The organism is Enterococcus sp. 5B3_DIV0040, from assembly GCF_002140755.1.
In the GTDB taxonomy this organism is placed as follows: Bacteria; Bacillota; Bacilli; order Lactobacillales; family Enterococcaceae; genus Enterococcus_D; species Enterococcus_D casseliflavus.
The window spans coordinates 800,647-858,317 of sequence record NZ_NGLC01000002.1; the positions used below are offsets into that span (position 1 = coordinate 800,647).

A 57,671-nucleotide genomic window follows, 5' to 3' on the forward strand; every position below is an offset into this window, starting at 1 on the left:
TTTGTCATCAAACCTAGCGGTGTTGACTATGAAACCATGCAAGCCAGTGATATGGTGGTTTGTGATTTTGAGGGCAACGTAGTGGAAGGAGCAAAAAATCCTTCCTCCGACACGCCGACGCATGCCGTTTTATACAAAGCATTTCCAGAAATTGGTGGAATCGTCCATACCCATTCTACTTGGGCGACGAGCTGGGCTCAGGCAGGACTCGATTTGCCAGCGATGGGCACAACCCATGCCGATACGTTTTATGGAGCAGTCCCCTGTGCGCGCTTTTTGACGCAAGCCGAGATCGATGAAGGCTATGAAGCACAAACAGGACAGGTGATCGTCGAAACCTTTAAGGAACGCGGCATCACGCCAGAAGAAATTCCTGGTGTCTTGCTTCACGGTCATGGACCGTTTACCTGGGGCAAAACGGCGGATGCGGCGGTGATGAACGCAGTGGTCTTAGAAGAAGTTGCTAAGATGAATTTTATCACGCGCCAGCTGAACAGTTACGCACCCGAATTGCCGCAGCGGGTCTTAGACAAGCATTATTTACGCAAACATGGAGAAAATGCCTATTACGGGCAAAAATAACGAAAAAGGAGCAAGTAGAATGTTAGAAATCGGGAAAAAAGAATTTTGGTTCGTCGTAGGATCACAGCACTTATACGGAGAAGAAGCATTACAAGAAGTACGGGACCATGCAGAAGAAATGGTCAAAAGCTTAAATGACAGCTCAAAGCTGCCTTATCCAGTCGTTTTACAAGAGCTCGCTGTTACTGCCGATACGATTACGAAAATCATGAAAGAAGTCAACTATCGGGATGAAGTCGCTGGGGTGATCACCTGGATGCATACCTTCTCACCAGCAAAAATGTGGATTCGCGGCACGAAATTATTACAAAAACCATTGCTGCACCTTGCCACTCAATACAATGAACAAATTCCATGGGAAACCATCGATATGGACTTCATGAACTTGAACCAAGCGGCTCATGGTGACCGAGAATATGGATTTATCAATGCCCGTTTGAAAAAGCAAAACAAAATCGTTGTCGGCTATTGGAAAAATGAAGCCATCCAAAAAGAAATCGCTGCTTGGATGGACGTGGCAGTCGGCTACAATGAAAGCTTCCAAATCAAAGTCGCTCGTTTTGGCGACAACATGCGTAACGTTGGGGTGACCGAAGGCGATAAAGTCGAAGCACAGATCCAATTTGGCTGGACCGTTGATTATTTTGGGATCGGCGATTTGGTTCAAGTCGTCGATGCGGTGACTGACGAAGAAGTCGATGCACTCTTTAAAGAATACAGCCAGCTGTATGATTTCGATTATGGCGATTACGACAAAGAAGAATGGGCACGTCATGTCAAAGCCCAAGCCAAACAAGAAATCGGTCTGCGCCGCTTCCTTGAAGCAGGCGGCTATACGGCATTTACCACGAACTTTGAAGACCTATATGGTATGCAGCAGTTGCCTGGTTTAGCTGTACAACGTTTGATGGCAGAAGGCTATGGATTTGCTGGTGAAGGGGACTGGAAAACCGCCGCTATTGACCGCTTGATGAAAATCATGGCCCACAATAAAGCGACTGGCTTTATGGAAGACTATACCTATGAGCTGACACCAGGAAAAGAAGCCATCTTGCAATCCCACATGATGGAAGTCGATCCAGTATTAGCAGCCAACAAACCAAAAATCGTGGTTTCGCCATTGTCGATGGGGGATCGTGAAGACCCAGCCCGACTCGTCTTTGACGGCCAAGGCGGCGAAGGTGTCGTGGTTTCGATGGCAGACTTTGGCACCCACTACAAATTATTGATCAATGAAGTCGATGCCTTTGAGCCAACTGAAGAAGCACCAAAACTACCGGTTGCACGAGTAATGTGGACACCAAAACCAAACTTCCACGATGGGGTCAAACAGTGGATCGAAACAGGCGGTGGCCATCACACCGTTGTCTCACTTGTCCTAAATTCTGATCAGATCGAAACATGGGCGAAGCTTGTGGGATTAGAATACGTAACGATCAAATAAATACCCAATCACAAAAGAAACCGTTGGCGATGGTCGGCGGTTTCTTTGCGTTTTTCTTAAGCTTTCTTGCCTTCTAGCTGCAAAGTGCGGATAAGCAGACCCCTGAAAGCACCAGCAATCAGCAAAATTGACTTTTAAATATAGGGGGCATAGACTTTTATGTAAGAGTGGAACAATGGACTAAAAGGAGGAGCACAATGAAGACAACCTACGATACACCAGAGTATTACCAGAAAATGAACGCTTGGTGGCGAGCAGCCAACTACCTTTCCGTTGGTCAGATTTATTTGAAAGATAATCCCTTATTGCGCCGCCCCATCGAAGAAAAAGATTTGAAAGTGAATCCGATTGGTCACTGGGGAACGATCGCAGGGCAAAATTTTATTTACACCCATCTCAATCGCGTCATCAATAAGTACGACTTAAACATGTTTTATATCGAAGGACCAGGCCATGGCGGACAAGTCATGGTTGCGAATGCTTATTTAGACGGCAGCTACAGCGAGATCTATCCAAAAGCCACCCAAGACGAAGCAGGGATGAAACATCTATTCAAAACCTTCTCTTTCCCAGGTGGGATCGCTTCTCATGCAGCACCTGAAACGCCAGGTTCGATCCATGAAGGCGGCGAGCTAGGCTATTCCATCGCCCACGCTACTGGAGCTATTTTAGACAATCCCGATGTCATTGCAGCAGTAGTGGTCGGTGATGGCGAAGCCGAAACTGGACCATTAGCGGGCAGCTGGTTTTCAAATACCTTTATCAATCCAGTCAATGATGGCGCAATTTTGCCTATCTTGCATTTAAATGGCGCCAAAATTGCCAATCCAACGATCTTGGCTCGTAAAAGTGACCAAGATCTCACGAAATATTTTGAAGGCATGGGTTGGACCCCTTATTTCGTAGAAGGGGACGATCCAGAAGCCGTTCATCCGCAATTGGCACAGAAAATGGATCAAGCCATCGAACAGATCCACGCGATCCAAGCAGAAGCCCGCAAAGGTTCTGCGGAAGAAGCCGCTATGCCTCATTGGCCTGTTTTGATCGTTCGCACACCGAAAGGGTGGACTGGACCGAAAGTCTGGGATGGCGAGCCGATTGAAGGGGGCTTCCGTGCTCACCAAGTGCCGATCCCTGTCAATGCGAAACATATGGAACACGTGGATGCTTTGACGGATTGGCTGCAGTCATATCGTCCAGAAGAGCTTTTTGACGAAAACGGCCGCATCAAAGCTGAGATTCAAGAATTGGCACCAAAAGGAGAGCAGCGGATGGCGGTCAACCCAATCACCAATGGGGGGATCGATCCGCAACCGCTACGCTTGCCAGATTGGCAAGCACATGCCATTGCGATTGAGACACCAGGGGAAACGACTGCCCAAGACATGATGGTCTTTGGGAAATTTGCCCGTGACATCATCAAAGAAAATCCCGACAACTTCCGCATCTTTGGCCCAGATGAAGCCAAATCCAATCGTTTGAACCATGTGTTTGAAGTCACGGACCGCCAATGGTTGGAGCCAAAACATCCTGATTATGATGAATGGCTGTCTTCAGTGGGCCGTGTGATTGATTCACAATTATCAGAACATCAAGCAGAAGGCTTCTTGGAAGGCTATGTGCTGACGGGTCGTCATGGCTTCTTTGCCAGCTACGAGTCATTCTTAAGAGTCGTTGATTCTATGATCACGCAACACTTCAAATGGTTACGAAAAGCCCATGATCTTGACTGGCGCAACCCGTACCCCTCATTGAATTTGATTGCTTCATCAACGGTCTTCCAACAAGACCATAATGGGTACACCCACCAAGATCCAGGGATCATGACCCATATTGCAGAGAAAAAAGCCGACTTTGTGCGGGTCTACTTGCCAGCCGACGCCAATAGCTTGATGGCTGTCATGGCAGAAACACTCGCTTCTGAAGAAAAGATCAATCTAGTGGTCTCTTCAAAACACCCACGTCCGCAGTTTTATTCGGCGGATGAAGCGAAAGTGCTTGTCAAAGATGGCTTGAAAGTCATCGACTGGGCATCGACAGATGAAGGACAAGAACCCGATATTGTGATCGCAGCTGCTGGGACGGAACCGAATTTGGAAGCTTTAGCCGCTGTTTCCTTGCTGATTGAAGCCTTCCCAGAGTTGAAAGTCCGCTTCATCAATGTGGTCGATCTATTGAAATTGCGTCGTCCAGAAGTCGATCCTCGTGGGTTAAGCGATGAAGCATTCGAAGCCTACTTTACGAAAGACAAACCGATCGTGTTTGCTTTCCACGGGTATGAAGGACTGATTCGCGATATCTTCTTTGGCCGTCGCAACCAACAGCTTCATATTCATGGGTACCGAGAAAATGGCGACATCACGACACCGTTTGATATGCGGATCCTTTCTGAATTGGATCGCTTCCACTTAGCCAAAGACGCCGCCGAATGGGTCTATGGAGAAAAAGCAGCGGACTTTGCCAAAAAAATGGCAAACACCGTTGCGTATCACCATGACTTTATTCGAGCAAACGGCTATGATATCGCTGAAGTCGAAGAGTGGGAATGGAAACCATTGCGTTGATTTATTCTCCACAACGCCAACGTAAGACAGGTTAAGAACAAAAAAAGCACAAAAGAAACAAAACGATCCGCAACAGGGTCGGGACACCTTACTAAGGAAGCCCGACCGACTGTCTGCGGATCGTTTTTTTAAAAGACGTCGAAACCGTAATTTTTGATATGCTGTTTCAACAAGGCGAGATAGTCCAAAGCCATCTCACTCAGTTCCATTTTCTTGTGTTTTAGGTAACCTAGTGTCATCGCATCATCGACTTCCAAAGGGATCGCAACGATTTTTTCATCATTCAGCTCACTGCTGATGATCCCAGAGCTGATGGTATAGCCGTTGAGACCCACCATCAAATTGAAGATCGTGGCACGATCGCTGATGCGGATGTGTTTTTTGCGCTGTAAAGTGCTTAAGATCTCTTCAGAAAAGTAGAAGGAATTGGTTTCCCCTTGTTCGTACGACAAATAGGTATATGGTTCCAAATCAGCTAATGTGATGCTTTTTTTCTGAGTCAGGGGATTTTCTCGGCCGATGAAGACGTGGGGTTTGGCTTCAAATAAAGGAATGAATTGCAGGTCTTTTTCGTGGATCAAACGGGTCAAGACCGTTGTGTTGAAATCATTCAGATAAATGACCCCTAATTCGCTCTTAAACGTCTGGATATCATCCAGTACATTTTGTGTCTGGGTCTCCCGCAAGGTGAATTGAAATTCATCTTCCCCTAACTGTTTGACCAGCTCCACGAAGGCGTGGACGACGAAGGCATAGTGTTGTGCGGAAACACTGAAAACATGCTTGCGATGGCTGTCTTTGCGAAAGCGTTCGTCCAAGAGATTGACTTGGTCTAAAACATTTCGAGCATAGTTGAGAAAGGAACGGCCATCATCGGTCAAGGTCACCCCTAATTTACTGCGGTAAAACAGCTGCAGATCATACTCTTTTTCCAACTCTTTCATGGCTTGAGAGAGGGAGGGCTGACTGATGAAAAGCTGTTTGGCGGCTTCATTGAAAGAGCCAGTTTCTACGATTTTTTCCAAATATTCAAGCTGCTGGATACGCATGGGATACAACCTCCTTTTTATGTTATAGGTATTGCCTATGGAATATATAAGTTTATAAGTATTATCTATAGTATAAGATGTTTGCTAGAATAAATCTAACAATTTTGAAAACTTTGTATAGGAGGAATGGATATGGCAACAGACAAATTTCAGCTTGTGGGGTCATTGTTACGACCACAAGATTTATTGGACTACAAAAATCAAATCGAGCATCGGGAGGACATCCGCTACCCGTTTTATGATGCGTTTCCTGGCTACCAAGAAACGGAAGCAAAAGCGATCGCTGACATCATTGCAGCGCAAAAAGAACACGGCATCACAGTCATCACAGACGGCGAACACGGCCGCTCAATGTGGCACCTGGATTTTCTCTGGGGATTAAAAGGCGTTGAGCGCTATATCTCCGATCATGGGTATGCCTTTGAAGATTTGGACGGTGGACATTTTGAGACACGTAAAGACATCGGCATCCGAATCACAGAACCATTATCTGGCAAAAACCATCATTACTTGACGTTGTTTAAAGAAACCAAACGCCAAGCTGGCGACCTGCCAGTCAAAATCACCGTCTGGGGGGCTGCCCACGCCTTTACCGAGCTGACTGTCTTTAACGACCTCGTTGGTGAAGGTCAGGTGTATCCAACGAAAGAAGCCTTGCGGGAAGGGCTGCTTAACGCCTACAAGGAATTCTTGCAGGAATACCGAGAAGCAGGTGGTGAAATCGTTCAGTTCGATGATTGTTTATGGGAATTATTTGCCGAAGACAATGACAAGAGCTTCTTCACCCAAGGCAATGACGGCTTAGAAGCGTTAGCCGATGAATTCGTGGCGATCAACAACGAAGTCGCTGACTACGCCCACGAATTAGGATTAAAAGTCTGGACCCACAATTGTCGCGGCAATTACCAAAGCCGCGCGGCAGCCAGCGGTACCTACAAAGCGATCGCCGAAAAATTCTTGCGTGATCAGCATTATGACCGCTTTTTCCTAGAGTGGGACGATGACCGTGCTGGTGATATCTCGGCTTTAGAAGCGCTGAAAGATCGTCCAGAAGTGGAAGTTGTCTTAGGCTTATTATCCAGCAAAACCGCCACATTAGACGATGAAGAGCGAGTGATCGCTTTATTAGACAAAGCCAGCCAAATCATTCCTAAGGAGCGGCTTTATCTTTCTCATCAATGCGGCTTTGCCTCTTGTGACTGCGGCAATGAGCTTTCGACTGAACAGCAATGGGCAAAAATCAAGCAAGGACAAGCCTTAGCTGAAGCGTACTTCGGTTAAGCAGCTGCGTCTTCTTTTCCCTGAATCTTCCCCTCGAAACCGGTGCATGCGACAAAGTTTCGAAAATTTCAGAAAAAATGTTTGACATTTTCTTTAAGAGCGAGTAAAGTAAGACACAACTTAATGAAACAGACATCGAAAAGAAGAGTAGCAAGGCTTGCTGTTTGAAGAGAGTCTCTGGTTGGTGCAAAGAGATAACGCATGGTTGTGAAACACATCTTGGAGTCGTTTTTCCGAAAGAAAAGTAGGAGAGACCGGGTTTGCCCGTTACAGCAGCAGTCATTGATTGATGACTTTCTGAGTTCAGTTGCTGTGAAGCACTGATAAACAAAGGTGGAACCGCGTTGATAACGTCCTTTAGCTGTAATGGCTAGGGGACGTTTTTTTCTCTTTTTTTGCATCTCACCGAAAACCGAAAGTGGAAGGATCACAAGGACTGCACGAGGCCTTTTCCTGTGAAGGAAAGGCAAATTGAGGTGGAACCACGTATCAAGCGTCCTCTGGCAAATGCCAGTGTGCGCTTTTTTTGTTTTTCTTTTTTAGAAAAATGAAACTTGCCAGTTGCCCCTCACCAGCCAACGCCCAGCGTCACATAAGCGTCGGAGCCAACCGTCGCGAAGCTGTATCGCTGCTAATCGAAATTGAAACCTATCAAGGAGGAAGTCACCATGTTTGAGTATTTAGTCAATGTTATGCCCCAACTGATTTCAGGAACTGGAATCACCGTTAAATTGTTCGCACTGACCTTAATCGGGTCCATTCCCTTAGGCATCTTGTTGGCCTTTGTTTTAGCCAGTCGCCTGCGTATTTTGAAATTGATCGTGCAAGTCTACGTATGGTTGATGCGAGGAACGCCTTTATTGCTACAGCTGATCTTCGTATTCTACGGTCTGCCGATCTTAGGGATCGTCTTTGACCGCTTTGAAGCAGCCATGATCGCCTTTATTATCAATTACGCTGCTTATTTTGCCGAGATTTTCCGTGGAGGGATCCAATCGATTCCAGCAGGACAATACGAAGCCGCGAAAGTCTTGCGTTTGTCCCCGATCCAAACGATCCAAAAAATCATCATCCCACAAGTCGTCAAGATCACCCTGCCATCTGTCGGCAATGAAGTCATCAATCTTGTCAAAGACACATCCCTCGTCTACATCTTAGGATTGTCAGACGTGATGCGAATCGGAAAAATCGCCATGGAGCGAGACAGTACCTTGCTTCCGTTAGTTGGGGTCGGCTTGATCTACTTGGTGATGACAGGCGTCTTTACGTTATTGTTAAAACAAATCGAGACCAAACTGGACTATTACCGTTAGGAGGAACCACGTATGTTAGAACTAAAACAAGTATCAAAATCATTTGGCGCCAAAAAAGTCATCGATCAGCTAGACTTGACGATCGAAGACGGCAGTATCTTAGCGGTGGTCGGTCCTTCCGGTGGTGGGAAAACCACCTTGCTTCGGACACTGGCTGGGTTAGAAACGATCGATTCTGGAAGCTTTTTACTGGATGGCAAAGCCTTTGATCCCACCGACACAAAAGAACAAGAACAAGTCGTCGGTGTCGTCTTCCAAGACTTCCAATTGTTTCCCCACTTGTCGGTTTTTGAAAACATCACTTTGGCACCAAAAATGGTGCTAAAACAAGACAAAGCCGCGTATACAGCAAAAGCCGAACAGTTGGCAGAAAAACTAGGGTTAAGTGACCTATTAGCCCAATACCCCTTCCAATTGTCTGGGGGGCAGCGGCAACGGGTGGCTATCGCACGAGCGATGGCGATGAATCCCAAAGTGTTGGCCTATGACGAGCCTACCAGCGCCTTAGATCCAGGCTTGAGACAGCAAGTCGAACAGCTGATCTTGGATCTGAAAAAAGAAGGAGTGACCCAGATCGTGGTGACCCATGATTTGGTTTTTGCCGAAAATATCGGCGATCAATTATTAAAAGTAGCAGGAGAATAAGGGGGAGAACAAAATGAAAAAATTACTATTAACGGGAATCGCAGCAGCAAGTGTATTTTTATTAGGGGCGTGTGGCAGCAGCAATGACACCACAACCAGTGCCGCTGACAAAGAAGAAGTGATCGTCGGCCTAGACGATACCTTCGTACCGATGGGCTTTAAAGACGACCAAGGCAACATCGTTGGGTTTGATGTGGATTTAGCCACAGCGATTTTGGATCTAACAGGAACCAAAGTCAAATTTCAACCAATCGATTGGTCCATGAAAGAAACCGAATTAAGCAATGGGACCATCGATATGATCTGGAACGGGTATACCAAAACCGCAGCTCGTGAAGAAAAAGTATTGTTTACAGATACTTATATGGAAAACAAACAAGTCTTGGTCACAGCAAAAGCAAGCGGCATTACTAGCTTTGATGATATGGAGGGCAAAGTCTTAGGTGCCCAAGAAGGTTCTTCTGGTTATGAGACCTTCAACAACCAACCGAAAGTTCTGAAGGATCTCGTAGACGGCAATGACGCAACCTTGTATGCCAGCTTTAATGAAGCCTTTATCGATCTAGAAAACGGTCGGATCGACGGTCTTTTGATCGACCGCGTCTACGCAGAATATTATTTGACTCAAACAGGCAAAACCGATGACTTCAACGAAATCGAAAGCCCCTTTGAAGCAGAAGATTTTGCTGTAGGTGTGCGTAAAGACGATCAAGCCATGGCAGATAAAATCAATGATGGCTTGAAAGAATTGCAAGACAATGGCACCTTTGCTGAAATCTCTGAGAAGTGGTTTGGCGAAGACGTCACACCAAACTAAAACAAGTCAACAAGATACACTGGCTGCTTAGCAGCTGGTGTTTTTTTCATCATTTAAGAAATTTTCGCTTAAATTCCAACAGCTAACCAAAATTTCTCACAGGAAAACTTTTGTTCGCCTTCTTTTTTCGTTATAATAGGGAAAGATGAAAAGAGGGATAGAAATGGCGCAAAAAAAACGCGCAAAGAAACGCAAAACAAAAAAACAACAAAAACAGCAAGAGAAATTAATGCTGGTCGGCGTCGGCCTGCTCTTTGTCTTGTTTTCGATATTTGGCTTTTTCCATTTAGGTTTTTTAGGAACCTTGATTGCCAACGGGTTTCGGATCGTTGGCGGAAACACGTACCAATTTTTGAGTGTTGCCCTAGCCGCTTATGGTGTCTGGTTAGCGATCAAAACGACCGATGCTCGCTTTAAGAGTATTCGGCGAGTGATCGGCTGTGTATTGGTGTATTTTGGTTTACTGATCATCCTCCATGCGCAAATCTTTAGTAATGTGGTGGGAGAACAAGCCAATATCTTTCAAACGACGTGGATGACGCTGTTAGGCGATATCCGGCGCAGCCAAGTGACCCAAAATGTCGGGGGCGGAATGATTGGCGCCATGCTTTATGGGGCGACCTATTTTCTTGTTTCCCAGATCGGCAGCTACATCATCGCTGTTTTACTCATGCTGATCGGGGCGTTCTTGTTCAGCCAAATGAGCAGCCACGAGTTAGTGGAGCACCTGCAAGTAGCTGGTGACAAGCTGCAGCGGTTGTTAGAAGGCTCTCCAGAAAAGCAAGCCGAACGAGAAGCCCGCAAAGCGGAACGAGCAGCAGAGAAACAAGCGGCGAAAGAAGCCAAAAAAGAAGCCGAACGAGCAGCAGTCATGGCGGAGATCAAAGAAAAGAATCAAGTGCGACCAATGACAGAAGACGAAAAATCAGCAAAAGAACAGCAGATGCAAGCGCCAGATGATTTTGAACCAGAGCAGTTGAGCTTTGTACCCATCGACCACTTCCAGGAATTGCCGCAAGCGGCGGGACCAGAAGCCGCTCAAGCACCACATCCAGCAGGAAACAAACCAGGACCAAGCAAAAAGGTCAATGAAGACGGGGAGATCCTTGATGATGATGGTGAAGTATTGGAATTTGAGATTTCGGAAGAAGCTGAAAATCGTGATTATGAATTGCCTTCAGCGCAATTACTCGATTCGATCCCTTCAACGGATCAAAGCAGCGAGTACAAAAAGATCGAACAAAATATCGGTGTCTTAGAAACTACCTTCCAAAGCTTCGGTGTTGACGCAAAAGTCGTCAAAGCCAGCTTAGGACCAGCAGTAACCAAATTCGAAGTTCAACCAGCAGTAGGGGTCAAAGTCAGCAAAATCGTCGGGTTGACCGACGATATCGCCTTGGCTTTAGCTGCCAAAGATGTGCGGATGGAAGCGCCGATCCCAGGGAAATCATTGATTGGGATCGAAGTTCCAAACAGTGCAGTCAGCATGGTTTCATTCCGAGAAGTGATCGAAGCCCAACCGGATCATCCAGATAAACTATTAGAAGTACCTTTAGGACGCGATATTTCTGGCCGTGTCCAAACGGCAGACTTAACGAAAATGCCCCATCTCTTGATTGCCGGATCGACCGGGAGCGGGAAGTCCGTAGCCATCAACGGCATCATCACCAGTATTTTGATGCGGGCAAAACCCCATGAAGTCAAACTGATGATGATCGACCCGAAAATGGTTGAATTAAATGTTTATAATGGGATTCCCCATCTCTTGACACCTGTCGTGACAAATCCCCGCAAAGCGGCGCAAGCGTTGCAAAAAGTGGTCAAGGAAATGGAAGAGCGCTACGAAAAATTTGCGGCAACTGGGGTCCGAAACATTACTGGCTACAACGATTTAGTGATCAATAAGAATTTAGAAGACGGCGAAAATCGTCCGATCTTGCCATTCATTGTAGTGATCGTCGATGAGTTAGCCGACTTGATGATGGTTGCCAGCAACGAAGTCGAAGATGCCATCATTCGTTTGGCGCAAATGGCACGGGCAGCAGGTATCCATATGATACTAGCAACGCAACGACCAAGTGTGGATGTCATTACAGGGATCATCAAAGCCAATGTTCCATCACGGATGGCCTTTGCGGTTTCCAGCGGTGTCGATTCGCGGACCATCATTGATGGGAACGGAGCCGAAAAACTGCTGGGACGCGGCGACATGCTGTATCTGCCGATGGGTGAGAACAAACCGATTCGGGTCCAAGGGGCCTTTATCTCCGACCAAGAAGTCGAACGAGTGGTTGAATTCGTGACCGATCAGCAAGAAGCCAATTATGAAGAAAAAATGATGGTCACTGAGGAAGAAACGAGTACCGGCAGCAGCGGACAACCGCAAGATGAGCTATTCGAAGATGCCAAAGCCCTTGTGGTGGAAATGCAGACCGCCAGCGTTTCTCTCTTGCAGCGACGTTTTCGCATCGGCTATAACCGAGCGGCTCGGTTAGTGGATGAATTAGAAGATCAAGGTGTCGTTGGCCCTTCTGAAGGCAGCAAGCCGCGGAAAGTCTTGATCGAGCCGCAACCAGAAGACATTCCTACCTTTGATGAATAAGGAGAAAAAGACCAATCCAATGAGAGAAAGGCGAGATAGCAATGAAACGCAAACACATTCTTTACCGTGATGTTGCCGATAAGCTCAAAGAAGACATCATGTCGGGTCGCTACCCGATTGGTTCATTTTTACCGACGGAAACAGAATTGGAAGCCACCTTCAATGTCAGCAAGATCACTGTCCGCAAAGCCATCGAATTGTTAGCGGCAGATGAGTATGTGGAAAAACGCAGCGGACGTGGGACGACGGTTTTAAGCAATCGCCCTTATAACAAGCTGTCAAAAGGCACGACGTTTAGCCAATTGCTTGAAAAGACTGGCAAGGAATACACGAAGAAAAACCTCAGCTATGAATTAGTCGAACTTGCGCCTGAGCACCCCGCGTATTCTTTGATGGGCAAAGAAGTCATGCGTTTACGTCGCATGTATTATTTTGACCACCAACCCTTTATTTACTATGAGTACCATTTGCCAAAGCAGCTAAAGGGTACCTCCATCGAGGTCTTTGAAGAAAAATCATTGTATCGCCTATTGGATGAACATCGAATGATCATCGATCGCTTTCAAGATGCGTTCGTGGCAACGACCTTGACCGAAGAGCAACAGAAGTTTATGATCACGCCAGAGGTCGCTGCCTTGAAACGAACCCGTTATTCGTATGATCTACAAGGAGAAGTGGTAGAATATACAGAAGGGATCTATAACACCGCCTTGCATCCGTATATGATCGAGTTTGAAGCCTAGTCATTGATTAGGCTTTTTTAGCAAAAAGTGGTACCAAAATCAGAAGTGGAGCGTGAAAACTATGAGAAAAATCGCCTTTTTAGGAGCCGGTAACATGGCAAAAGCCATCATCAACGGCTTGATTGCAGCAAACCTGTATGAACCAGCAGAGATCTTGGTTTATAACCATCGCTACGAGCCGACTTTGGCACAATTAGAAAAAGAAACCGGGATCACTGGGACAACTAAGCTAGCAGATGTCACCGAAAAAGCGGAGATCCTCGTCTTAGCAGTTAAACCTTTTGTCTTTCCCCGCTTGCTTGCTGATTTAAAAGACGGCTTGACCAAGGAGCATTTGCTAGTATCCATTGCCGCGGGTGTGACAATCGCGCAAATGGAAGAAATCATTGGTGCGCACAAAATCGTGCGGGTCATGCCAAATACCCCCGCACTTGTTGGCGAAAGCATGTCTTCTATCAGTCCCAACGGTCAAGTGACGGAAGCCGAAGCCAACGAAGTCAAACAGCTTTTTGAAAGCCTAGGCAAAGCCGAGCAAGTACCAGAAAGCATGATCGATGCAGTCATTGGTGTCAGCGGTTCTTCACCAGCCTACACGTATTTGTTCATTGAAGCTTTGGCAGATGGAGCAGTGGCAGAAGGAATGCCGCGGCCGATGGCGTATGAATTTGCTGCTCAAGCGGTATTAGGCGCAGCGAAGATGGTACTAGAGACGAAGGAACACCCAGGCGTCTTAAAGGATCGTGTCAGCTCGCCAGGGGGCACAACGATCCAAGCAGTTAAAACCTTAGAAGAAAATGGCTTTCGTGCGGCTGTCATCAAAGCAGTGCAAGCAGCTGCTGACAAAAGTCGGAAGATGTCTTGATCCCCAGTGAGTGAGGAAAAAATCTTAGCAAAACGAAGGAGCGTTTATGAAAGAACTTTTGATTTTTGATTTTGATGGATTGTTAGTCGATACTGAAAGAGTCTATTTTGATGGGTGGTTGGCGCTATTTAAAAAGTATGAGCTTCCGATTACAGCCGCTGATATTTTTGGTTGGCGTGGTCAAAGCTGGCAACAGACTGCCACTAAATTAGCCGACCTCGTAGGCGGTCAGCAGCGGGTGCAGGAATTACGAGCAGAACGGGAAGTCTATATTGCCCAGCAAATAACTGATGGCACCTTCAAAACTAAACCCTATGCGAAAGAAACCATCGCCTTGGCTCGTGAGAAAGGCTTCCAAACGGCACTAGCCACCTCGACGATGAAAAAAAGAGCCTCTGAATTGTTGGCGCATTTCGATTTGTTGCAGGCCTTTGACTATCAGACCTTTGGCGATGACGTTTCCGCCCATAAACCTGATCCAGCACCTTACTTGCTGACTTTAGAAAAAGCGCAAGTCGCAGCGGAAAAAGCTTTAGTCATGGAAGATTCTCTTGTGGGAGCAACAGCCGCGACACGTGCGGGCATCGATGTCGTGCTGATTCCCGATCAAAGCTTTGATCAAGTCTATTCCCCAGAGGAAAAAGCAGATCTTCAATTATATGGCGAAGCTACCTCATTGAAGTATGTGTATGAGTTATTGGCAAAGGATCAACTGAAATAATACCTAAAAAAGCTTCCTTTTTCATTGCAGAAAAAGGAAGCTTTTTTTGTATAGGAAAGGCCTGTAAAAAAACAGAACAAAGGATATGAGTGGTGTGTTTTTCGCCATCATGGTAAAGTTAAAGAAAGTTTAACAATAAGCGAAAAAAAACAAAAAGTAAAGGGGTTTCATTTTGACAAAAACGTCCATTTGTCAAAAGGACTTTTCTTGGTCGATCCTAGCCGTTGGCGGCAGGGGAAAAACATGGTAAATTATCCTTCGACGAAGAACTAGTGGGGGAAGAAAAAAATGAATAAACTAAAGAATGTTTTCTATTTATATAAACTGGACTGGAAACGAATTTTCAGCAATCCAATCTCTGCATTTTTGATCATTGCCTTAATGATTTTACCCTCGCTTTATGCGTGGTTCAATATCAAAGCCCTCTGGGACCCATACGGCAACACCAGTGAATTGCCGATCGCCGTTTACAGTGCGGATAAAGGGGCAGAATTTCAAGACAAGCACATCGATATCGGTGATGAAGTCATCGACACCCTCCATAAAAACAAGCAGTTGGGCTGGCGCTTCTTGGATTCAAAAGAGGACTTAGTAGAAGGGGTCAAGTCAGGAAAATATTACGCGGGTATTTACCTACCAGCGGATTTTTCAGATGATCTGATCAGCTTTACCAGTGGAAAAATCGAAAAACCGACCATCGAGTATTATAGCAACCAAAAAATCAATGCCATCGCACCAAAAATCACCGATAAAGGAGCCAGCAGCCTTCAAGAAGAGATCTCACAAAACTTTATTGAAACCGCCAGCTCCACGTTGATAAAAGTCTTCAATGAAATCGGCTATGACATTGATTCCAACTTAGTCAGCATCAACAAAGTCAAATCGATGATCTTAGACACCGATGACAATTTGGCTACGATCGATGGCTATACGAAAGAGATCGTCACCTTGCACGATAAGTTTCCAGAAATCAAAGAAAAGATCGCAAAAGCCGAAGAATTCACCGATTATATCCCACAAGTGGATGCCATGGGGGAAAAACTGATTGGCTTAAACGATAAGCTGCCTGCATTGAAGAAAGAAGCCAGCATCATTTTGACCTTGCAAGAAAAGATCCCAGAGATCCAAAATGCCGGCAAACAATTGAAGATGATCGACGATGATTTCGATGACATTGCCAGCACCATGACGGACGGCATCGACACCGCCAAGCAAGGACTGCAAGTCATTGAACAAGTGCAAGCCGCTTTACCACAGATCGAACAACTAGGCGACCAAGCCGCCAGCTTCGCCACCGCGACCAAAGATGGGGCGCAACAATTGCAAGATGCCCTGCCAAGTATTTCTAGCAGTGTGAAGGTGACGATTGAGTCTATTCGTCAAGTGGCAACAACCACAGCAAAGTGGTCGCAAGCACTGAATGATTCAATCGATCAAGATCAGTTGGACCAAGATCGAGAATCAATTTTACAAACGATTGATGGGTTGCAGCAAAGTATTCAGCAACAACAAAGTATGCTAGATGCCTTAATTGCATTTTTAGGAAATATTGAAGGCTCAGCTGAAAATGCCCAAATTCAAGGCGTAATCGGTCAGTTAACTGACATAAAAGGGCACTTGACGAATGTATCTGGATTGTTAACTAAGGTTAGAAGCGCTGTGCAAAGCGGTGATGTTAAGGCAGCTAAGCAATATCTTAGTGAAGTCACCGCAGCTGCTCAAAATGTTGCTGATCTTCTGGATCCTAAGAGTTTTAATGTTGATGCCATTACTAAAACCATCAACGACATCCTAACCAAACTAATCGAAACCATCACCACCGCCGAAGATGTCTTGAAAAAAGCCCAAGAGATCGATTTTGACTCGTTGCTGTCTTCCACCAAATCAGTGGTCAGCAATGCCGTGACGATTTTGGAAAAATATCAAAAAGAATTGCCTGTCATCAAGCAAGAATTGCACGATGCCAATACGATGCTGAATGGTCACATGGATGAAATCGTCAATGCCATCAACAAAGGAGCCGACCTATACAACAACGAATTGCCAGTTGTCGAAGAAAAATTAGGGTTGGCCGTAAACTTCTTGCAAAACGACTGGCCAACCATCAAATCAGAAATCAGCTCTACGATGGCAATGGTGGATGAAAAACTGCCAGAAGTTGAAAAAGCCTTGGATGCGGCCGTTGATTTGATCAATAACGATTGGCCAAGTATCAAAGCAGGCATCCACAAAGCCGCTGATGCGATCCGAGCAGGCGAAAATGAAGTCGATCTCGGGGAAGTCATCAAATTATTGAAACTTGATGCCACCGATGAAGCCGACTTCTTCAAACAACCAGTGGAATTAAAAAGCAATGAAATCTATCCAATCGCCAACAATGGTTCAGCTAGCACACCGTTTTATACCGCATTGTGTTTGTGGGTAGGGGCATTATTGTTGTCAAGTGTCGCTACAACGGAGTATCATTTAGAGAAGAAAGACAAAAAACGCTTTACCCAACGTGAAACCTTTGTGGCACGAATGCTGACGTTCTTGACGATGGCAGTCGCCCAAAGTTTGATCGTGACCCTAGGAAATATGTTTTTATTAGGCGTTGATGTCCACAATCCAGTGTACAGTGTCTTCTTCGCATTACTCGTCGGACTCGCCTTTATGATGATCGTTTACGTACTGGCAGGACTGTTCGGCAACCTCGGGAAAGGGATCGCCATCATCATTTTGGTTCTCTCCATCTCAGGTGGGGGAGGAAACTACCCGATCCAAGTTTCTGGGAAGTTCTTCCAATTCATTAATCCGCTGCTGCCATTTACCCATGCAGTCAATCTGTTAAGAGAATCAGCTGGCGGGATCTATTGGCCAAATGCCGTACCACAATTGGTTATTTTAACGATTTTGTTCCTGGTCTTTGGGATCGTCGGTACCTACGCGTATCCTTATCTAGTCAACTCTACGAAGAAATTAAGCGACATTTCAAAAGAAAGTCATTTCTTCCACTAACATCGAAAAGCAGAAAGAGCATTTGTTCTTTCTGCTTTTGTGCCATCACGTGAAATTTCTAATAATCAAAAGAGGGAAAAAGGGTCGTTTTTTCATCTGATTTTCATTGACTTTTCGCGGTTACAAGAGTAGCATACAGTCTTGATAATTCAATATTTGTGTGGATATCGTTACAAGTTTAACGAAGGATTTTTTCATGAAAAGGAGTGTAGAAAAAGTGGAGTATTTGAAACGTTTGTTGGTCGGACGTCCATTGAAATCCGCAGAGAATGATGAACAAAAACTGAGCCGGACGGCGGCCCTTGCGTTGCTATCTTCTGATGCTTTGTCTTCGATTGCTTATGGGACAGAGCAGATCGTTGTCGTATTAGTGGCACTTTCCGCTGCTGCTATCTGGTATTCATTACCGATCGCTGCTTTTGTTATTATTCTTTTGATTTCATTGACCTTGTCTTACCGTCAGATCATTCATGCATACCCTCACGGTGGTGGGGCGTATGTAGTAAGTAGTGAAAATTTAGGGAAAAATGCGGGCCTGATTGCCGGCGGCTCACTGTTGATCGATTATATGCTGACAGTAGCAGTATCCGTCTCAGCAGGGGCAGAAGCCATCACTTCTGCTGTGCCAGCGTTGTTCGGCCATCAAGTGGCGATTTCTGTCGTGATCGTGCTCTTGATCATGATGATGAATCTGCGAGGGCTGCGAGAATCAGCTAGCTTCTTAATGATTCCTGTCTACACCTTTATCGCAGTGATCACAGTCTTGATCGTGGTCGGCTTGTACAACATCGTAACTGGTGCGCAACCGTTGAATGCAACCGCACTGCCAGGAGCTGTCGTACCTGGGGTATCCGTAGCCTTGATCTTACGGGCTTTCTCATCAGGTTCCTCTTCTTTGACGGGGGTCGAAGCGATCAGTAACGCGGTGCCATTTTTCAAAAAACCACGGGCGAAAAATGCAGCTGCGACCTTGACGATCATGGCTGCGATCTTAGGGTTCTTCTTCGTCGGTATCACTTTTATCAACTATTGGTACGGTATCGTACCAGAAGCAGAAGTGACCGTCCTATCTCAAATCGGCTCTGCTGTTTTTGGTCATGGGTTTATGTACTACGTTTTGCAATTTGCCACAGCGCTGATTTTAGCAGTTGCCGCAAATACAGGATTTTCCGCCTTCCCCGTGTTGGCGTATAACTTAGCCAAAGACAAATATATGCCACACATGTATCAAGACCGTGGGGATCGTCTCGGCTACTCAAACGGGATCATCACCTTAGCTGCTGGTTCCATCGTCCTATTGTTTATCTTCCAAGGATCGACCGAGCGTTTGATTCCGTTGTATTCCATCGGGGTATTCATTCCTTTTGCACTATCCCAAAGCGGAATGGTCGTCAAATGGAAAAAAGAAGGCAAAGGCTGGTTCTTTAAATCGATCGCCAACATCATTGGGGCTTTGATTTCTTTTGCGATCATTGCCATCTTGTTCGTGTATCGCTTAGGCGATATTTGGCCATTCTTCATTATCATGCCGATCCTCTTGTATATCTTTTACAAGATCCATGATCATTATAAAAAAGTCGCAGAACAGCTGCGATTGGAAAAACAAGAAGCACTGCATGTTTATGAAGGAAATACCGTGATCGTTCTCGTCGGAAATGTTACCCGAGTAAATATCGGCGCATTGAACTATGCCCAATCGATTGGTGATTATGTCGTGGCGATGCACGTCTCGTTGGATGAAGATGTGAAGAAAGAAAAAGAGATCGAACAAGAATTTAAGCAAAAATTCCCAGACGTGCGTTTCTCCGTCGTTCATTCTTCGTATCGTTCGATTGAAAATCCCATCTTGCGTTATGTGGATCTAGTCAGCCGCAATGCAGCCAAACACAATTACACAACGACCGTCATCATTCCACAGTTTGTCCCAAGACGTCGCTGGCAAAATATTTTGCACAACCAAACAAGCCTGCGCTTGCGTTTCAGACTCTCTTGGCGTGAGAACATCATTGTAAGTACGTACAGTTACCATTTGAAGAAATAACAAAAACGCTAGTTTAGCGACCTGATTCCCAAAAGAAATGTTTGGGGCAGCCGCTAAGACTAGCGTTTTTTTTTTAGCTATAAAACATTTTCAGTTTGATATCCTGATCGTAATTCCCAAACCCCTTGCCAAAGAGGGTACAACCGCCGACATGCTCGGCATCTTCTTTGACTTCCACTTTTAAGTGCCACGTATCTTCGTAGGCAGGTATATCCTTGATCGTAATGTCGGAAAGAGGAACACCTTCCATGTAGGTTCCGTGATCCATGATGCGGATCGTCTTCAATAACCCGTACTGATTGAGATTGTCTGGATACCAATCCGGTGTATACTTGCCGCGAATATCTGCAAAATCCCCTGGGCTAGTCCATGTACCAAGCTCCACACCATTTAAGCTGAAGGTGATGTCTGACGGCCAGTTGTTATTGGAAAAAGGAAATTCAGACGAAACTTCCATTGAAATCTCCATCATTTCAAGTTTTTCTTCTCTTGCTAAGAAGTTTGGCGATTGGTATTCAACAAATCCTTTCGTAAACCACAAGATGCGGGCATCCATTCGTCGGGGATCCATGAAAAACTTCGGTTCATCCACCATTCCCACAAAATCAGCTGAAGTAGCAAGCCCGCACGTTGGTTCTACCGAATAATTTGTATAATGACCGATCGGTATCGCCGTTTCTTTCGTATCAAAGGCATTAAAGATTTTCTCAGGAAAGTTGATATCGATATGATCCACTCTCAAACTGGAAATCTTTTTTTGTCCCACACGCTCTGTTTTGATGATTTTGGCTTCTTCTAATTTTTTGATGTGCATCGTAATGATAGCGCTGCTTAAGCCCAACTCCTGTGCCAACTCTTTGACATTCATCTTGTTTTTAGCCAGCAATTGAATGATTTTGATTCGCACGTTACTGGCAAGTGCCTCATAGACAGGCAATGCTTCTTGATTGATTTCTAATTGCATCGTGTCACCTCCGCTTAAACTGTTTGATTTACTTGAATGTTAACATATTTGCTAATTTGTGTAAATAGCGTTGTTTATTTCGCTAGTTATTAATATATTTATTAATTAATATAGATATTATCCTAAATAAATTAATCAAAATATTGTTGACAGCGATTACAAATCAAGTTATGATTTATTTGTAAATTGAAAGTGTTTGCAAACGCTAGAAATGAATAATGCAATTATAAATGCTGGGATAGCAAATAAGAGAAGGAGGATAGGCGTGTTCGGCTTCAAAGACCAAAATTCAATTTCTATGAAAGAGGGAAAAACATGAAGAAGAAACTTATTATTATTGGTGCTTTAGTTGCAGTCGTTGCAGTTGCCCTTATTGGTTTTAATCGTTATCAGGCAGCGGAAAAAGAAAAATACACGATTAATTTTTGGTCACCCCTTACTGGTGATGATGGCGCTTATATGGATCAGATCGTAAATGAATTCAATGAACAATCAGGTTCCGATTATACAATCAATCATGTGATCACGTCTGATATGTACACTAAATTAAGTACGGTTGTAAGTTCTAAAAGTGGGATTCCAGATTTGACTTTGATGCATTCTTATAAAGTAGAGGAATTTGTCAATTCCGATATTATTGATCCGGTTGATCGTCTGGTTTCTTATCAACCTGAGTTAGAAGAAAGCAATTATTTAGATACGGCGTGGAATGCAGGGAAAATCGGCGATACTCAATATACGATCCCATTAGATATCCATGCCAGTGCCATGTATTACAATCAAGATCTTTTAGAAAAATACAATGTCACTTCTTGGTTAGACGATAACATCGTGACGTTTGATGAAATGATGTCATTAGCAGGGCAGATGGAAGAAGGCGATTATGTCGTAAATAATGCGTTACTTTCTTGGGTTATCTTAGCGCAAATCCGTAACTTAGGCGGCGCGATTTCAGACGATGCTGGGAACCCGACGGTGAATACGCCAGAAATGAAAGAAGCGTTAGAAAGAATTAAAGCGTTAACAGATGCAGGCCTGATGACACCTTATGGAGAAGATGGGTATTTGATGTTCCAAGGCGGAAACGTACTCTTATCAACAGATGGTACTTGGACTTCTACCGCTCATGATGCGGTTGAGGGCTTGAATTGGGGTGTAACAAATATTTATTCGACTTCAGATGACATCGCAACCAACCGAGCAGCTTCTCATATGTTTGGCATGTTGAAGAGTGAAAGCAGAACAGAAGAAAAAGAAGAAGTAATCGCACAATTTTTAGAATTTGTTCGTACAAACTCGATCGAATGGGCAAAAGCCGGTCAAATCGTTGCAAGTAAAGATATTTTAGAAAGTGATGATTACCAACAATACCCACAATCATTCTTTACTTCTACACCAGAGGAAGAAGAAACACTTTACATCTTTGACTACGTTTATTTCTCTTATGTCTTAGAAGCATTAGATGTTTATAGTACAGATATCGCTTACGGTGAATTAGATATGGATGAAGGATTAGAAACGATGCAACAATATGTCGAAGATAAGATTGCAGAAGTAGCTAGATAAGTGAAGGGGGGATAATTCTATCCCCTTTTCCAATTTTTAGAAGGGAATGAAAGGAATGAAAAAAAAGAGCATTAACTGGGCATCGATCGCATTCATTGGACCACACATGGTACTCTTTATTATTTTTGTATGTATTCCAACGATCTATGGTATTTATGCTTCATTTACGCAATGGAATTTGATCTCTGATCCAGTCTGGGTCGGTTTTAACAACTATAAAACATTATTGTTTGATAGTTCCTCGACGTTCTATACCCAATTTTGGAATGGTTTGAAAAATACCTTTATTTTCGTTTTGATCATGGTGCCGTTACAAATCATCATTCCACTGATGATTGCAGCTGCATTGCAACATAAAAAAGTGAAGCTGAAAGGACTTTTTCAAGCAATTCTATATATTCCAGGTCTTATCTCTGTTTCAGCAGGTTCTTTGATTTGGTCATTGATTTTCCACTCTCGATTAGGTGCCGTCAATAATATTTTTGGGTTCGATTTCTCTTGGGCTTCGCGACAACCCTATGCTTGGATCTTAATTTTTGTTGTCAGCATTTGGGGAGCAATCGGTGGTAACATGATCATTTATCGCTCAGCTTTAGCGGGTGTCAATGAAGACCTTTATGAAGCGGCAGAGATCGACGGAGCGGGAGCATTCCAAAAATTCTTGAATGTGACCTTGCCATCTATTCGCTTTCCACTGTTATATACGATCGTGATGACAACTGCTGGAGCATTTAATGTCTTTGCACAGCCTTTGATGATGACAGGTGGAGGTCCAAACCAAAGCACGACTGTATTGATGATGTATATCCGCTCACTGGCTTTTAGTCAAGGAGAATCAATTGCAGGAATGGCTTCGGCAATGGCAGTCATCTTAGGATTGATCATTATGTGTGTGTCCGTATTTCAATATTTTCTTTTAGATAGAAGCAATACTTAAGGGGGCAAAAAAATGAATACACAAAAGAAACATATACCTAGTATGGTCATCGCATATTTGTTTCTGATCGTTTTATGTATCATCTGGGTTATTCCATTGATTTTTAGCTTCGCCACTTCTTTTCGTTCTCAAACCGAAATCGTCTCCACTGGGTTTCGTTTATTACCCGTAAACTGGATATTAGATAACTATGTAGCGATTTTGACTAATACGTCTACTGCACCAATTATGCAGTGGTTATGGAATTCAATGTTTATCGCAGTCACGCACACTGTTTTAGTTGTGATCGTTGTTTCAGTGACCGCTTATGGCTATGGCAGAATGCGGTTTAAATACCGTGATCGTATCTTTTATCTTTTGATGGGGATCTCGATGTTTCCCGGTGTAGTGAATTTGATTCCGTCTTACAAAATCATTGAAACCTTCGGCTGGGTCAACTCTTCTCTTGCCATGATCATTCCAGGCTTAGCAGGGATGGGAAATATCTTTCTTGTGCGACAGTTTATGAAAGGTATCCCGCTTGAATTTGACGAGTCAGCACGAATGGATGGTGCAGATGAATTTACAATTTTTGCAGAGATCATCGTTCCTTTGATCAAACCTGTGTTGATCGTTGCAGGCCTCTTTTCTTTCACAGGTTCATGGAATGATTTCTTATGGCCAGTGATCGTGTATACGGATGTTAGTAAAATGCCGATCACAGCCGGTTTGCTATTACTACAAGACATTTATGGCAACTACCGAATGATTGGTCAATTGATGGGCTCGGCATTGATTGCGATCATTCCCACCGTCATGCTGTTTCTATTTGCTCAAAAATACTTCATTGAATCTATGAACTTAAATGCAGGAATAAAAGGATAGTGAAGATCATGAATCGAAAATTGGAAAGAAATTTACTACGTGCCAGTGCGGTCTGGGATGTCTGTATTGGTCTTGTAACGATGTTTGGGTATTATCCTTGGTTTGAAGAACAAGGGATCGCAGCATTTCAAAATCAAAATCAGTATGAATACTTGCAGTCAAGTCTGGTAGGAATGATATCGAAGGTAGTTATGATCGTTGCGTTAGCGACGATTTTGATGGGCGTTATCAGTTGGATCAACGCGAAGAATATGCGAGACAAACAAATAAACAAAGGAACGATACGTTGGATGATCGCCTGTGTCATCATCCATTTGATCATCTATGATGTGATCGGTGTCGTCCTCTATTTACTAGCTACGACGATGTATATGTCTAAAAACAAAGCAATAAAAATACTAAAAACGGAAAATGGAATTATTTAAGAAGGTGTAGAATTTATGGCAGAAAATTATTTGGAACCGATTGTATTAGAACGTGCAGACCCATGGATATACAAGCATACCGATGGATATTATTACTTCACTGGATCAAAACCAGGGTATCAGGAAATCGAATTAAGGCGTGCGAAAACCTTGAAAGGACTGGCTGACGGTGAAGTAAAAGTCATCTGGACGGCTCATGCCGAAGGCCCCATGAGTGAACTGATTTGGGCACCAGAGATTCATTTTATTCAAGGGAAATGGTACATCTATTTTGCTGCTGCAGATCATGGAGAAGTCAGAAATGATCAGCATCATCATCGGATGTTTGCGATCGAAAATGCGAATGAAGATCCCTTTGCAGGCGAGTGGGTAGAAAAAGGACAGATCAAGACGCAATTTGAGAGTTTCAGTTTAGATGCTACGGTATTCGAACACAGGAACCGATTGTATTATGTCTGGGCACAAGCAGATCCAAACATTCCAGGCAATTCCAATCTTTATTTATCAGAGATGGAAAATCCTTGGACATTGAAAGGAAAGCAGATTCTGCTGAGCATTCCTTATTATGAATGGGAAAAAATTGGCTTCAAAGTGAACGAGGCACCAGCTGCTTTGATTAGAAATGGAAAAGTGATCATTACTTATTCAGCCAGTGCGACGGATGAAAACTACGCGATGGGACTGTTGTGGGCAGATGAGGATAGTGATTTATTGAATGGGTATTCTTGGCATAAGTTGAAGGAACCAGTCTTTTCCAGTTCTGAACAAAATTCCCTATACGGACCAGGACATAACTCCTTTACAGTCGATGAGGAGGGGAAACAAGAGATCTTAGTGTATCATGCAAGACCAGAAAAAAATGATTACAGTAATCCTTTAGAAAATCCCAATCGACATGCGTATGTCCAACCGTTTACTTGGAAAAAAAATGGATTACCTGATTTTGGCGAACCCGGTGTAGTCAAAGGATAGATAAAAGAGAGGGAAAAAATGAATACAAAAAGAAAAATGCTCTGTTTAACCATGTCCGTTTTTTTTACTAGTTTATTTCTTGCTGGCTGTCAAACAGGAGATGCTGCTGAGCAACTTTCACAAAAGGAGTGGGAAACAACGACAAAAAATCGAGTGTCGATTCATGACCCATCGATTACTTCTATTCATGTTGGTGACCAAGAGCTATTTTACGTATTTGGTTCGCATCTCGCCCAAGCGAAAACAGAAGATTTACAAACTTGGGAAGTGCCTTTCACTCACGAATATGAATCAATGGAAGACAATATGATCTATGGTAACACAAAAGAAAATCTAGCTGAGACTTTTGAATGGGCAGGCTATGATGATGCCGATTCACAAGGTGGTTACAGCCTTTGGGCACCAGATGTCATTTGGAATGCTGATTATGAATGGTCAAATGGAGACAAAGGAGCCTACATGCTCTACTACTCAGCTAGTTCTACTTGGCGGCGTTCAGCGATTGGATTGGCCGTAGCTAAAACGATCGAAGGACCCTATAGCTATGCGGATACCGTGATCTATTCTGGCTTTACAGAAAAAGATTCGACAGATGGTAGTGAACGCAATACCAACTATCAAAATACCCATTTGGCCAAATTGATCAAAGAGGGGAAAATCAGTGGGTTCAGTGAAAACTGGGCGATCGAAGATGGTCTGACGTATAACACCGATTATGCGCCAAACGCCATTGATCCAGCGTTGTTTTATGATGAAGAAGGGAAACTATGGATGACCTATGGTTCTTGGTCTGGCGGTATCTTTTTATTGGAAGTTGATCCAGCCACTGGAAAACCAATGTATCCTGGGGAAGATAGCACGACGGAAGATGGGCGTATCATTGATCGCTATTTCGGGATCAAGCTTTTTGGCGGCTATCATCAATCAGGAGAAGGTCCCTATATTGTATATGATGAGGAAACCGATTATTATTACCTATTCGTCACTTACGGTGGTTTAGCAGCAAAAGGTGGTTACAATATGCGACTGTTTCGCGCTGAAAAACCAGAAGGACCTTACCTTGATGCCCAAGGAAATAGCCCAATCTTAGAACAAGGGGACCAAAATTCAAACTACGGCATCAAATTGATTGGAAACTACCAATTCTCGTTTCAACAAATGGGGTATCGAGCAGCGGGACACAATTCGGCGATCATCGATGAAAATGGTCAGTGGTCCTTGGTGTACCATACGCGCTTTAACAATGGAACCGAAGCCCATGAAGTGCGGGTCAACAGAATGTATATGAATGAGGAAGGCTGGCCAGTTCCAGCACCCTACGAGTATCGAGGCAATGAACAAGTAGCGGATGCTTTGACAGAAGATGACATTATCGGGCGCTATGAAATCATTAACCATGGTACCGACAATGGAACGACCATGCTAAAAACGCAGACGATCGAGCTTCAAAAAGATGGAAGCGTTACTGGTGACCTGACCGGAACTTGGACGTACGATGCGGGATACTTGGCATTGACTTTTGAAGAAGCGACCTTCAAAGGAATTTTATTAACTCAGGAAATAACAGAATTTGAGCAGCAAAAATTAACGTTCTCAACGATTGGCGATAATAATGAGTCCATTTGGGGAATCAAAGAATAGGAGTATAACAATGACGATTAACATTCAAAACACAAAATCAGGAACAACGATCAGCAAATATATCTACGGTCATTTTGCAGAGCATCTAGGCCGTTGTATCTATGAAGGATTATACGTTGGAGAAGATTCGCAGATCCCAAATAAAAATGGGATGCGGATCGATGTGGTTGAAGCACTGAAAAACATTCAAATCCCTGTGCTGCGTTGGCCAGGCGGCTGCTTCGCCGATGAATACCATTGGAAAGACGGGATTGGTCCTAAAGAAAACCGCAAAACGATGGTCAACACTCACTGGGGCGGCGTGACTGAAAACAATCATTTCGGGACCCATGAATTTTTTGAATTGATCAAGCAGCTGGAATGTGACGCGTATGTCAACGGCAATGTCGGCAGCGGAACGGTGCAAGAAATGTCGGAATGGGTGGAATACATCACGATGGATGGCATTTCTCCGATGGCTGATCTTCGCAGAGAAAATGGCCATGAAGATGCGTGGGAAATGAAATTCTTTGGCGTAGGAAACGAAAACTGGGGCTGCGGCGGCAATATGCGGCCAGAGTATTATGCGGATCTGTATCGCCGCTATCAAACCTATGTCCGCCAATACGGTGACAAAAAAATCTACAAAGTTGCTGGCGGAGCGAATGTCGCAGACTATCATTGGACAGAAACGCTGATGAAAAACGCCCATTGGTTGATGGACGGCCTAAGCTTGCACTACTACGTTCATCCGCAGGGCTGGGAAGAAAAAGGGAGCGCCTTGGAATTTGATGAGGCAGAGTGGCAAGTGACCTGTGAAAAAGCAGCCTACATGGATGAATTATTGACCCGCCACAGCGCGATCATGGACCAGTATGACCCAGAACAGCGTGTGGGAATCATTGTTGATGAATGGGGCACTTGGTTCTCAGCAGAACCTGGGACGAATCCAGGCTTCTTATACCAACAAAATACGATTCGTGATGCCATGGTCGCAGCGATCACCTTGAATATTTTCCATAAACATGCCAAGCGAGTGCATATGGCAAATATCGCACAAACCGTCAACGTCCTGCAAGCGATGATTTTGACAGATGGCGAACAAATGGTGAAAACCCCAAGCTATCATGTCTTTGATTTGTACAAAGTCCATCAAGATGCTGAAACCGTTGATAGCCATGGAACTAGCAGTGATACCATTACGTATACGATTTCGAAAAAAGAGGATACGATCCATCTATCGGTTTGTAATTTTGCTACCCAAGGCACGGAAGAATTATCCTTCTCCCTGGAAACAGCGATCAATGAAGTGAAAGAAGCTCGTTATATCGTGGGGGACAAAATGAACGCACACAATGATTTTGATCATCCTGAAGATGTGGTGATCCAAGACTTCACCGCTTACGATGTTAAAGAGAACAAAGTCAGCTTGCGGGTGCCAGCAATGAGTGTTCTAACGATCTCATTGACAGTCTGATCCCATGACTTGTAAAGGATGCGAAGTGAAAGATGCTGCAGCAGCACAGGAAGACATTGAATCCTTGATTGCAGAACAACTTTCTTTAGAAAGCGACTTGGCTTCGCCGGAGATCGTCAGTAGGAGAATCGTTGTTTGTGAGACTTGTCCATTGCGATTGAATCATACCTGTACCAAATGCGGCTGCTTTTATCGGTTTCGCGCAAATTTAGCTAAGAAAAACTGTCCTGCAGGAATGTGGGAACAAACAGGACAGCTCGTCAAGTAGCTGTCCTGTTTGTTTCAATTGGTCAAAAGGATTAACAGATAAACTATTTTTTTGATTACGCTTACATAATCGTTGTAGATACGCTATGATTAAACGAAAAACAATGTTAACAAAGTGGAAAGTGAGCGAGTGATTCAATGAAAATAAATCAACCTGCAGCGCTTGCTTATTATGAAGCTGCGAACCATGGCACGGAAGATTTCCCATTAGCATATTATCCTAATTTAGTGAGTGTTTGGCGAGAATTCTTTTTTGTGCCACATTGGCATAAAGAAATCGAAATTTTATGTGTCCATCAAGGACAGCTAGAATTAGTCGTTAATGGAGTCTCACGCAAGATTAAGGCAAATACGATCGTCCTGATTCCTCCCAACACTTTACACACTGCCTATCGAATCGCACAACAAAGCTGCCGTTTTTCGTGTATCGTTTTTTCTGAACAATTAATCACGAGTCGACAATCAGATAGAATTCAAAGCCAACAAATCGATCCTTTTTTGATACAAGAAGGTGTTACTTCTTATGTGGATTTTCCAGATAAAAGTCAACAAAGTCTCACCTTGTTTCAACTATTTGATCAATGCTTTATGGGGAAATCGTCCTATCGTGAATTACGTCTGAAAGGGATTGTTATCCAACTCTTGTCACATCTATTAGAAGTTGGGACCGACCAGCCAGCAAAAAAATCAAGCGAGCGCCTCCAAGAAAAACGGGAAAAAATAGTTTTATCTTATATTCATAGTAATTATCATGAAATGATCCAATTACAAGATTTGGCCGATTCTGTTTCCTTAAGTAAAGAGCAATTTACACGATTTTTTAAACAATCATTTCGAACTTCCCCAATGGCTTATCTAAATCATTATCGCTTGATCCGATCGGCAGAATTGTTGCGAGAGACTGATTTGACCATGGTGGCGATCGCTCAAGCTGTCGGTTTTTGTAATAGTAATCATTTTTCTGTGTGCTTCAAAAAGATGTTTGGTGAGACCCCTACACAATATCGGAAAAATGACATGATTACGATAGAACACGCCATAAAATCGAAGGATAGCCCTCTGTAATCCAGCTATACTGAAAAAAAGGAGGGTTCAAAAATGTCGTTTTTTTCAATAGGTGAGAATTACCTCGAATTTCAAAATGGAAATGAAGTCGTGCGCATTATTGCTTGGGGCACGAACAGTTTGCGGGTGGTGAGTGCACCGTCTGGTGAACTAGATTTATCCTGCTGTGCATTATTAACACAAGATTCTAAGGCCGAGGTTGCGATTGAGGGGGATGTAGGATCTATCGGTAATGGAAAAATCCACGCAGTAGTCACCAAAGAGTCAGGCTGGAACAACTGTGGCAAGATCACTTTTTACAATCAAAAAGGTGAAGTGATTTTGAAAGAAGCAGCATCTGGCGGTGCGCTCTTGAAAAAGGCGCGGTTTTTCAAGTCGATTATTGGAGGAGATTTTCAACTAAAAGCTACTTTCGAAGCCAATCATGAGGAGAAAATCTATGGTATGGGACAATATCAACAGGATATTTTTGATCTAAAAGGGTGTAATTTAGAATTAGCGCATCGAAATTCACAAGCTTCGATCCCCTTTTATTTATCAAACAAAGGATACGGCTTTTTTTGGCACAATCCAGCAATCGGTTCGGTCTCTTTTGGTAAAAATACGACCGAATGGCGTGCCGAAAGTACGAAGCAATTGGATTACTGGATCACTGCTGGAGAGACACCAGCTCAAATCGAAGAACAATTTAGCCAAGTGACAGGACGGGCACCTATGATGCCCGAATATGGTCTAGGATTTTGGCAATGTAAACTTCGCTATGCGACACAAGCGGAAGTAGTGGCGATCGCTAGGGAACACAAAGAGCGGAACATTCCCGTTGATGTACTAGTGATCGATTATTATCATTGGCCGCGCTGTGGTGATTTTCGCTTTGATGAAAATTTCTTTCCAGACCCCAAGGCGATGGCAGAAGAAGTACGAGATAAATATGGAATCGAGCTAATGGTATCGATCTGGCCCCAAATCGACACGCGTAGTGAGAATTTTCAAGAGATGAAAGAAAAAGGCTTATTAGTCAAAACGGATCGCGGCATTGATGTACAGATGTTGTTTCATGGGAATAACATTTTTTATGATCCAACAAATCCTAAAGCTCGAAACTATGTCTGGGAGAAAGTATCAAAAAATTATGTCAATAACGGCATTCGCTTGTTTTGGTTGGATGAGGCTGAACCAGAATTTGGTACGTATGACTATGATTCCTATCGTTATTATGTAGGGAGTGTGTTGCAAAAAGGCAATATTTATCCCCGTGAGTATGTTCGTGGTTTTGATGAGGGAGAAGCCTCCTCACAAAAAGAACATTCAATCAAATTGGTTCGTTGTGCTTGGGCGGGCAGCCAACGATATGGGGCATTGGTTTGGTCCGGCGATATTCATTCGACTTATCAAGACTTTCGCAACCAAATCGTTGCTGGCATGCAAATGGGGTTAGCAGGCATCCCGTGGTGGACAAGTGACATCGGCGGATTTCATGGTGGTTCTGTGACAAGTCTAGATTTTCAAGATTTATTGATCCGCTGGTTTCAATACGGGACTTTTTGTCCAGTCATGCGATTGCATGGTTCACGTACTCCCCATAAAAAAATCTTCAAGGCAGATGGTGAAGAAACAGAGCAAACCGGAGCAGCTAACGAAATATGGGCGTTTGGGGAAAAGAACTATGAGATTATGAAAAAATTTATTGGAATTCGTGAATTGATGCGGGACTACTCGCGTGAATTGATGCGCGCAGCTCATGAAAAAGGAACGCCAGTCATTCGCCCAACTTTTTATGAATTTCCAGAGGATCACCAGGCATGGGAACTGACAACACAGTATCTCTATGGTTCTGATATTCTAGTAGCGCCCATCGTTGTAGCGCATGCTACTGAGCGTGAGGTATATTTGCCAACAGGAGCAAAATGGACCGATGCTCGAGATGGAACTATCTATGAAGGTGGACAATGGATTGTCGCACAGGCACAAATTGATTCCTTACCAATCTTTTTACGAGAGGGAAAACAGAGTTACTTGATTCATGAAGTATAGGCTGGAAATGGTTACGGTGAGTTGTTTGTAAGACTAGTAGGTTCCTTGTTGAGAGGGGAAGAACCATATGAATAGAAAAGCAACACAATGTGCTAGGCACATTGTGTTGCTTTCATTGAGAGGACTATTGTAATGGGCTTTTGAATAACAAGACACCATGAGTAGGAACCTCAGCATCGGCAATTGTTTGTTCTTTTTGTTGCCATAACTCAGTGCCGTTTTTAATTGGTAGTAAAGCAGCGATCGATTTTGGGATGGTTTGCGTTTGATCAGAAACATTGAAAATGGCATAGTAGACGGCTGTGTCGCTCAACGCCTCCCAAATGATCCACTCTTGATCACGATAGAACTCTTTTTTCGTATGGATTCTTCGATACATTTCTAAGACTTCAATATTCGTCAATAAACGTAACGTAAAGGGATCGATGTCTGGTAAAGTACCACCGAACATCAATGGAGATTGGAAGATCGTCCATAAACTCATCAATAAGTATTGCTCGTCTTCCGTAAAACGTGTCCAACTATCACCACCGCCACCATCAACTGCCCGAATGCCGATATGACCCAACGGCAGCATATCACAGTCAGGCCAGTTACCTGGACGGACGAAAGGTGCCCACTCTGCTGCTCGGTCAAACATGGAGTAAAGGGCGTCCCAATGATCCCAAAAGTCATCCGTCAAGCGCCACATATTGGCATGATTTTGAAAGAAACTACCATTTTTGAGGGCAGCTGGTCCGGGAGACAAAGAAAGGACGATCTCTCGACCCGATCGATCGATCGCACGGCGAATCGCTTTGATTTCTGCTTTATGGGCATCACCGTAAATTTTCGAATCGCCGATATCATCCACCTTTATAAAGTCAACACCCCAAGAAGCATATAATTCGAGCAAAGAATCATAATAAAGCTGTCCTTCAGGCAATGAAACATCGACCCCATACATATCGGAATTCCAAGGGCAGATTGAATTCATAGCAATGTCCCGTGCCCGTTTATCCGTTCCTTTGATCGGCGTATTTTGGTGAACTGCTTGTCGTGGAATGCCGCGCATGATATGGATACCAAACTTCAGCCCTTTTTGATGCAGATAGTCACCAAGTTTTTTGAAACCAGCGCCATCTTTTGCTGAAGGGAAACGGTTCTCAGCAGGAATCAAGCGAGAATAGTCGTCCATACACAACGGATAAAAATCATTGTACCTTGTAGACTTTGCTTCTGGTTCGCTCCATTGAATATCCACGACGACGTACTCCCAACCATAAGCTTTCAAATGCTCTGCCATAAAATCTGCATGGGCGATCACTTCTGCTTCGGTTACAGAAGCGCCATAGCAGTCCCAAGAATTCCATCCCATTGGGGGTGTTTGTGCAAAATGTAAAAAAGACATTGATTTCCTCCTAGTACGTTTTTCTTATAGTATAGTAAGCAATAAAAAAGAGAGGGAAAGTTTTGTCTACTAGAAATAAAAAAGAAAGAAATCGTCAACGAATGAAAAAGGAGTTGATCAATGGTGTTTCCACAAGAATCAAACTATGCGAAGATTACAGCATACTATAGTGTTGCCCTTGAGCGTTTTTCCATGGATCCACATCAACACCCAGCGTGTGAGATCATGTTTGTGACCAAAGGGAAGTGTAAGATAAAGGTGCAAGATCAAGTAATTGTTCTGGAAAGAAATGATTTCGTTTTCATAAACGCGTTTGTGGAACACGCCTTACTCGTTGAAGGAGATTCCTGCACCTTACTGAATATTGAATTTCTTCTGAGTGAGACACCGTCCGGCCTTTGTGTTCGTGATGTTTTTGCATACATCAAAGGAAATGTACAATTGAATGAGCCTTACGCGAAAAGTCGCGATGTCCGCCAATTTGGACAAGCGATCAAGTCATTGCTGCAGCTGCTAATGATCGATGATACTCAAGAGCAACCGTCTGCTGAACGGCAATTTACGATCGAGCTCTTGTTTAAGCGGATGTTGATGGAATTAGCCTTTTCATTACGTACGAAAGAAACCAAACGGGGCAATTGCTATGTGAACGCTGCGGTCAACTATATTCAACAGCATTTTGATGAAGATATTCAAGTCTCCCAAATCGCAGCGGCTGTGGGGATTACGAAAGCCTACTTGCATAAACTCTTTCATGAGCAACTGGGAGTGACGGTCAACCATTTTCTCACCAGTGAGCGTCTGAAGCAGGCAGCATTTTTACTAAGCAATAGTCAGCTGCCAATCGTCGAAATTGCCGCTCAAGCAGGATTCAACAGTAGGCAGCACTTTACCAATACCTTTAAACAGAAAAAAGGCATGAGTCCTAAAGTTTATCGTCAAATCTACACCCATCAAATCAAAGAAGAAGCCGGACAACATATATTAGGGGAACATACAGCTTTTTTAAGAATGAAGTAAAGACAGATAGTTAGAAAGTGTGAAGCGATTGAAGATAAAAATGAAACTTATGGTAACGATCATTATTGCGAATGTCGTTACTTCGTCACTGATCATTCTCTTTTTTTCTAATACCGCGAATAAGATCATTGATAAAAATATGGAGATCCAAGCGAAAGAGATCGAGGTCTCTATTTTACGTAATATCCATACGATCAGTACGGATCTTAATCATATCAATTATAAATTGATTATGGATGGCTACGACACGTTGAAAGAGGCCAGTGAACAACCACGGATTACGAGAGACACCTTTGAGAGCATCAAACTGACCATGGAATTGAAGGAGATCGTGGAACCATTGTATCAATTTCAACCTTATTTGCTGGGAATGGCGATTTATTCCAAAGAAAATCGATTGATGTCGTTTGGGTTAGTTGATCCAGTTGTTGAAGAAACGTTGATTGGTTACACCAATGAGGCCGCTTATGCAAGAGAAATTGATGATTCGACTGTTTATATCAAAAATGAAATCAAAGTCGGGCAAGTAGTCCTAGGGCACTTGGTGGGATTCCTTCATACAAGCGAGTTTCTTAATGATCAATTAGAAAACCTCCCAGCTGGGACGCAGATCGCCTTGTTAGATCAAAAGCAAACGGTGCTTGCTGAAGTTGGCACCATTGATGAAGACCAAGCCAATTTGTATGAGAAATCATTCTATAGTGAAGAAGTCGAAGCGTGGTTTCATCTCCATCTCCCCAAAAAACCATTTTTGGGACCGTTGACACAGAATTTGCGACTGATGATTTTCCTGTGTATCGTGATCGTCAGCATGAGTATTTTTGTGGCTACGCTGATTATATTAAAACTGTCGAAACGAATCGATCAATTAAACCAAGCAATGGAGCGGGTCAAGAATAAGGACTTATCGACCACTGTTGAGATTCAAGGAAATGACGAATTAAAACAAATGAGTATAGTCTTTAATTCGATGGTTGCCAATATCAATACTTTAATGGAAGAAAATAAAGCCAGAGAAAAAGAGAAAAAAGAAATTGAAATCGACTTTCTACAAGCTCAAATCAACCCCCATTTTCTGTCCAATACGCTAAACTCGATTACCTGGATGGCTGAATTACAACAGGCTAACAATATTGCCTATCTTTCGAAATCACTTGTATCATTGTTGCATGCCACGATGTATAAGGGACAAGACTTGATTCCTTTGTTTGAAGAAGTAGCCCATGTCAAAAGCTATGTGTCCATCCAAAAAGTTGCCTATATTGATAGCTTTGATGTTCATTGGGCGCTTGATCCAGCGATTTTATCTTGCCGTATCCTTCGATTTATTTTGCAGCCCATTGTTGAAAATAGCATTTTGCACAATTTTGTTGGAACAAATAGCGAAAAAGGGCAAATAAAAATAAGTGGAGAAAAAAAGGGAGATAAGCTTTGTTTAATGGTTGAAGATAATGGCAATGGACTAACAGAAGAAGCGATAAAACAGATAAACGAGCGAGAAAAAAGCAATGGAAAACACTATTCGAAAATTGGTATCCATAATATCGATAAACGAATCAAGCTCTACTATGGTCCAGACTATGGGATCACATATGAAACAGAGTTAGGGGTTTATACCCGGGTCATTATTGAGCTTCCTATGATTGGAGAAAAAGACGATGAAGAAAATAGCCCTCTTAGATGATGAGTTGATTTCACGCAACAAAATAAGTACTATTTTACAAAATTTCCCTCAATTTGAAATTGTACTCAGTACGGCAAATCCTTACGAGTTGTTAAATTATTTGGAGATTTATTCTGTAGATCTCATTTTTTTAGACATGAATATGCCAATTATGAATGGCTTAGCCTTTTTAGAACAATTGGAACTGATCGATCGCACGACTAAAGTGATCGTGATGAGTGGCTACGCCGACTTTAATTATGCGAGTGGTAGCATGAAATATGGAGTCGTTGACTATCTTTTGAAACATGAATTGAGCGAGGAAGTGATTTCGGAAGCGCTGAAAAAAATCAATTTTTTTACAGACGAGCCAATGGCTGCGCCTGCTTACGAGACACCCTCTCTACGAGACTTTTTTCATGGAAATACAAGCTTCTTGATGCAACAGTATCCGCATTTTGTAACTGAAAAAATGGTAGGACTTGTTATGATACCTATCTCTATCAGCAAAAATGTTTGGGACAAAGAAAAGTATAAACGAAAAGTGAGCGCTGTTTTAGAGCAATTGATTTTAGACACAAAGAATGAAACCATAGAAATGCTCTCTTTTGTGACTGATGATGGGAAGCTTTTTATGCTCTACTCGTTTGCAAAAATCAAATCCTATAAAGCGATCAATGATTACTTGGAAACGATCAAAACCAAGTGCTACCATGCTGCCAAGCGCTTACTAGATGTTGAACTTTTTCTCCTGCGCTCCCCAGTAAGCAATCAACTGTCGGAGGTATTAGAACTATTTAAGAGCGATGAACGAATCTCAGATTTACTCTTTTTTTCACGTCCGAATGAGTTGCTGCATTTTTCAAGCCAAGAATGCAGCAAAAACGTCTTTCAACAGCATGAGATCGCTTTGTATCTGAAAAAAATCTATTTTTATACCAAATACATCGAACCAGAGAACATCGAATATTATAGTAAAAAACTGTTTGAGTATATAAGAGAAAAACGGGTCGCACGTTCGCTGGCCTTAGAGCTAATTGCACAAATTGATTTTCAAATCAGTTTAGCGATGAGTAATAGCTTTAGACAGCCGATGGAAACGATGATTCAAATCAATTATTATCAACAGTTCGATACGTTACTAAGAATCGAAGCAGATTTTTTTGAAGCCATTTCATTAAGTGTAAAAAATTTCCAAAAAGAAGTCTTTAAGCCTGTTGACGAGCCGGTAAAAAAATGTATTCTTTATCTTCATCAACACTTCAAAGAACCGATCAGCTTGCAGACCTGCGCCGAAGCGATTGATTTAAATTATTCCTATTTAAGTAGGGTGTTTAAGCAGCAATGGGGACAGTCTTTTTCAAAATACTTGTCTGAGTTGCGGATCGATTATGCAAAATTATTGTTGAGTACCTCGTCTTGTAGTGTCAATGAAGTCGCAAGGCAAAGCGGATTTGCGAACTATAATTATTTTTTTCGTGTTTTTAAAGAACGTGTAGGAATCTCTCCATATCAGTTTAACCGCAACATTATGGACTATGAATGAAGCGGATCATGTAAAAATGGTTGGCGAGTAAAAAAAAGAGAGTAGAAGTAAAAATTGTTAATAAAAGCGTTTTCATTTTCGACGTTATACTTAGTGTAACAAGAGTGAAAGGGATGAGAAAATGAAAAAATTAGGTTTGGTGTTTTGTTCTGCAGCATTGATCGGATTGCTCTCTGGATGCGGGGGAGGATCTTCAAGTGAGGGAGATGGAGAGTCGTCAAGCAACCAGTTAAATGTGTTAGTGGTAAAACATGGCTTGACGCAAAAGAACAAAGATATTGAGTGGTTGAACAAACTAGAAGAAGAACTTGAGCTGACCATAAAGTGGGAGGAAGTTTCCGCTGATTGGGATCAGAAAAAAGCCCCAATGTTGGCTTCTGGAGATATTCCCGATTTGATTCTGGGACCAAATGTTGTGACGGATGCGGAATTTGCGAAGTTTCCTGGCTTGTTCACCGATTTATCTGATCACTTAGATGCCCTGCCAAATGTTCAAAAGATGTTTGAAGAAAAACCAGAAACAAAAGCACTTGCTACTCAACTGAATGGAGAGATCTATGGCTTACCAAAATACCAGCGTTTTTGGCCTAAATCTGCTTCTCGTCAATATATCAATCAAACGTGGCTGGACAATCTTGGGTTAGACGTACCTGAAACATGGGATGAACTATTCGAAGTGTTGGTCGCATTCAAAGAAAACGATGCGAATGGAGATGGGGATGCCAGCGATGAAATTCCAATGGATTGGAGTCCAGTTGGAACCGGCGGTTTTGGCTATTTCCAACCAATGCAGCTTTTAGCAAGTACGGGTATCGTTGTTTCTGAAGGAGGAAATACCGGCTACTTTGCTGAAAATGGACAGGTAGGCAACTTCTTTGTTGATGAGCGTTACAAAGAAACAGTGGAATTTTTGAACAAGTGCTGGGAAGCTGGCTTGATTAATCCTAAGGCTTTTTCTCAAGATTATAGTGCCTATCAGTCCACTGGTAGAGGAGAAGGCGAGACGGCAAAAGTCGGTTTTACTTGGGGCTGGGAAGCTTCAGACCGATTTGGTAATCAGTTAGCAGATCAATATACATCAATGGCACCATTGATTCAAAAAGCTGGAGTGGAACCGACATGGAGCTATGAAACCTCGCTTAATTATGGGGTAAACTTTGCCGTTGTTTCCTCTCAAACCAAAAATATGGACGGAGCCTTAAAATTCGTCAATGCGCTATACGATCCAGAAATCGGAATCCAAGCATTGTTTGGGTCATTGGGCACTAACATCGAAAAAGACGGGGACACTTACCGCGTCTTGCCACCTGCAGATGAAAATGTCGATCCAGGGACATGGAAGTGGACAACAACTTGGGCGGACAATAGTCCAATGTATATTTCAGACGCTCTTGATGTCGAACTTGGCGCAGATATGAAAGCAAATGAGGTCCAAGATGAAGTGTTGCATCCTTACGTGGATAAAATCGTTCCTGAAGAACAAGTAGTACCATTCAATCTCTTGAAATTTAGTAATGAGGATGCTACAACACTAGCAAACAACAATACAACGATCCTCAATGAAGCAATGACAAAATTTGCTAAATGGGTGACAAAAGGCGGCATTGAAGATGAGTGGGAGCAATATGTCACAACCTTGCAAAATAGCGGCTTAGATCAAAATATCGAGATCGTTCAAAAAGGATTTGATCAATATTACGGGAATTAAGTGAGTGGTGAGGCTGGTCAGAGTTGAGTAAAGCAATCGCAAGTTCATGCTTGAATAACAAAGACCAGCCATTTACCTAAATCTATCAAAGGAGTGAAGATCATGGACACAGTTCTCGTGAAAAAAAATAATCGGCTACTCTCTCATTTCAGTCGACAATGGCAGCTATGGTTGATGGTTTTACCGGCATTAGCGATCATTTTGGTTTTTAATTACATACCAATGTATGGTATCCAACTAGCATTTCGGGAATTCGATTTTACGAAGGGACTCACTGGTGGCGAATTTGTCGGTTTCAAGTATTTCCAACAATTTTTCGAAAGCCCGATGTTCCAAACCGTGATAGTCAATACGTTGCGGATCAGTGTGACAACGCTGATTTTTGGGTTCATTGCCCCCATTTTATTGGCATTGATCATCAATCAAATCAGAAACCCTAAAAGAAAAAAAGTCATGCAAACTGCGGTTTATTTACCTCACTTCATTTCTACGGTCGTGATGGTAGGGATATTGCAAGTCTTTCTTTCACCAGAAACAGGTGTTTTAGTCAACCTCTTGAACTTGGATTCTTCTGTCAACTTAATGGGGAGCGACAGTACGTTCGTGCCCGTCTATGTCATTTCTGAGGTTTGGCAGCACTGTGGCTGGAACAGCATTATTTACTTAGCGGCACTTTCGAGTATCGATACGCAACTCTATGAATCAGCAGATATCGATGGCGCCAATCGTTTTCAAAAAATCCTCCATGTTGATATACCAGCATTAGTGCCAACGATGGTTATTTTGTTGATTATGAATATGGGTGGGGTTTTAAATGCTGGCTTTGAGAAGATTTTCCTGATGCAAAATAGTTTGAATTTGAGCGTCTCAGAAGTCATTTCTACGTATGTGTATAAAATTGGGATTTTAAACAGTCAATTTAGTTATTCAACAGCGATCGGGCTATTCAATAACATCATTAATTTTCTCTTTTTAGTTTTAGCAAATGGTCTTTCGAAAAAATACACGAACCGTAGTTTATGGTAAAGGGGTGGCTATATGAATCTATCACTAACAAACAAACCTAAATCAGATCTTCTTTTTAACCTAGCGATCATCATACTTTGCTTGAGTATCTTTTTGATTGTCGTCTATCCGCTCTTTTTTGTCGTCATCGCTTCAATTAGTGATTCCAACATGGTTTCTAAAGGATTAGTCACACTCTTTCCTAGGAATATCAGCTTTTTTGGTTTTGAAAAAATTTTACAAGATGCTAGGATCTGGACGGGCTATCGCAATACCTTGATTTATACGTTAGGAGGAACGGCGGTCAATTTAATTTTTACTTTGCCCGCAGCTTTTGCCTTATCAAGAAAGGAATTTAAACCTCGAAAACTTTTGATGTTTCTCTTTACCTTTACGATGTTTTTCAATGGTGGCTTGATCCCTACGTATTTACTTTATCGAGATGTGGGGTTGATCGATAGTATGTGGGTCTTTATTATTCCCTCAGCAGTCAATGTCTATAACTTGATCATTGCAAGAAGCTTTTTTGAGACAAGCATTCCGGATAGTCTCTATGAAGCAGCCGCTCTAGATGGTTGCTCCTATGCAAAATTTTTTGTTACTGTGGCGCTACCGCTATCCAAAGCAGTCATTTCTGTGGTGGGTCTTTACTATTTGGTCCAACATTGGAACGATTTCTTTACAGGACTCGTATTTATTCGCGACTACGAAAAACAACCTTTACAGATCGTTCTGCGAGATATTTTACTATCAAATCAAGCATCTGCAGGTGGTGCGGGCGCTTTGGGTGATGGCTACGGACAACAATATGCAGATCAGATCAAATATGGCGCCATCATTGTTTCGACCTTACCGATTTTGGTGATCTATCCTTTCCTACAGAAATACTTTGATAAAGGAGTCATGATTGGTGCAATGAAAGGGTGAGTACATGAATAAGCTAGTCGATATACATGTGAGCATTGGGAAAAAAGGCTTACTGTTATTTCTGTTGCATTGCTATTGGCTGCTGTTTACCTTATTCGGCTTAGTTCTTTTCGGACTATTGCCAGCAACCAATGCGGTTTACGAACTTTGCAATGATGAAAAATATCAAGAAGCAAATGCGATAAAATTGTTTCAGTCCTTTGCAAAAAGCTTTCGAAAAAACTTTTGGAGAATGAATCGATTAGGACTCTTTATCCTTCCTTTAGCAGCCCTTTTTTCGATTGACTTGATGCTAATGAGACACTATGTCTTTACCGAAGCCGATACAACCGTTTATTTGTTGATCCAACTTCTGATAGTGATTAGTCTCCTTTTTTTAGCCAATCTCTTTTGGTTTTTTCAACACGAACGAGCTTGGAAACCCATGCTTAAAAAAAGTTTGATTCTAATGCTTGGCAAACCTGGATTGACCGGTCAAATTTTCGTCCTTATGGTCGGGATCAGCTGTTGCTACTACCTACTACCGGGTTTATTCTTCGTATTTGGTGTTACACCGCTGGTTTATTTTCAACTTAATTTGTTTAAACAAAAAGATGCGTATGTCTTTTTACCTGAAAAAAAGCATACGACTGTCTAAGCTCGTACATTTACCATAAAATCTCAAAATAAAAGAACAGGAGAACGAAATGAAAGAATTCGCATTAAACAAGATCCAGCTCACGGACGAGTTTTGGCAAGGATACCAAGAGCTTGTTCGCAAAGAAACGATTCCTTACCAATACCAAGTCCTAAATGATGAAATCGATGTAGATGTTCAAGCAGAACGGGAAGATCCCAATTTGCCAGCTGGGAAAAGCCATGCATTGGCGAATTTTCGCATCGCTGCAGGGCAAATGGAAGGGGAACATTTTGGCTGGTTTTTCCAAGATAGTGATGTCTACAAATGGATCGAGTCGGCTGGGTATAGCTTGTTGAATACTAGCGATCCGCAATTGGAAAAGACAGTAGATGAAGTGATTGACTTAGTTGCTGCGGCGCAAGAAGCGGACGGCTACTTAAATACCTTCTTTCAATTGACCCGACCGAAGTTAAAATACCGTCAGCTGTATTTCAGTCATGAACTTTATTGTGCCGGGCATCTAGTCGAAGCGGCTATCGCTTATGATCAAGCAACAGGCAAGGATAAATTACTGACCGTGGCAGAGAAAAATATCGCCAATATTTGCACGTATTTTGGGCGGGAGCCTGGAAAAATTCAAGGTGCTGATGGCCATCAAGAGATCGAATTGGCTCTGGTGCGTTTGTATGAATACACTGGTAAACAAACCTATTTGACATTAGCTGATTTCTTTCTTGAAGTACGTGGGGAAGATCCTGCCTTTTACGAAAAAGAAATCTTGAAAAACCAAGCGGATGGCTTATCAGATGAAACGCCAAGGGTAGACCTCACCTATTTACAAGCCTACGATCAACCTAAAAAGCAGCATGAAGCCAAAGGTCATGCGGTACGAATGCTGTATATGGCAAGCGGTATGGCAAAAGTTGCCCAGCATACCCAAGATCAAGCATTAAGCGACGCTTGCGAAGCGATTTGGGAAGACATCGCCTGTAAGAAAATGTATGTGACCGGTGGCGTCGGCTCAACCGTTCACGGGGAAGCCTTTGTCGGTCCCTATGATTTGCCAAATGATACGATGTATTGTGAAACTTGTGCAGCCATTGCATTGGTCCAATTTTCTTTTGAGCTGTTCAAACTAACCAATGAACCAAAATATTTAGCGACGATGGAACGAGCGTTGTATAATAGCGTCCTTTCTGGTGCGGCAATTGACGGCAAACACTTTTTCTACGTGAATCCTTTGGAGGTCAATCCCCAACGAGATCAGGAAAATCCTGGCAAAGGCCACGTCAAAGCTCAACGACCTGATTGGCTCGGTTGTGCGTGTTGTCCGCCCAATTTTGCACGGATGGTCGCTTCGCTGCAGCGCTTGGTTTACACTTGCGATCAAGAGAAGCTTTACGTGAATTTATTTGTAGCAAGCCGTTTAGAAGAACCTGATCAATTTACGTTTGAACAAACGGGCGGGTTTCCTTTTACAGAGGACCTCACGATTCGCTATCAAGGCATTCCAAAGACGCTCATCATCCACAAACCTAACGGACTAAGTAAGTTTCAAATCGATAGTGAACACGAATGGCAGGAGACGAGCGAGGCAATCATCTTTGAGGCAGTCGAAAACGTGACGGCCAATATCCGTTTTGAACAACCATTGCAAATCTTGCGTGCGAATCCTCAAGTTATTCAAGCTATCAATCAAGTCGCATTGCAACGTGGCCCCTTCGTGTATTGCATAGAAGAAGCCGACAATGGTCAAGCACTCTGGCGTTGCCGCATCGACCCACAGGCGCTGGAGGCGACCTTTTCGAAAGAGGATACGTTGTTGCCAACTACTTTACGTTTGGCGATCAAAGGCTACCAAAGCGAAGAATGGTCGGGAACAACCCTTTACGAAGAACGAGCGGAAACGGTCATACCTCGTACGTGGCAACTGATCCCATACCATTTATGGGGCAATCGGGGCATAGGCGAAATGCGCGTTTGGCTGCCGCTCGTTGGAAAGGAGTAAGAAGTAAGCAGGGCCAAAGAGCTTCCCTAAACGGAGGCTCTTTTTTTTCTAAACTCAACCTTCTTGGATTTGTTGCATGATTTCTTTAATTTGTTCCTATATTCCGGTCTTTGAAAGCGTTATCGTTTTAGTGTAGGAATGTTGGCGGGTTTATGTAAAACAAGGAGGAAGAAGTGTGACAAGGAAAATCAGTAAAGTTGGCGTATCTTTGTTGGTATTGGCAGCGGCAACGGCAATCGGCGGCTGCACCCAAAGTGAGGCGAAGACAACTGGAAAAGTCGTTTACCAAGAAACAGCCAAAAGTACGTTGGAAAAAGCGATGGACAATCAACCGGAGTCGTCTTATTGGTTCCCAGAAGATTTGTTGGCATGGTCTTTTGAAAAAGATCCAGATGCGAAATATAATACCAGCGTTGTTCCATTAGCGCAGCGGGCAGCTAAAGAGACGTTGCCGAAGATGAATGACACGCAAACGGCAGAAACCAAAGTCGTAGCGCTTTCGATCATGAATAGCAGTACGAGCGGCAATGCACCACGAGGGATCAATACCTTTGATGCCAATGTCTTTTCTTATTGGCAATACATCGATCAATTGGTTTATTGGGGCGGCTCTTCTGGCGAAGGGATCATCGTACCACCAAGTCCTGATGTGACAGATGCTGCTCATAGGAATGGCGTGCCGGTTTTAGGAACGATCTTCTTTCCACAAACTGCCCATGGTGGGAAGTTGGAATGGCTAGATACGTTTTTAGCTAAGGATGAGGACGGCAACTTTCCGATCGTAGAAAAAATGATCGAAGTTGCCAATACGTATGGCTTTGATGGCTGGTTCATCAATCAAGAAACCGATACGGCGGTCACTAGTTTTGATGATGCAGCGGAAGGTGTCGAACAATCGGGGACTGATGGTAAAGGATTAAATGAAAGCCACGCCAAAGCGATGCAAGAATTGATTGCCCAATTCAAAGAACAAGCCGACGAGCATTTAGAGATCATGTGGTATGATTCCATGACGAGTGATGGGAAAATGGATTGGCAAAACGCTTTGACGGATAAGAACAAAGCCTATTTGGTGGATGCAGAGATGAACCCATTGGCAGATAGTATGTTCTTGAATTTCTGGTGGACCACTGACAAACTGGCGGACAAAGAGCTGTTGAAGGCCTCCAAGGAAAAAGCCCGTGAAATCGGTGTCGATCCTTACAATCTTTTTGCTGGGATCGATGTGCAAGAAAATGGCTATTCAACGCCTGTACGCTGGGATCTGGTTACGGATGAAAAAGGCGTTCCTTATACCTCATTGGGCCTGTATGTGCCTAGCTGGACCTATTCTTCTGCTAGTACGCCGGATGATTTCCAAAGCAAAGAGAATGCTTTTTGGGTCAATAACACGGGCGATCCTCGGGAAAGCCAGCTGCCAGAAGCGACAGAGTGGCCTGGGATCTCCACCTATGCCCTGGAACAGACCGCTATCACAGAGCTGCCTTTTGTGACGAATTTTAGTCTGGGGAATGGCTACAACTATTTTATCGAGGGAGAAAAAGTGTCCAGCCGCAATTGGAACAACCGAAGCTTGCAAGCTGTTTTGCCGACCTATCGTTGGGTCTTTGACCATGGAAAAGACAATGATTTGGCTGTATCAATCAATTATGCGGATGCCTATAATGGCGGAAATGCACTGAAACTACGTGGACAGATGACAAAAGGTAGTACCAGTCACATGGCATTGTATCAGACAGCATTTCCTGTGACGAAAAAGACGAAGCTGACGACGACTGTCAAAGCAACGGTACCGACAGCTCTTGATTTGGTCGTGACTTTAGCTGATGGTTCAACACAAACGATCAAAGGAGACAAAGAGGTCGCAACAGACTGGACGACGATCACTTACTCATTGAAAGACATCAAAGGGGAAGTGACAGCGATCGGTTATGACATAACCACGAAAGAAACCAGTGATGTCTATGAGTTGAATCTAGGGCAATTAACGATCGGAGATCAGAAAGCAGAGAAATTCGCTGCCGAAGCATTGACGGTTGAGGATGTGCTCTTTGATGAAGAAGAGGGCAACTATGCGGGGGTCCGTTTAACGTGGGAAGCTGCCAAGGACAAGACAGCTGCGGTTTATGAGGTCTACCAATTGAACGATGACGGCTCACGCTCCTTCTTAGCAGCTACGCCAGCAACCAACCACTATTTGAATGCCGTTGAACGACCAAAAGGGACGAAAACCAAGTTCGCGGTGGTGGCAGTGGATCGCTATGGCAATCGCGGCAAGCTATCCGATACGGTGGAGATCACTTGGCCAAACAATCAGCTGCCAAAAGCAGCCTTTACAGCCTCTAAAACCTTAGCGGCACCGGGGGAAACGATCACCTTCACGAATACCTCATCTGCGAATGCCGAAGCATTTGAATGGACGTTTGAAGGCGGCGATATCACAAGCAGTACAGAAGAAAATCCCCAAGTGACCTATTCGGAACCAGGTACCTACAAAGTCACGCTTGTTGCCAAAAACGAAGCAGGAGAGACCCCTCTGGAAATGGCGGGATTGATCACGATTTCTGCTGATGCGCCGAAAGAGTTGCTGCTGCTTTCAAAAGATGCCGAAGCAACTGCTTCATCGTTTGTCAATGATGCCGAAGCACCAGCTTTTGCCCTCGATGGTGATTTGAGTACGAAGTGGTGTGCGACAGGCAATGCGCCTCATGAGTTGATGATCGATCTCGGTCGACCACAAACGGTCAGTGAAGTACGCCTCGCCCATGCGAAAGCTGGTGGAGAAGGTCCAGACATGAATACGCGGGCGTATACGGTGCTCGTCAGTGAAGATGGCAAAGACTATGAGCCAGTTTCACGAACGTTGAAAAATGAAGCGGGCACTAGCACCAATACGTTTGCCGTCAAGAAGGTGCAATATGTAAAAATCAGTATCGATAAACCAACACAAGGAGCAGACTCAGCAGCCCGAATCTATGAAGTCGAAGTATACGGAATGGATAAATAGCAAAAAAGAGCAGGGCGTTAACCCTAAAAAGGGAAGCGGCTGAAGCGATGCTTTTCTGAAAAATGACCGAACCAAAAAAGCCGTTGCGACCAATAAATGGTCACAACGGCTTTTGCTTTTTCCCAATAAGATTAGCGTGAAGTACGGCTGGCGGGATCTAAGCGGCGTTCAATAAAGCTCAATCCAAGATCCGTAATGATCGCCATCAAGGCAGTTGGTAAAGCACCGGCTAAGATGATCGATGCACCATCTGTCGCATTGGTTCCGCGGATGATGATGTCCCCCAGTCCACCAGCACCAACGAAAGCCCCAATGGCGGTGATACCGATCGCCACGACTAAGGCGTTTCGAATCCCTGCCATGATCACCGAAACAGACAAGGGCAATTCGATCATATACAATCGCTGCCAGCTAGTCATCCCCATCCCTTTGCCGACATCTAACGTATTGCGGTCGACTTGGCGCATGCCGGTATAGGTATTTTTGATGATCGGTAACAAAGAATAAAGGAAAATCGTTAAAATCACGACATTCACACCTAAGCCCATGCCGATCATTAAAATCGAGATCATCGCTAAAGATGGAATCGTCTGGATGATATTGGCGAAACGAATCACCCAATCTGCCAAACGCATTTTTTTAGAAATCAAGATCCCGATTGGAATCCCGACGATCGAGGCAAAAAGTACCCCGTAGATTGAAATCAAGAAGTGACGAATGAACTGGGCAAAAACATAGCCGCCGTTTTCTTGAAAATAGAAAAGAAATTGTTGGAATAAATTCATGTCTGCCATTTCGTCACTCTCCTTCGAAGTAATTATTTTCTTCTAAGAAACGTTCGGCAACTACCGTTGGTTCTAGAAGGTCATTATCCACTTGGTAATTCAATTCTTGCATTTTTTCGGTATCGATTTTGCCTGCTAATTTGTTCAGGGCATCGCCGATTTCAGGTGTTTCTTTCAACAATTTGTCATCGACGATCGGTGCGGCATCATAAGGCGGGAAGAAGTTTAGATCATCTTCCAGCATCACGAGATCGTAACTGCCGATCCGGCCGTCGGTTGAGTACCCTAAAACGATATCCATTTTTCCGTTATCAACAGCATCATAGACGAGACCGATCTGCATCGGTAGGATGTTTTGGAAAGAGAACCCATAGGCTTTCTGGAAGCCATCGTACCCATCGCCGACCCGTGTAATCCACGCGGTATCGACCCCTGCAACCAATTGATCTGCGACATCTTTCAAGTCACTGACTTTTTCCAATCCGTATTCTTCGGCAGTATCTTTTCTGACAAGAAAGACATACGTGTTATCAAAGCCGTAAGAAGGGAACCAAGTCTGTTGGTACCGTTGCTCAAATTCTGATTTGACTTTGTCAAAGGCGGCTTGCGGATCAGATTCTGGCTCCAACCCTAACGTCGTGGTCAAGTCAGTTCCTGTGTAGCGGGCAGCTGAGATCGACGCATCGCCATTCATCATCGCTTGGTGATTGATGGTCGTTGTTGCTAAGTTGTTAATGACGGTTGTGTTTTTATCCGTATAGTGTTCGACCATACCGGCAACCACCGCGCCAAGAATTTGGGCTTCGGAAGTGATCCCACCTGTGATCGCCACGGTATTCTCATCAGAAGTCGAAGCTAAACCGGGAAAGGAACAGCCGGACAGTAAAGCGACACCTAAGGAAAACAACAGCGCTAATTTTGAAGTTTTTTTCATTACGCATCCCCCCTTAAGGCAGCTGGTGTCAGTTTGTTTTCTAACAAACCCAGTAACCAGTCAGCTAATAAAGCAAAGATCGTCACTGGAATCGTCCCAGCAAAAATCAAAGGCGGTTGGTAGTTGTTTAGTCCGCTAAAGATCAAATCACCAAGTCCACCGGCACCAATGTAAGAAGCCAAGGTAGCCCAGGCTAAAACATACACGGCCGATAAGCGGATCCCTGCCATGATCGTTGGGATCGCTAGAGGTAATTCCACACTGATGATCGACTGCAAGTTGGTCATCCCCATCCCTTTGGCAACATCGCGGTAATTCCAATCGACTTTTTTCATTCCAATGTAGGTATTTCGCAAAATCGGCAACAAGGAATAAATGAAAAGAGCGACGATAGCAGGGACTTTTCCGACACCTAAAATCGGGATCATCAATGCCAATAGTGCCAAAGAAGGCACGGTTTGCAACGCACTGGTGATGCCGATCACGACCGTTGCTGCTTTGGGGAAACGGGTCAAGATCACACCGATCGGTACGGCAACAAGAATCCCTAAGAGCAAAGCAGCAAAGGAGATATACAAGTGTTCGAGACTTTTGGTGACCAATTGGCCGCCATATTCATTAAAGAAGCTTTGCATGCGCTAGACCTCCTCAGTTTCTTCAGGTTTCGCCGACTCAATGGCTTCCATGATCGATGGCTCATCGCCCCAAATCACGTCATAAACGATATCAACTAAGGAAGCACGGGTCAAAATCCCGACTAAATGTTTGTCGGCATCTACTACTGGGACATATTTTAAGCCGCGTTTTAAGATGCGTTGCAAGGTATCCCGCAACAAGGCGGTTTCACGAACGAAAAAGACATCTTTGTTCAAGATATCGCCGACACTAGTAACTTTGCCACGGTTGCGGTCGATGGATTCGACATCGATGTAGCCTTTTAGCACGTTGCTATTGTCGGTAACCAGCAAGGTATCGACCCGTTTTTCCCGCATCAAATGAATCGCTTCTTGTAAGGATTTTTCTGGTGTGATAGCGATCGGGGTATTCAACATCACGTCTTTGACTGGCGTTGTGTCAGGTTTTGCTTGCAACAAGCGGTCCTCACCGATCAACTCTTCCACAAACGGTGTTGCTGGGTGTTGCAGAATATTTTCTGGTGTATCAAATTGAATGACTTTTCCTTCACTCATGATCACGATGCGGCTAGCAAGTTTCAATGCTTCATCCATATCATGGGTAACGAAGACGACGGTTTTTCCAAGCCGTTCTTGCAAGTCTTTGACCAAATCTTGTAGGGAATCACGAGTGATTGGGTCTAGTGCGCCAAAAGGCTCATCCATTAAGATGACATCTTGGTCAGCTGCCAAGGCACGGACAACACCGATTCGTTGCTGTTGCCCCCCAGATAATTCGTTGGGGTAACGGTCGAGCATTTCTCGCGGCAATTCCACCAAGTCGATCATGCGCTCGGCAGTTTTGTTGCGTTCTTCTTGGCTGACTTTTAACAATTTTTGAACCAGTGTAATGTTTTCCCGAATCGTCATGTGAGGCATCAAACCGATGCTTTGGATCACATAGCCGATTTGACGGCGTAATTCCACTGGGTTGATCTCTGTAACGCTTTTTCCATTGATCAAGATTTTTCCTTTAGAAGGATCCGTCATACGGTTGATCATCCGCATACAAGTCGTCTTTCCGCTACCACTTGTCCCGATGAAGCAAATGAATTCGCCTTTTTCAAAGGAAAGATTCACATCTTCAACAGCGACTTTACCACCTTTGTAAATTTTGGATACCTGCTGAAACTCAATCATGATGTCACCTCTATTTTTATTTAAGCAATCTGAATAATGGCTTAGAATCTGTACTAAGTATGCCGAAAAGTCCCTTGTTATTCAAATAATCTGCCCATTTTTTTCATAATTGTATAGACAAAACCGAAAATAGCGCCAGAAGCAAGTCCAAATTAAGGAGCGATGCATAGGGAATAGAAACGGCGAAGATCCCCCGTTATTTTCCATTGGGAAAAAGGGGGTTTTTTTGCAGAACGCCTTGGCAGCAGTCTCTTTATTTTTTTCTAAGAAAGGGCAGAATAAAAAGCTGTTTTTTCAATTTTTATAAAAACATGCTAGAATAGAGAAGAATTTAGGGAAAGAGAGGAACAACATGCTTACAACTGAAGATTTTGATTTTGAATTACCGGAAGAACTGATCGCCCAAACGCCATTAAGCGATCGCTCAAGTTCCCGTTTATTAGTGGTTGACCGTGAGACTGGCAAATTTGAGGACAAGCACTTCTATAACATCATTGATGAATTGGCACCAGGGGATGCTTTGGTGATGAATGATACGCGGGTATTACCAGCTCGTATCTATGGCGAAAAACAAGAAACAGGTGCCCATTTGGAAATCCTTTTACTGAATAATATTGAAGGGGATACGTGGGAAACCTTGATCAAGCCAGCCAAAAGAGCCAAAGTCGGCACGAAGATCACCTTTGGCGACGGACGATTAGAGGCAGTGGTGGAAGAAGAGCTCGATCACGGCGGCCGGATCATTCGTTTTCAATACAAAGGGATCTTTTTAGAGATTCTGGAATCACTTGGCGAAATGCCGTTACCGCCTTACATCAAAGAACGGCTAGAAGACCCAGACCGCTATCAAACGGTTTATGCCAAAGAAAACGGCTCAGCTGCTGCACCGACTGCTGGCTTGCATTTTACCCCAGAATTGCTGGAGCAGATCGCCGCAAAAGGCGTCAAGCTGGTTTATCTGACTTTGCACGTTGGTTTAGGAACGTTTCGTCCAGTGAGTGTCGATAATATCGCTGATCATGAGATGCACAGCGAATTTTACCGTTTGACAGAAGAAGCTGCCGCTCAATTGAACGAGGTTCGGGCAAATGGCGGCAAGATCGTTGCAGTCGGAACGACTTCGATCCGTACGTTAGAAACCATTGGGACTAAGTTTGATGGGCAAATCAAAGCCGATAGTGGGTGGACGAGTATTTTTATCACGCCAGGCTATCAGTTTAAAATCGTGGAAGCTTTTTCTACCAACTTCCATTTACCAAAATCAACCTTAGTGATGTTAGTCAGTGCCTTTGCAGGACGCGACCTAACACTTTCTGCCTACCAGCATGCCATTGATGAGCGGTATCGCTTCTTTAGCTTTGGCGATGCGATGTTCTTAAAATAAACAAAAAAAACTGAGCGACGTAAGCGGCTCTTTAAGTTGACACAATTTCTCAACTTTTAGAACTGCTTTTTTGTCGCCCAGCTTACTACTAGAGGAAGGTATAAGTGGTGGTCGCTTTTTGTGGTCCATGCAAAGCAATGTTTCTCGAAAATTTGTTTTCATTTACAAACTTACACATGTTTCGTGTATTCCGATACAAAATGAGACGTATCATTTTTCGATATGGAAATGTTCGATCCTTGTTACGTTTTTCTTCTTGTTACTTTACACGTTTGGTACTAGGTGAAACTTGTACGTTCAACAACTTTTAGTAGATTGAGTTTGCGATATTTACGAAAACCACCAACAGAGTTGCTACCTTCCTTACACGTATACTATAACACGAAAAGGAAGCGTTTGCAAAAGAAAAAGGTCGTTTTCCTCAAAAAAAAGACCGGCGAACCGATCTTTTAAGCAAGTGCTCGTTTAGGCAGATTGTCATAAAACGCTGCTTTGGTTGCACTGATGTATGGCGTCAACCATAAGTAGCCGATTCCTGCAGTCATGATGGCCAAAATGTGCCAGCCGATGAAGCTCAGATCAAGGATGAACAGTTGCCCTTTGTAGCCTCTCATTAAATGACGGCTACCTGTGATGCAGCTGAGAAAATCTGGTCGCATGCCAGTTTCTTCATAAGTATCATAAAAGACAAAATATGCTTGAGAATAAGAATAAGCTTTGATGATCCCAGGAATGATAAACAGGAATGTCCACAACGTCGTGAAGATAGTCGACAAAATATAAATGACGATGATCCCTAACACGAAAGCACCACTGAAGCCACGAAAGACATCAGAAAAGGGTTGGATCGACTGTTTTTTACCGCGTAAAAGATCAAGGAAAGTCCAAGAGATCCCAGCACCGAATAAGGCAGAAAATAGACCGCTGATCAAACCGCCGCCGCCACTGCCACCACTGCCGCCAGCGGAATTGACTGCATCGGTAGAACCAAGATCATTGAACATACCGCTTTGATACAATGGAATAACAGTAAGGACGATAATGACGAATGCGATAGCGATCGAGATCAAAGTCGGTACAATACACATCAAAACACTGTCTTTCCAGCGGCCTCGCAGGATTGCTTTTGCTTCTGCTTTTAGCTCTCTATTTGATTTCATTTCAAAAAACCTCCCTTCAATATAAATAACATGATAGCAAACTTTCGCTAAATCTTCAAAAAAAAGTAATAGATGTTTCGCATAACTAGGAGAAAATACTCTTAGTTTCTTTAAACTTCCTTGCAAAATGTAAGGGCAACCCTTATCATAGATAGCGTTGCACAGTTAATCGAGTATAGAGAGAAAGTAGGGAAATGAATGACGGAACCAGCCATTCGTTATCGTCTGATAAAGAAAGAAAAGCATACCGGTGCCCGTTTAGGCGAACTGATCACGCCTCACGGAACCTTTCCAACGCCAATGTTCATGCCAGTCGGCACATTAGCAACGGTCAAAACCCTTGCCCCTGAAGAATTGAAAGAAATGGGTGCAGGCGTCATTTTAAGCAATACCTATCACTTGTGGTTACGTCCAGGAGAAGACATTGTTGCAGAAGCAGGCGGCTTACATAAATTTATGAATTGGGATCAACCAATCTTAACAGATTCAGGTGGTTTCCAAGTCTTTTCATTAGCCGAAATGCGCAACATCGTCGAAGAAGGTGTCCATTTCAAAAACCATTTGAATGGGTCGAAAATGTTTTTATCTCCTGAAAAAGCGATTGATATCCAAAACAAATTAGGGTCAGATATCATGATGAGTTTTGATGAGTGTCCGCCATTTGATGAAAGCTATGACTACGTCAAAAAATCGGTGGAACGGACGTCTCGCTGGGCGGAGCGTGGCTTGAAAGCCCATGCCAATCCAGATCGGCAAGGCTTGTTTGGGATCATTCAAGGTGCAGGCTTTGAAGACTTGCGCAAGCAAAGTGCCCAAGACTTGATCAGTATGGACTTCCCAGGGTATTCCATCGGCGGCCTGTCAGTTGGCGAACCAAAAGCGGAAATGAATCGCGTGTTGGAATTTACGACTCCTTGGATTCCAGAAAACAAACCACGTTACCTGATGGGCGTTGGGGCAGCTGACTCCTTGATCGATGGCGTGATTCGCGGTGTCGATATGTTCGACTGCGTTTTACCAACACGGATCGCAAGAAACGGTACCTGTATGACTTCAAAAGGTCGTTTAGTCGTGAAAAATGCGCAATATGCCCGTGACTTTCGACCAATTGACGAGAAGTGTGATTGCTATACATGTAAAAACTATTCTCGTGCGTACATCCGCCACTTGATCAAATGTGATGAAACCTTTGGTATGCGTTTGACGTCTTACCACAATGTCTACTTCTTATTGAATCTGATGAAAAATGTCCGTCAAGCCATCATGGATGACAACTTGTTGGAGTTCCGTGAGCATTTTATTGAAGAGTATGGGTTCAACAAGGAAAATGCGAGGAATTTCTAACATTCTCTACTAAAATGGTGGGAATAATAGAGGAATTCTGATAAAGTATCTTATAGGAAAGAAAATAAATCGAGGTGAAAAAAATGGCACAATCTTTACCAATGCTCTTTATGCTGGTTGCTTTAGTGGCAATGTGGTTCTTTATGAGTCGTTCACAAAAGAAACAACAGCAAGAGCGTAAAAATCTTTTAGAAAATATGAAAGCTGGCGATGAAGTCGTAACCATCGGCGGACTCCACGGCGTTCTTTCTGAAGTCAACACAGAAAAAAGTACCGTGATCATCGACTGTGAAGGAATTTTCTTAGAGTTTGATCGTTCAGCGATCCGCACAGTGAAACCTGGAACTGTTGCATCCGTTGAGACACAAATCGAACCAGCTGATGTCGAAGACGCAACGAGCATCCAAGACGAAACCAAAGAATAAGCACAAATGCACCGTCGCTTTCTCAGAAGCGACGGTGCATTTTTTTAGTAGTCGGACAGTTTCTAAAATAAAACAAGCACCGCAGCAAAACAGAGATCGCTCGTTTTGCTGCGGTGCTTTGATTGCCTTCGTTACTCGATGGGAATCAGTTTCTTTGACGCTTGTTTGCCTTGGTCTTTTGGCAACGTCAATTTCAAAATTCCTTCAGCGTAAGAGGCTTTGATTTCATCCTCTTTGACGTTTTCTAACAGGTATTGCCGCCGAACGCTTGTCAAGCTGCGCTCGCTGCGAACCAGACGTCCTTTTTCATCTTCGGTCGCATGATCCGTCTGGTGTTGTCCCGTAATCGTTAAAACCCCATTTTCATAGGTTACTTGAATATTTTCTTTAGGGATGCCAGGCAGTTCTGCTTCAACGAGAAATTCCTTGTCATTCTCGTGAATATCGGTTTTGATCAGGTTCGATGGAAACCCATCAAAAAAACTGCGGCCAAAATCTTCAAAGAAATCAAAAGGTGTCATACTGTATGAATCTGAGCGGCGTGGCACAATCTCATGTGTCATAAGAATCATCCTTTCTTTATTCTTTTGTTTTTACACTTTTTATTTTATTCATTTTTTAGCGAATTTCAAGTGATTTACTCGCTTTAAAAAAATCTTAAAAAACCTTTGATACCAACGTTTTACTCCTTGATTTTGGCGTGTTTTTACCTTGCTTCGTTCCTGTTTTTCCCCTCATTTCGCCTGCTTTTTCTGCGTGACAGTATATACTTAATGATATATACTAAAAGCGAAGTGGAGGAGGGAAAACATGGCACGTTATAGAAAACGAATGCTTGTTGCTTTAATCTATGCATTGCTGTCGTCGATTGTCCTAAATCTCTTTTGGCTGCCGGGAAATATTTATGCGAGTGGGATTACTGGTTTGTCGCAATTGCTGTCGCAGCTTTTAGATGAGCAGTTGAATCTGCAGCTTTCGATCCCGCTTTTGGTGCTTTTTTTTAATGCGCCATTGTTAGCGGTTGCTTGGGTCAAAATCGATCGAGAATTTACCATCATGACGGTTTGTACCGTCGTCCTGTCTTCTGTTATGATGAAGGTGGTCCCGGTCATTGCTTTAACGACCGATCCGGTGATCTGTGCCGTGTTTGGCGGATTGCTGCACGGGGTGTCGGTGGGCTTGACATTGAACGACGATTTTTCAACGGGTGGGCTTGACATTTTAGGGATTTTAGTGAAAAAAGCCACTGGTAGAAGTATCGGCAGTTTCTTTATCGGCTTCAATGTCAGTTTGCAGCTAGCAGCTGGGCTGATCTTTGGCTGGCCTTATGCTTTTTATAGTGCCATTTCCTTCTTCATCAGTGGGCGGATGGTCGACTACGTCAACCTGAAGCAGCGGCGTGTACAGCTGCTGGTCGTTACAGAAAAAGCAGAACCCGTCATTACGACGTTGCAATGTGCCTTGCAGCGAGGCATCACGGTCATCAACGATGTCGAAGGTGGATTTGATCATCAACAGAAAAAACTATTATTACTGGTCATTTCCCATAGAGAACTCAAGACCGTCGAAGGCATGATCCAAGGAATCGATGAACAAGCGTTTGTCAGTGTTTCTTCTGGCGTCAGTGCCAATCGATCGTTTTATGAATGGTAGCAAAGTGAAAGAAAGTAGGAGAGACGTTGAAAAAACAAGCAGTATTTCAAGAAGTTGCCCAGCAGATTGCGCAACGGGTTCATGAAGGTACGTACGTGACGAGCCAAAAGCTTCCTTCCGATTATGATTTAGCAGAGGAATTTCAGTGCAGCCGTTTAACGGTGCGCAAAGCCATCGATCTATTAATTGGCCAAAATTTGTTAGTGAAAGAAAAAGGCAAAGGAACCTATGTCATGAAACAGCCCAAGATCCAAAGCGGCTCTGGCGGGCTCCAAAGTTTTACCGAGACCGCCAAAATCCAAGGGAAAAAGACCCGTACGGAAGTTTTGCATATCGAAACCGTCAAAGAGCTCCCGATAGAGATTGGTCAGCTGTTTGGCGATTACGCCAAGGAACCAATCGTTTATTTGGTGCGCTTGCGCTACTTTGATGATGAGCCGATGACGGTGGAAAATCTTTACGTACTGAAACGCTATCTGCAAGAAGACACCGCAGAACTCACGAAAGCTCAATTAGAGTCGTCTTTGTATCAAGTCATTGAAGCCAACATCGAGATTGGTTATTCCCATCAAGAGGTGGAAGCTGTGAAAAGTCCTGCCGATATTGCGAAACTTTTACAGGTGCCTCAAGAGGAACCGATGCTTTTGGTCCATTCGATGACCTATTCCGCATCAGCCAAACCGATCTTATACGATATATCCTATTACCGAGCAGACAAATATACCTTCAAAAATACATTAGTGCGTCAAAAATAAAATCAATCCTTTAGAGGTGAAGACAATGGATCCACTCACAGCAAGTATTGAAGCCAATTGGTCAGAATTTCTCACGCTTTTGAGCGAGGTGATGCAGATCGCAAGCGTCAAAGGTGAGCCGGCGCCTCATGCGCCTTATGGCACAGGACCACGAGAAGTGTTAGCATACGTCATGGAAAAAAGCGCAGCATACGGTTTTCAAACAACGGTCATCGATGATGCGATCGGCTATGCCCATTGGGGACCAACGGATACCGACTATATCGGTGTGTTAGGACACTTGGATGTCGTCTCGGCAGGTTCTGGTTGGAGCTACCCACCGTTTGCACTAACTGAAAAAGACGGCAACTTTTATGGCCGAGGGATCTTAGATAACAAAGGCCCGATCATCAGCTGTTTGTTTGCCATGAAAGTATTGAAAGACCTTGGTCATCAACCGCAATTACCGCTGCGGATCATTTTCGGTACAGATGAAGAAAGCGGCATGTCGGATATCCCGCATTATCTAGCGGTTGAGCAGCCACCGCGTTTTGGTTTTACGCCAGACTGCAAGTATCCAGTGGTTTACGGCGAACGGGGTGTCGTCAATGTGCAACTTGATTTTCCATTGCCCGTCCAAGAACAGCAGCTGTTAGCTGCGTTTTCTGGCGATCAATTCCGCGATCATGTGCC

At 43.5% G+C, this 57,671-nt stretch carries 47 protein-coding genes and 1 other annotated feature (2 of these 48 only partly in view); of the genes, 38 read left to right on the plus strand and 9 right to left on the minus strand.

Annotated features, from left to right (window positions below):
• The 3 genes from A5883_RS16255 to A5883_RS16265 all read left to right on the plus strand — a co-directional run.
• Positions 1 to 582 carry the 3' portion of an L-ribulose-5-phosphate 4-epimerase gene (locus tag A5883_RS16255; RefSeq protein WP_008376133.1) on the plus strand. The gene continues 114 nt to the left of window position 1, outside the view, so the window shows 582 of its 696 coding nt (coding positions 115-696); the start codon falls outside the window, past its left edge; its stop codon occupies positions 580 to 582.
• Positions 583 to 601: 19 nt separating this feature from the next.
• Complete coding sequence (araA, locus tag A5883_RS16260; protein WP_086339063.1) at positions 602 to 2,026, plus strand: L-arabinose isomerase; 1,425 nt, start codon at positions 602 to 604, stop codon at positions 2,024 to 2,026.
• A gap of 197 nt (positions 2,027 to 2,223) precedes the next feature.
• On the plus strand, positions 2,224 to 4,590 hold the full coding sequence (locus A5883_RS16265; RefSeq protein ID WP_086339064.1) for a phosphoketolase family protein: 2,367 nt from the start codon (positions 2,224 to 2,226) through the stop codon (positions 4,588 to 4,590).
• A 128-nt stretch (positions 4,591 to 4,718) separates the two neighbouring features.
• Here the strand turns inward: A5883_RS16265 and A5883_RS16270 are convergent, their stop codons facing one another.
• Entirely contained in the window at positions 4,719 to 5,639 is a 921-nt protein-coding gene (locus A5883_RS16270; protein ID WP_005227268.1) for a LysR family transcriptional regulator, read from the minus strand.
• Positions 5,640 to 5,765: 126 nt separating this feature from the next.
• On the opposite strand from A5883_RS16270, the gene A5883_RS16275 reads away from it, so the two are divergent.
• From A5883_RS16275 to A5883_RS16330, 10 genes are all read left to right on the plus strand, one after another.
• Positions 5,766 to 6,920 carry a cobalamin-independent methionine synthase II family protein gene (locus A5883_RS16275; protein WP_005227269.1) on the plus strand — a complete coding sequence of 385 codons (1,155 nt, stop codon included), beginning with the start codon at positions 5,766 to 5,768 and terminating at the stop codon, positions 6,918 to 6,920.
• Between the two features lie 126 nt (positions 6,921 to 7,046).
• Positions 7,047 to 7,281, plus strand: a binding site (T-box leader).
• Between the two features lie 307 nt (positions 7,282 to 7,588).
• Complete coding sequence (locus tag A5883_RS16285; RefSeq protein ID WP_086339065.1) at positions 7,589 to 8,233, plus strand: amino acid ABC transporter permease; 645 nt, start codon at positions 7,589 to 7,591, stop codon at positions 8,231 to 8,233.
• 12 nt (positions 8,234 to 8,245) lie between these two features.
• Positions 8,246 to 8,878 carry an amino acid ABC transporter ATP-binding protein gene (locus A5883_RS16290; protein WP_005227272.1) on the plus strand — a complete coding sequence of 211 codons (633 nt, stop codon included), beginning with the start codon at positions 8,246 to 8,248 and terminating at the stop codon, positions 8,876 to 8,878.
• Between the two features lie 13 nt (positions 8,879 to 8,891).
• Positions 8,892 to 9,695, plus strand: coding sequence for an amino acid ABC transporter substrate-binding protein (locus A5883_RS16295; protein WP_086339066.1), 804 nt, complete (start codon positions 8,892 to 8,894; stop codon positions 9,693 to 9,695).
• A 163-nt stretch (positions 9,696 to 9,858) separates the two neighbouring features.
• Complete coding sequence (locus tag A5883_RS16300) at positions 9,859 to 12,297, plus strand: FtsK/SpoIIIE family DNA translocase (protein WP_086339067.1); 2,439 nt, start codon at positions 9,859 to 9,861, stop codon at positions 12,295 to 12,297.
• 41 nt (positions 12,298 to 12,338) lie between these two features.
• Entirely contained in the window at positions 12,339 to 13,040 is a 702-nt protein-coding gene (locus tag A5883_RS16305; RefSeq protein WP_005232219.1) for a GntR family transcriptional regulator, read from the plus strand.
• Positions 13,041 to 13,101: 61 nt separating this feature from the next.
• Positions 13,102 to 13,902 (plus strand): pyrroline-5-carboxylate reductase, encoded by an 801-nt coding sequence (gene proC / locus A5883_RS16310; protein WP_086339068.1) that lies wholly within the window; start codon positions 13,102 to 13,104, stop codon positions 13,900 to 13,902.
• Between the two features lie 46 nt (positions 13,903 to 13,948).
• Complete coding sequence (locus A5883_RS16315) at positions 13,949 to 14,623, plus strand: HAD family hydrolase (protein ID WP_005227279.1); 675 nt, start codon at positions 13,949 to 13,951, stop codon at positions 14,621 to 14,623.
• Between the two features lie 288 nt (positions 14,624 to 14,911).
• Positions 14,912 to 17,620 carry a YhgE/Pip domain-containing protein gene (locus A5883_RS16325; protein WP_086339069.1) on the plus strand — a complete coding sequence of 903 codons (2,709 nt, stop codon included), beginning with the start codon at positions 14,912 to 14,914 and terminating at the stop codon, positions 17,618 to 17,620.
• A 217-nt stretch (positions 17,621 to 17,837) separates the two neighbouring features.
• A complete protein-coding gene (locus tag A5883_RS16330; protein WP_005227281.1) occupies positions 17,838 to 19,661 on the plus strand; it encodes an APC family permease in 1,824 nt (607 codons plus the stop codon).
• 73 nt (positions 19,662 to 19,734) lie between these two features.
• Here the strand turns inward: A5883_RS16330 and A5883_RS16335 are convergent, their stop codons facing one another.
• Positions 19,735 to 20,625: an ArsR/SmtB family transcription factor gene (locus A5883_RS16335; RefSeq protein WP_005227282.1), complete on the minus strand. Its 891-nt coding sequence runs from the start codon at positions 20,623 to 20,625 to the stop codon at positions 19,735 to 19,737.
• A 315-nt stretch (positions 20,626 to 20,940) separates the two neighbouring features.
• Between A5883_RS16335 and A5883_RS16340 the strand changes: the two genes are divergently transcribed.
• The 10 genes from A5883_RS16340 (at position 20,941) to A5883_RS16385 (ending at position 31,852) form a co-directional block, all read left to right on the plus strand.
• Complete coding sequence (locus tag A5883_RS16340; protein ID WP_005227283.1) at positions 20,941 to 22,191, plus strand: extracellular solute-binding protein; 1,251 nt, start codon at positions 20,941 to 20,943, stop codon at positions 22,189 to 22,191.
• A gap of 46 nt (positions 22,192 to 22,237) precedes the next feature.
• The gene (locus A5883_RS16345) at positions 22,238 to 23,128 is read left to right on the plus strand and encodes a carbohydrate ABC transporter permease (RefSeq protein WP_005227284.1); all 891 of its coding nucleotides are present in this window, start codon (positions 22,238 to 22,240) and stop codon (positions 23,126 to 23,128) included.
• 12 nt (positions 23,129 to 23,140) lie between these two features.
• Complete coding sequence (locus A5883_RS16350) at positions 23,141 to 23,992, plus strand: carbohydrate ABC transporter permease (protein WP_005227285.1); 852 nt, start codon at positions 23,141 to 23,143, stop codon at positions 23,990 to 23,992.
• An 8-nt stretch (positions 23,993 to 24,000) separates the two neighbouring features.
• Positions 24,001 to 24,417, plus strand: a complete 417-nt coding sequence (locus A5883_RS16355; protein WP_010748727.1) for a hypothetical protein — start codon at positions 24,001 to 24,003, stop codon at positions 24,415 to 24,417.
• A gap of 15 nt (positions 24,418 to 24,432) precedes the next feature.
• The gene (locus tag A5883_RS16360) at positions 24,433 to 25,389 is read left to right on the plus strand and encodes a glycoside hydrolase family 43 protein (protein ID WP_060792633.1); all 957 of its coding nucleotides are present in this window, start codon (positions 24,433 to 24,435) and stop codon (positions 25,387 to 25,389) included.
• Positions 25,390 to 25,407: 18 nt separating this feature from the next.
• Entirely contained in the window at positions 25,408 to 27,030 is a 1,623-nt protein-coding gene (locus A5883_RS16365; protein WP_010748729.1) for a glycoside hydrolase family 43 protein, read from the plus strand.
• Between the two features lie 10 nt (positions 27,031 to 27,040).
• Positions 27,041 to 28,486 carry an alpha-N-arabinofuranosidase gene (locus A5883_RS16370; RefSeq protein ID WP_086339070.1) on the plus strand — a complete coding sequence of 482 codons (1,446 nt, stop codon included), beginning with the start codon at positions 27,041 to 27,043 and terminating at the stop codon, positions 28,484 to 28,486.
• Positions 28,487 to 28,490: 4 nt separating this feature from the next.
• Positions 28,491 to 28,754, plus strand: a complete 264-nt coding sequence (locus A5883_RS16375) for a DUF6171 family protein (RefSeq protein ID WP_086339071.1) — start codon at positions 28,491 to 28,493, stop codon at positions 28,752 to 28,754.
• A 137-nt stretch (positions 28,755 to 28,891) separates the two neighbouring features.
• Complete coding sequence (locus A5883_RS16380; protein WP_016609618.1) at positions 28,892 to 29,818, plus strand: AraC family transcriptional regulator; 927 nt, start codon at positions 28,892 to 28,894, stop codon at positions 29,816 to 29,818.
• A gap of 33 nt (positions 29,819 to 29,851) precedes the next feature.
• A complete protein-coding gene (locus A5883_RS16385) occupies positions 29,852 to 31,852 on the plus strand; it encodes a glycoside hydrolase family 31 protein (protein ID WP_016609619.1) in 2,001 nt (666 codons plus the stop codon).
• Positions 31,853 to 31,976: 124 nt separating this feature from the next.
• Here A5883_RS16385 and A5883_RS16390 read toward each other — a convergent pair whose 3' ends face one another.
• The gene (locus tag A5883_RS16390; RefSeq protein WP_086339072.1) at positions 31,977 to 33,242 is read right to left on the minus strand and encodes a glycoside hydrolase family 27 protein; all 1,266 of its coding nucleotides are present in this window, start codon (positions 33,240 to 33,242) and stop codon (positions 31,977 to 31,979) included.
• Positions 33,243 to 33,362: 120 nt separating this feature from the next.
• Between A5883_RS16390 and A5883_RS16395 the strand changes: the two genes are divergently transcribed.
• From A5883_RS16395 to A5883_RS16435, 9 genes are all read left to right on the plus strand, one after another.
• The gene (locus tag A5883_RS16395; RefSeq protein WP_086339073.1) at positions 33,363 to 34,262 is read left to right on the plus strand and encodes a helix-turn-helix domain-containing protein; all 900 of its coding nucleotides are present in this window, start codon (positions 33,363 to 33,365) and stop codon (positions 34,260 to 34,262) included.
• Between the two features lie 40 nt (positions 34,263 to 34,302).
• Positions 34,303 to 35,946, plus strand: a complete 1,644-nt coding sequence (locus A5883_RS16400) for a sensor histidine kinase (RefSeq protein ID WP_086339074.1) — start codon at positions 34,303 to 34,305, stop codon at positions 35,944 to 35,946.
• Complete coding sequence (locus A5883_RS16405; protein WP_016609624.1) at positions 35,921 to 37,471, plus strand: response regulator transcription factor; 1,551 nt, start codon at positions 35,921 to 35,923, stop codon at positions 37,469 to 37,471. Before A5883_RS16400 ends, A5883_RS16405 begins: the two co-directional genes overlap by 26 nt.
• A 121-nt stretch (positions 37,472 to 37,592) precedes the next feature.
• Entirely contained in the window at positions 37,593 to 39,179 is a 1,587-nt protein-coding gene (locus A5883_RS16410) for an extracellular solute-binding protein (protein WP_016609625.1), read from the plus strand.
• Between the two features lie 102 nt (positions 39,180 to 39,281).
• A complete protein-coding gene (locus A5883_RS16415) occupies positions 39,282 to 40,205 on the plus strand; it encodes an ABC transporter permease (RefSeq protein ID WP_016609626.1) in 924 nt (307 codons plus the stop codon).
• Between the two features lie 12 nt (positions 40,206 to 40,217).
• Positions 40,218 to 41,111 carry a carbohydrate ABC transporter permease gene (locus A5883_RS16420; protein WP_016609627.1) on the plus strand — a complete coding sequence of 298 codons (894 nt, stop codon included), beginning with the start codon at positions 40,218 to 40,220 and terminating at the stop codon, positions 41,109 to 41,111.
• A 4-nt stretch (positions 41,112 to 41,115) separates the two neighbouring features.
• Entirely contained in the window at positions 41,116 to 41,748 is a 633-nt protein-coding gene (locus A5883_RS16425) for a DUF624 domain-containing protein (protein ID WP_086339075.1), read from the plus strand.
• Between the two features lie 49 nt (positions 41,749 to 41,797).
• On the plus strand, positions 41,798 to 43,738 hold the full coding sequence (locus A5883_RS16430) for a glycoside hydrolase family 127 protein (protein WP_086339076.1): 1,941 nt from the start codon (positions 41,798 to 41,800) through the stop codon (positions 43,736 to 43,738).
• Between the two features lie 175 nt (positions 43,739 to 43,913).
• On the plus strand, positions 43,914 to 46,745 hold the full coding sequence (locus tag A5883_RS16435; protein ID WP_086339077.1) for an endo-beta-N-acetylglucosaminidase: 2,832 nt from the start codon (positions 43,914 to 43,916) through the stop codon (positions 46,743 to 46,745).
• 131 nt (positions 46,746 to 46,876) lie between these two features.
• Here the strand turns inward: A5883_RS16435 and A5883_RS16440 are convergent, their stop codons facing one another.
• Genes A5883_RS16440 through A5883_RS16455 form a run of 4 tightly spaced genes read right to left on the minus strand, consistent with a single transcriptional unit; the run spans position 46,877 to position 50,278 of the window.
• Positions 46,877 to 47,539 (minus strand): ABC transporter permease, encoded by a 663-nt coding sequence (locus A5883_RS16440; RefSeq protein ID WP_005227316.1) that lies wholly within the window; start codon positions 47,537 to 47,539, stop codon positions 46,877 to 46,879.
• A 4-nt stretch (positions 47,540 to 47,543) separates the two neighbouring features.
• A complete protein-coding gene (locus A5883_RS16445) occupies positions 47,544 to 48,464 on the minus strand; it encodes an osmoprotectant ABC transporter substrate-binding protein (protein WP_010748740.1) in 921 nt (306 codons plus the stop codon).
• The gene (locus A5883_RS16450; RefSeq protein WP_016609633.1) at positions 48,464 to 49,099 is read right to left on the minus strand and encodes an ABC transporter permease; all 636 of its coding nucleotides are present in this window, start codon (positions 49,097 to 49,099) and stop codon (positions 48,464 to 48,466) included. The genes A5883_RS16445 and A5883_RS16450 overlap by 1 nt, the downstream gene beginning before the upstream one ends.
• Before the next feature lie 3 nt (positions 49,100 to 49,102).
• Complete coding sequence (locus A5883_RS16455) at positions 49,103 to 50,278, minus strand: betaine/proline/choline family ABC transporter ATP-binding protein (RefSeq protein WP_005227327.1); 1,176 nt, start codon at positions 50,276 to 50,278, stop codon at positions 49,103 to 49,105.
• 352 nt (positions 50,279 to 50,630) lie between these two features.
• On the opposite strand from A5883_RS16455, the gene queA reads away from it, so the two are divergent.
• Complete coding sequence (gene queA / locus A5883_RS16460) at positions 50,631 to 51,662, plus strand: tRNA preQ1(34) S-adenosylmethionine ribosyltransferase-isomerase QueA (RefSeq protein ID WP_010748742.1); 1,032 nt, start codon at positions 50,631 to 50,633, stop codon at positions 51,660 to 51,662.
• Between the two features lie 449 nt (positions 51,663 to 52,111).
• On the opposite strand, the gene A5883_RS16465 is transcribed toward queA, so the two are convergent.
• Positions 52,112 to 52,822 (minus strand): DUF975 family protein, encoded by a 711-nt coding sequence (locus tag A5883_RS16465; protein WP_034857863.1) that lies wholly within the window; start codon positions 52,820 to 52,822, stop codon positions 52,112 to 52,114.
• 198 nt (positions 52,823 to 53,020) lie between these two features.
• Between A5883_RS16465 and tgt the strand changes: the two genes are divergently transcribed.
• Together tgt and yajC are read left to right on the plus strand one after the other, a co-directional pair.
• Positions 53,021 to 54,166: a tRNA guanosine(34) transglycosylase Tgt gene (gene tgt / locus A5883_RS16470; protein WP_005227333.1), complete on the plus strand. Its 1,146-nt coding sequence runs from the start codon at positions 53,021 to 53,023 to the stop codon at positions 54,164 to 54,166.
• An 83-nt stretch (positions 54,167 to 54,249) separates the two neighbouring features.
• Entirely contained in the window at positions 54,250 to 54,591 is a 342-nt protein-coding gene (gene yajC, locus A5883_RS16475) for a preprotein translocase subunit YajC (protein WP_005232170.1), read from the plus strand.
• A gap of 131 nt (positions 54,592 to 54,722) precedes the next feature.
• Here yajC and A5883_RS16485 read toward each other — a convergent pair whose 3' ends face one another.
• A complete protein-coding gene (locus A5883_RS16485) occupies positions 54,723 to 55,154 on the minus strand; it encodes an Hsp20/alpha crystallin family protein (RefSeq protein WP_005227339.1) in 432 nt (143 codons plus the stop codon).
• 247 nt (positions 55,155 to 55,401) lie between these two features.
• Between A5883_RS16485 and A5883_RS16490 the strand changes: the two genes are divergently transcribed.
• The 3 genes in view from A5883_RS16490 to A5883_RS16500 are tightly spaced (at most 26 nt apart) and all read left to right on the plus strand, a layout consistent with a single transcriptional unit that may run on beyond the window.
• Positions 55,402 to 56,244: a YitT family protein gene (locus A5883_RS16490; RefSeq protein ID WP_086339079.1), complete on the plus strand. Its 843-nt coding sequence runs from the start codon at positions 55,402 to 55,404 to the stop codon at positions 56,242 to 56,244.
• A 26-nt stretch (positions 56,245 to 56,270) separates the two neighbouring features.
• Positions 56,271 to 56,999 (plus strand): GntR family transcriptional regulator, LSA1692 subfamily, encoded by a 729-nt coding sequence (locus A5883_RS16495; protein ID WP_005227344.1) that lies wholly within the window; start codon positions 56,271 to 56,273, stop codon positions 56,997 to 56,999.
• A 25-nt stretch (positions 57,000 to 57,024) separates the two neighbouring features.
• On the plus strand, positions 57,025 to 57,671 hold the beginning of the coding sequence (locus tag A5883_RS16500; RefSeq protein ID WP_086339080.1) for a Sapep family Mn(2+)-dependent dipeptidase. 655 nt of this gene lie beyond the right edge of the window; 647 of the gene's 1,302 nt are visible here — the first part of the coding sequence; the start codon lies at positions 57,025 to 57,027; its stop codon lies off the right edge, out of view.

Bases quoted from the DNA above. Each gene is read 5' to 3' on its own strand.
- araA (WP_086339063.1), top strand. From the start codon at position 602: ATGTTAGAAATCGGGAAAAAAGAATTTTGGTTCGTCGTAGGATCACAG.
- A5883_RS16265 (WP_086339064.1), top strand. From the start codon at position 2,224: ATGAAGACAACCTACGATACACCAGAGTATTACCAGAAAATGAACGCT.
- A5883_RS16270 (WP_005227268.1), bottom strand. From the start codon at position 5,639: ATGCGTATCCAGCAGCTTGAATATTTGGAAAAAATCGTAGAAACTGGC.
- A5883_RS16275 (WP_005227269.1), top strand. From the start codon at position 5,766: ATGGATATGGCAACAGACAAATTTCAGCTTGTGGGGTCATTGTTACGA.
- A5883_RS16285 (WP_086339065.1), top strand. From the start codon at position 7,589: ATGTTTGAGTATTTAGTCAATGTTATGCCCCAACTGATTTCAGGAACT.
- A5883_RS16290 (WP_005227272.1), top strand. From the start codon at position 8,246: ATGTTAGAACTAAAACAAGTATCAAAATCATTTGGCGCCAAAAAAGTC.
- A5883_RS16295 (WP_086339066.1), top strand. From the start codon at position 8,892: ATGAAAAAATTACTATTAACGGGAATCGCAGCAGCAAGTGTATTTTTA.
- A5883_RS16300 (WP_086339067.1), top strand. From the start codon at position 9,859: ATGGCGCAAAAAAAACGCGCAAAGAAACGCAAAACAAAAAAACAACAA.
- A5883_RS16305 (WP_005232219.1), top strand. From the start codon at position 12,339: ATGAAACGCAAACACATTCTTTACCGTGATGTTGCCGATAAGCTCAAA.
- proC (WP_086339068.1), top strand. From the start codon at position 13,102: ATGAGAAAAATCGCCTTTTTAGGAGCCGGTAACATGGCAAAAGCCATC.
- A5883_RS16315 (WP_005227279.1), top strand. From the start codon at position 13,949: ATGAAAGAACTTTTGATTTTTGATTTTGATGGATTGTTAGTCGATACT.
- A5883_RS16325 (WP_086339069.1), top strand. From the start codon at position 14,912: ATGAATAAACTAAAGAATGTTTTCTATTTATATAAACTGGACTGGAAA.
- A5883_RS16335 (WP_005227282.1), bottom strand. From the start codon at position 20,625: ATGCAATTAGAAATCAATCAAGAAGCATTGCCTGTCTATGAGGCACTT.
- A5883_RS16340 (WP_005227283.1), top strand. From the start codon at position 20,941: ATGAAGAAGAAACTTATTATTATTGGTGCTTTAGTTGCAGTCGTTGCA.
- A5883_RS16345 (WP_005227284.1), top strand. From the start codon at position 22,238: ATGAAAGGAATGAAAAAAAAGAGCATTAACTGGGCATCGATCGCATTC.
- A5883_RS16350 (WP_005227285.1), top strand. From the start codon at position 23,141: ATGAATACACAAAAGAAACATATACCTAGTATGGTCATCGCATATTTG.
- A5883_RS16355 (WP_010748727.1), top strand. From the start codon at position 24,001: ATGAATCGAAAATTGGAAAGAAATTTACTACGTGCCAGTGCGGTCTGG.
- A5883_RS16360 (WP_060792633.1), top strand. From the start codon at position 24,433: ATGGCAGAAAATTATTTGGAACCGATTGTATTAGAACGTGCAGACCCA.
- A5883_RS16365 (WP_010748729.1), top strand. From the start codon at position 25,408: ATGAATACAAAAAGAAAAATGCTCTGTTTAACCATGTCCGTTTTTTTT.
- A5883_RS16370 (WP_086339070.1), top strand. From the start codon at position 27,041: ATGACGATTAACATTCAAAACACAAAATCAGGAACAACGATCAGCAAA.
- A5883_RS16375 (WP_086339071.1), top strand. From the start codon at position 28,491: ATGACTTGTAAAGGATGCGAAGTGAAAGATGCTGCAGCAGCACAGGAA.
- A5883_RS16380 (WP_016609618.1), top strand. From the start codon at position 28,892: ATGAAAATAAATCAACCTGCAGCGCTTGCTTATTATGAAGCTGCGAAC.
- A5883_RS16385 (WP_016609619.1), top strand. From the start codon at position 29,852: ATGTCGTTTTTTTCAATAGGTGAGAATTACCTCGAATTTCAAAATGGA.
- A5883_RS16390 (WP_086339072.1), bottom strand. From the start codon at position 33,242: ATGTCTTTTTTACATTTTGCACAAACACCCCCAATGGGATGGAATTCT.
- A5883_RS16395 (WP_086339073.1), top strand. From the start codon at position 33,363: ATGGTGTTTCCACAAGAATCAAACTATGCGAAGATTACAGCATACTAT.
- A5883_RS16400 (WP_086339074.1), top strand. From the start codon at position 34,303: ATGAAACTTATGGTAACGATCATTATTGCGAATGTCGTTACTTCGTCA.
- A5883_RS16405 (WP_016609624.1), top strand. From the start codon at position 35,921: ATGAAGAAAATAGCCCTCTTAGATGATGAGTTGATTTCACGCAACAAA.
- A5883_RS16410 (WP_016609625.1), top strand. From the start codon at position 37,593: ATGAAAAAATTAGGTTTGGTGTTTTGTTCTGCAGCATTGATCGGATTG.
- A5883_RS16415 (WP_016609626.1), top strand. From the start codon at position 39,282: ATGGACACAGTTCTCGTGAAAAAAAATAATCGGCTACTCTCTCATTTC.
- A5883_RS16420 (WP_016609627.1), top strand. From the start codon at position 40,218: ATGAATCTATCACTAACAAACAAACCTAAATCAGATCTTCTTTTTAAC.
- A5883_RS16425 (WP_086339075.1), top strand. From the start codon at position 41,116: ATGAATAAGCTAGTCGATATACATGTGAGCATTGGGAAAAAAGGCTTA.
- A5883_RS16430 (WP_086339076.1), top strand. From the start codon at position 41,798: ATGAAAGAATTCGCATTAAACAAGATCCAGCTCACGGACGAGTTTTGG.
- A5883_RS16440 (WP_005227316.1), bottom strand. From the start codon at position 47,539: ATGGCAGACATGAATTTATTCCAACAATTTCTTTTCTATTTTCAAGAA.
- A5883_RS16445 (WP_010748740.1), bottom strand. From the start codon at position 48,464: ATGAAAAAAACTTCAAAATTAGCGCTGTTGTTTTCCTTAGGTGTCGCT.
- A5883_RS16450 (WP_016609633.1), bottom strand. From the start codon at position 49,099: ATGCAAAGCTTCTTTAATGAATATGGCGGCCAATTGGTCACCAAAAGT.
- A5883_RS16455 (WP_005227327.1), bottom strand. From the start codon at position 50,278: ATGATTGAGTTTCAGCAGGTATCCAAAATTTACAAAGGTGGTAAAGTC.
- queA (WP_010748742.1), top strand. From the start codon at position 50,631: ATGCTTACAACTGAAGATTTTGATTTTGAATTACCGGAAGAACTGATC.
- A5883_RS16465 (WP_034857863.1), bottom strand. From the start codon at position 52,822: ATGAAATCAAATAGAGAGCTAAAAGCAGAAGCAAAAGCAATCCTGCGA.
- tgt (WP_005227333.1), top strand. From the start codon at position 53,021: ATGACGGAACCAGCCATTCGTTATCGTCTGATAAAGAAAGAAAAGCAT.
- yajC (WP_005232170.1), top strand. From the start codon at position 54,250: ATGGCACAATCTTTACCAATGCTCTTTATGCTGGTTGCTTTAGTGGCA.
- A5883_RS16485 (WP_005227339.1), bottom strand. From the start codon at position 55,154: ATGACACATGAGATTGTGCCACGCCGCTCAGATTCATACAGTATGACA.
- A5883_RS16490 (WP_086339079.1), top strand. From the start codon at position 55,402: ATGGCACGTTATAGAAAACGAATGCTTGTTGCTTTAATCTATGCATTG.